We start from the raw sequence: 55,208 nt of genomic DNA, 5'->3' as shown, positions 1-55,208 counted from the left end.
ATGCGACGTGGTTTTCGGATTCCTTCAATACCAATACGTTCCAGTTCCACCTGCAAGATACCTACGACATCCTGCCCAACCTCCAGATCAGTGCGGGTTTCCGGTCGTTGATCGCCACGACGCATGGTGGCGCCGTTTATAACAACCAGTCCCTGACGGGGCAGTCCGAACTCCCCCGTGGCAGCCTGACGGCGGCCAGCGCCTTTCTGCCGCATGTTGCGCTGGATTATCATTTCCTTGCGCATCATGAATTCTATATCGACATCGCGGAAAACATGCGCGCCTATACTTACAACCCGTTCCTGATGGCGGACGGCGCATGGTCCGTCGAAAACCAGTCCGAATTCCAGTCCGTCAAGACCCGGATACGCCCGGAACGCACATGGACCTACCTGGGGGGATATCGTTATAATGGCGAAAGGATTTCCGCGCAGGCCGACGCCTACCACGTCGATTATTACAACCGGCTGGAAAATATCACGACCGGAACCCCGACCGACCCCATCAGTTCCTTCGTCAACACGGGCAAGGAGACGATGACCGGCGTGGACGCGACCCTGACGCTACGTCCGGTCCGGGGGCTCGAGTTCTTCAACAGCATGAGCTACGCCAAGGAACAATATGGCGGTGGCGTCGAATATGAAGGCACCTATTATAACCTCAAGGGGAAAAAGCAGGTCGGATACCCAAGCTGGATGTACAAGACCAGCCTGTCCTACACCTACCATCAGGCCCGGGTGGGCTTCAACGCGACTTATACCGGTTCGCGCCCGCTTTCCTATGTCAATGACACCCATGTCGCGCCATACTGGCTGGCCGGGGTGTCGGCATCCTATAATTTCGGATCGATCGGGTTCATGAAAAATTTCGGTGTTAATTTCAACATCTACAATCTTTTCAACACCACCTATGTCGGCGGCATGGGCCTGTTCGGCTACCCGATGTCCGGCGACTCGCCCACGCTGTTCATAGGCGCGCCCCGGCAGTTCTTCGGATCCGTGCACGCGTCATTCTGACATGACCGCGAACACACACGACAGGGGCGCGCCCGCCGCACCCGCGCGGCGGTCCGGGCTGGGGGTGGCGCTGTTCCTGGAGGCGACCGAGCGGTTCAGTTTCTACGGCATGCTCAGCATCCTTCTGGTCTACCTGCTGGATGTGCGGGGGCTTGCCGCGCCGCGGGCCAACCTGTTCGTCGGCAGTTTCAATGCGCTGGCGCTGGTCAGCACGCTTCTGGGCAGCCGCCTGGGGGGTGTGGTGCTGGGCCCGGCGCGGACCGTCCTTTATGGCTGCGCGATCCAGTTCATGGCGCTGGTCCTGCTGGGCCTTTCGGTCATGTGGCCCGTGCTGTTCCTGCCGGCGGCGGCGGCCGTCGCGGTGACGAACGGCCTGACACGGACGAACATGGCCGTACTGATCCTGCGCCACGCGGGCGGGGGGCGATCCGCCGACGGGCTTGCGACCCTGTACACCTTTGCCGTGAACCTTGGGGCGATGTTTTCATTCCTCCTCGTGCCATGGATCGGCAGGCGCCATGGCTATGCGCTGGCGTTCGGGGCCTGTGCCGCGGGGCTGTTCATGGGGGCTGCGGCCGCGCTGCTGAACCGGCGGGCACTGGCGGGCGTGGCGTCCGGCGGCACGGCGCGGGCCGTCCCCCGGGCGGTGGCGGAAACCGGCCTGGCCATCGTGTCCTACTGGGTTGTGCTGAACTTCCCGGCGGGGGGGCACTGGATCTTCTGGCTTGTCACGTCGGCCATTCCCGTGTTCTGGGCATGGGCATGGCGCAACGCCACCCCGGCGGAGCGCCCGGGCATCGCGATCTGCCTGATCCTGGTTGCGGAGGCGATGTTCTATGGCATGTTCGACGAACAGACGACATCGACCTTCGTCCTTTATGCGCTGCATGACCTGAACCGGCAGTTCAGCGTGGCGGGGGTGACACTGTTCGAACTTGACGCGCCGCAGATCGTCGCCATCAATGCCGGGCTGACCATGCTGCTCGGGCCGGTGTTCGTCGTGCTCTACCGCCTTGTGGATGCGAGGTTCGGCACGGTTGCGCTTTCGGTCAAATATGCCTGCGGTTCGGTCTTCATCGTCATCGGCTTCCTGGTCCTGTGCCTTGATACGGCGGGCGGGGCGCCGGGACTGCGCGCACCGTGGGGGATGTTCGGGGCCTATGCCGCGCTGTCGGTCGCGGGGCTTATCATGAACGGCCTTGGCCTGTCGGTCGTCACGACCTACCTGCCGGCGCGCATGCGCACCATGTCCGTGGCCGTCTATTACATCTCAACGGGCCTTGCGATGTATGGCGGCAGCGTGCTGGCGAACGCGATGGGCATTGGCCGCCTGCATGCCGCAACCCCGATCCCCGAAAGCCTGTCCACGTTCCATGCCCTGTTCCGGGGTTTCACGCTGCTGGCCGCCTGTGGCGCGGGCGGGATCGTCCTGCTGCTGCCGGTGTTGCGGAGGCTGGAAAGACGCGCAGGGTAGACCGGCACGGTGTTGTGGGGTAACATTTCGACGAACAAGAGCGGCAATTACTTTCTGGTTGCGCACGATACAGGCAGGAACAGCCGGCATTTTCTTGCGCGCCAGTCTGGTAAAACGCCCCCCTGTTCCGGACCCATGCCGCATCGGAATGACGAGCCTACACCATGTTATTGATACTCAGCGTGCTGGTCGGCATTTATTCAATCCACCTGATCGACACGGGAAGCCATGTGACAGGTGGCCTGCTGCTCATCACGGATATCCTCTGTGTCATGTGGGGAATTCCCGTGGCAAGAAGCGATCCCCGAACGCAGGCACAGGCCGATGACGCGCAGGATCAGGTGCCTGCGCCGCATCAGGATGCAGAACGGCCCGGCCCGCATGAAATCCCTCAGGTCACGCCGCACATGACGGCCGATGCCTGCGAAAGGCAGGAAATCGAAAGCAGCCTGGCGACAGACACCCCCCCGGCGGGATCGACGGCTTCAGCCATGAAGATGCTTCGGACGCTGGTGGATGATGTCGCGACCGGAAAGGGCACCAGACCCCCGCCCAGTGTCTATGACAGGGCAGCGGAAGCCGGGACCATGACCGTCCACAACGTCCTGGCGCGCATTGCGCAGGATGGCGGGAATGTCGAGGAAGCACGCAGCCACGCGGAAAACATATTCTGTTCCGGATTCAACCAGTATCTGGACGAAGAAAACGTGGACAGCCAGTCGCAAGAAAGCCGCGCGGAAATGGAACTGGCCGTCATGGCATGGAAAAGCCGCAACCCCTGATCCGTTGGTGGGGTTCGGGGGCAAAGCCCCTGAGGCAGTCGGCACACGCACCATCCGGGCTCTGCCCGGACCCGGCAGGGATCACGATCCCTGCACCCTGATTCATTTAAAAGTCATGGTTTCCAAAGGGCAATGCCCTTTGGTGGGGGTCTCGGGGGCAAAGCCCCTGAGGATACAGGCGCACGCAATACCCGGGCGGCTTGCTCCGGACCCGGCAGGGATCGCGCTCCCTGCACCCTGATCCGTTTAAAAGTCATGGTTTCCAAAGGGCAATGCCCTTTGGTGGGGGTCTTGGGGCAACGCCCCTGAGGGGCGGCATCACAAATAACGGAAGACACAGGCTTTTCCCCCGCACGCTGCGTTAGTGCCTGCGCCGTGGTGCATCCTGCACCGCCGGGACAGAAAAGAAAGAACATCGTTCATGTCTCTTGTTGGGAAAGTGGCAGTCGTGACGGGTGCGGCACAGGGCATCGGGCGTGGCATTGCGCTGCGTCTGGCGCGGGAGGGCGCGGATGTGGCGCTGGTGGATATGAACGCCGACCGCCTGGCGCAGGTGCGGGGCGAGATCACGGCGCTGGGCCGCCGGGCCATTGCGCTGACGGCGGACATCAGCGTGCGCGAACAGGTCTTTGCCATCGTCACGCAGGCGATGGAGCAGTTGGGCGATGTTGACGTCATGGTCAACAATGCGGGCGTGGCGCAGGTCAAGGCGCTTTTGGATGTGACGCCCGACGACATGGGCCGCATCTTCCGCATCAACGTCGATGGCACGCTGTGGGGGATTCAGGCCGCGGCGGAGGCGTTCAGGAAACAGGGGCACAAGGGCAAGATCATCAATGCCTGTTCGATTGCCGGGCATGATGGCTATGCCCTGCTGGGGGTCTATAGCGCGACGAAGTTCGCGGTGCGCGGCCTGACGCAGGCGGCGGCGAAGGAACTTGCGCCCTATGGCATCACGGTCAACGCCTACTGCCCCGGCGTGGTGGGCACGGACATGTGGGTGGAAATCGACCGCCGCATGGCCGAGGAAACCGGCGCGCCCATCGGTGCGACCTACAAGAAATATGTGGAGGGCATCACGCTGGGCCGGGCGGAAACGCCGGACGACGTCGCGGGCTTTGTCGCGTGGCTGGCGGGGCCGGATTCCGATTACATGACGGGGCAGTCGGTGCTGATCGACGGTGGGCTGGTGTTCCGCTGACGCCTGCGCGGCCACATGTCGTTCACGCCCGCGTGTGCCAGGTGGCGCGGGACGGGGCGGGTGGTGTACGCTGTGGCCGTACGGATGCAACATCATGACAGGGACCTGAACCATGAAGATCGACCTTGCGGGCCGCACGGCCATTGTGACCGGATCGACCGGCGGCATCGGGCTTGCCATCGCCACGGGCCTGGCGGGATGCGGTGCGCGCGTGGTGGTCAACGGCCGCAGGGCACCGGCCGTTGACCGGGCGGTCGCCACCATTGCGCAGGCAGGCGGGACGGCGGTCGGCTTTGTGGGGGACCTTGGCACGGCGGACGGGTGCGCGGCCCTGGTGGCGGCGCACCCGTCATGCGATATCCTGATCAACAACCTTGGCATTTTCGAACCGCGCGATTTCTTTGACACCCCGGACGAGGACTGGACCCGCTTTTTCGAGGTCAACGTCATGTCGGGCGTGCGCCTGTCGCGCGCGTACCTGCCGGGCATGCGCGAACGTGACTGGGGGCGGGTTGTGTTCATCTCCTCTGAATCCGCGCTGAACATCCCGGTGGAGATGATCCATTACGGCTTCAGCAAGACGGCGCAGGTGGCCGTGGCGCGGGGACTGGCCGAACGCATGGCCGGGACGAACGTGACGGTCAATTCGGTCCTGCCGGGGCCGACGCTTTCGGAAGGGCTTGCGGAAATGCTGCGGCCGGAGCAGGAAAAAACCGGAAAGACGCTGGAGGAAGTCGCCGCCGAATTCGTGATGGAGCATCGCCCCTCCTCCATCATCCGCCGCGCCGCAACCGTGGAGGAGGTGGCGAACATGGTCGTCTACCTCGCCTCCCCGCTGGCGTCGGCCACCACGGGGGCGTCGGTGCGCGTCGATGGCGGGGTGTTGAGCGTGATCTGAAGGCTTCGGGTGCCGCGTTTTTTAAAACGGCCGCGCCCGAAAACGCCCGTATGGCCTGACGGCCCCTTGACGGCGGGGTGACGGGGCGGTGCAATCGGGATTGATTGCGTAACTGATACGGAAAGCACGATCCCGATGAAACATTACTGCGCGACGCAGACGCAGGCGCTGCTGCCGTTCCCGGCGCTGGTGGACATGCTGGCGCGCACGGTGCGCGATTACGCGGGCGGCGCCATCGCGTGCCCCGAACGCACCACCATCCCCACCCATGACAGGGGCGGCGTGCTGATGTGCATGCCCACCGTGGGCGTGGACCTGGTCGCGGCAAAGGTGCTGACGATCTTTGGCGCGAACGCGGCGCTGCACCTGCCCACGGTGCAGGGGATCGTCACCTGCGCCGACGCGCATGACGGGCGGTTCCTGTTCGGGCTGGACGGGCCGACGGTCACGATGCGCCGCACATCGGCCATCAGCATGCTGGCGATCCGCACCTTCATCCACGGCCATGTGCGCCGCGTGCTGGTGATCGGCACCGGCACGCAGGCCCTGGCGCATGTGGAGGCACTGGCCGCGCTGCATCCCGCCATCGAGGTCGCGATCCGCGGCCGCACGCCCGAACGTGTCGCGCGGTTCTGCACCCAGTACGCCACCGACCGCCTGACCCTGCGCCCCGAACTGGCCGAAGACGGGCCGTTCGATGTCGTCATCACCACGACCTCCAGCACCACGCCCGTTTATGACGGACCGGCGGACCCGCGCCGCCTGGTGATCGGGGTGGGGGCCTATCGCCCCGACATGGCCGAAATCACCCCGCCCGTCGTGCGCGCCAGCCAGGTCTATGTCGATGACCCCGTCGGCGCCCCGTCGGAGGCCGGGGACATCCTGCAGGCCGGGGTGCCATGGACGGATGTGCGCGCACTGGCGCAGGCGCTCGACACGCCGCCGGACCCGACGCGGCCCGTGTTCTTCAAGTCCGTGGGGTGCGCGGCATGGGACCTCGCCGCCTGCCGCGTCGCACGCGACATGCAGGCCCGCGTAGGGGATGACGCCGGGGTGTGAAGGGGGCGTCTGTGTCTCAGGGGCTTTGCCCCCGAACCCCCACCAAAGGGCATTGCCCTTTGGAAACCATGACTTTTAAATGAATCAGGGTGCAGGGATCGTGATCCCTGCCGGGTCCGGGCAGAGCCCGGCTGTGACATGTGCCGACTGCCTCAGGGGCTTCGCCCCCGAACCCCCACCAAAGGGCATTGCCCTTTGGAAACCGTGACTTTTAATGAATCAGGGTGCAGGGAGCGCGCTCCCTGCCGGGTCCGGGCAGAGCCCGGGTGCGGCAAACGCAACGCCCTCAGGGACATCTCACACGCTGATGAGGCCAAGGGCCAGGGCGCGGATGACGGTGCTGATGCGGTTGGGGCATTGCAGCTTGCGCTGTGCGTTCTTCAGGTGAAAATTGACGGTATTTTCATTCAGCATCAGGATATCGCCAATATCGCCTGACGTTTTCCCATGCGCCACCCATGTCAGGCATTCACACTCACGCGGGGTCAGCAGGTCGGGCGTGCCTTCTTCGGCCTGTGCGGCCTTTGCGGCGTTCAGTTGCTGGAAACGTTCGTAATATTGCGACACCAGCATCGACAGCGCCATGCGCGTGCGCAGCGGGAATGTGGGGGCGGACTGTTTCTGCCCGAAACTGGCATAGAACACGGACGCATCCGGCCCGTGGATCGGCACGGCAAAGCCGTTGCGCAGCCCAAGGTCGAAGATATCATGCGTCAGCGCGATCGCCGGGCCGCTGATCGGGTCGCACGACCGCCATTCAAACCCGGACATGCTGCGCAATGCACGCCGCAGAAGCGGGTCCACCCGGCCGTAATTATTGCCAAGGTAATGGCGGATCCATGTGCGCGGATAGGTCGTCAGCACGGGCCGCAGGCCACCGGGGCGGTATTTGGGCATCGTGCCCATCACGCAGTAAAAATCGCCCAGTTCACTGACCGCCTTCTGAAACCTCGTGGCAAGTTCATCCATGTTCCGCGCCTGGAGCAGCGTCTCCAGCGTATCCATGATATTGTTGCCAGAAAGTTCAGCCGTCACGAAACCCTATCCCGTCTTTCCCTGACCGATCGGTCATTTATCGGGTCGAACCTATCATAGCTATCTTCGCAATGCTACAATTACGCCGTGCCGCGTTACATATTGCAAGAATATATCAATAGTTTCATGTAATACTCCTCTTTTGCACCGCACTGCGGGGATCTGGCCGCGGGTCTTGCCTGCGGCGGGGCGGGGGGCCTAGAACACGGGGATGACCCGCATCTTCATCGACGCCGATGCCTGCCCCGTGCGCGACGAAACCTATCGCGTGGCCCTGCGCCACGGGGTGCACACGTTCGTCGTCGCAAACCGCATGATCGCCGTCCCGCCCTCCCCCCTGATCGAACGGGTGGTCGTGACACAGGGGATGGATGTCGCGGATGACTGGATCGCCGAACATGCCCGCGCGCATGACATCGTGATCTCCGCCGATATCCCGCTGGCCGCGCGCTGCGTCGCCCATGGGGCCTGCGTGCTCGACCCACGGGGGCGGGTGCTGGACGAAAACGCCATCGGCATGGCGCTCGCCGTGCGGAACCTGATGGACGACCTGCGCTCCACCGGGGCCATCATGCAGGGCGGACGCAGCTTTTCCCGCACCGACCGCTCCAGCTTCCTCTCCGCCCTCGACACCGCCGTCGTGCGCGCACGCAAAAACGCCACACGCCCCAAACCACCGCCGTTCGTGCCCCCGCCGGAATGAGGGACCGCCGTCGCACGCCCTCAGGGGCTTTGCCCCCGAACCCCCACCAAAGGGCATTGCCCTTTGGAAACCAGTACTTTTAAACGAATCAGGGTGCAGGGAGCGCGCTCCCTGCCGGGTCCGGGCAGAGCCCGGATGTTCCATGCGCCGACATCCTCTGGGGCGTTGCCCCCGAACCCTCACCAAAGGGTATTACCCTTTGGAAACCAGTACTTTTAAACGAATCAGGGTGCAGGGAGCGCGATCCCTGCCGGGTCCGGAGCAAGCCGCCCGGGTGTTCCACGCGCCGCCCCCCTCACGCGGGGGCATCGGCCAGTGCGCGCAGGGCGACGCGGGTGGCAAGTGTCAGGGGTGTCGGCAGGTCGTCGGGTTCGAACCAGCGCACGGCGGACAGGGCCTCGGGCTCACACAGCAGCGCGCGGGCCGAGGTGATGGGTGTTGCGAGATAGACGGGCGCGACCCAGTGGGACGCATCCTCCCGCGCGGTGGCGGGGGTGATGTGGTCCACCACGCACAACAGGCGCGTCAGGCGGATCACCAGCCCGGTTTCCTCCGCCACCTCCCGCCGGACGGCGTGTTCGACCGTTTCCATCCAGTCCACCTTGCCCCCCGGCAGGCCCCAGTGCCCGGCCTCTGGCGGGCGGCGGCGGCGGACCAGCAGGATGCGCCCGTCGCCACGACGCACCAGCGCGCCACATCCCACGCGCGCGTCCGTCATGCGGGCGTGGCGTGGGGCTGCCTCCTCCTGCGCCATGGCGGCCCGGCCTCAGTGCGCGGGGGTATAGTACTGCACGTCCTCGATCGTATGGCTCAGCACAAGGCGGTTGTTGTCGGTGGACGCGACCCAGTCGGCCGGGATTTCGAACATGCTTTCGGCGGGGCCATCGACCGTCACCTGGATCGTGCCGTCGCCCGGCACCGCGCTCAGCGTGCCGACGCGGCCACCCGCGGATGCGATGACGTCACGGCCTATCATCTGTTGGGTTACTTCAGCCATGTCGTGTCCTTTCGTGTCGATGCCATGGCGCACGCGCGCATCTTGCACCGTGGCGCGGTTCCCCGGCAGTCTCCCTGCGGTCCGGCGCAATGCCCGTCATGGTCGCGACAGGCAGGCCCGGCATCGTGTTTGCGGTAGAGCCAACTGTACCGACTGCCAGCGCCAACCACAACCCTGCCCGCCACAACCCGCCCGTGCCCTATCTGCGCGACCGGCGCCACAGCGCGGCGATGACGCCATACAGGCTAACGCCGCTCCAGAACAGTTCGATGCACAGTGACGGCATGTTGAAATGCACGCACAGCGAGGCCATCACCATCAGGCTGCCGCACAGGTTCCCCAGCGGATAGCCCACGCCCGCCGTGTCGATCCGCCCGCGCAGGCTGCGGTAATACTGCACCACGATCACCACGGACCCGGCAAAGCCCACCATGTCCGCCGCGATGTCCGCCCCCGTCATGGTCGCGTCATGGCCCGCGCCGGTGGGGGGCGTCAGTTGACGCCATACTGCTTGCGCCGGTTCATCATCGCGTTCAGCTTCTCGCTATATGCATGGTAGCTGCCCTTTGGCGCGCAACCCATTTCCTCCAGGTCCTCCAGGTTGACGCTGTCATTGATCCAGCCGTTCACCTCGCCAAAGGGAATGACGGCGGGCAGGGGACGGTTGGCGAACACGATCGGGTCATCATGCCCGGTGACATACCCGAACTGCGCGAAATGGGCGTTGTGCGCCGCGCTTTCGGCGACCTCGCCGCACACCACGCCCGCGCCATCGACGCTGTGCGCCGCAAGGTGGCGGAAACGGGCGTCCTGCGGGTGCGGCAGGGTGGCGGCGACCTTCTTCATCGCCTCGTCCGCGCCGGGGACGTGCGCCGCGCTGCCATCGAGCACCGTCTGCGCCGCGCAGGTCCCCATGGAACCGCCGAACACCATCGCCCCGGACAGCGCCGCGCCGAAAACCGTCGCCACAATCATGGCCTTGTACATCTGTTGTTCCTTCCTGCCGTTGCGCATCCACCCCGCACAGGGTCAGCGCGAGACCTCTCTTAACGCGCAGGGGGCGTGGGCGATCACCTTGGTGCCCGTCTTCGCCGCCCGGGGTCAAGCACCCGGGACGGGTGTTTTTCCAATTCCATCATGTTTGATAATATTGTGGAAAAACATGCGCCAAAACGGCCCGCCCGCACCGGACGGGCGGCGCGGGGCGCGCGTTTGTGCTAAGCCTGCCGCCCCACCAAGGACCAAGGAACCCCAGATGAGCACCGACCCCAGATGCCCGCAATGTGGCTGCGCCCATGCCTATCCCGATGGCAGCCTGTGGATCTGCCCCGAATGTGGCCATGAATGGAACCCGCAGGCCGAACCCGCCGACACCGCCGCCGCCGCGGATGACGCGGTGCACGACGCCAACGGCACCCCCCTGGCGAACGGCGACAGCGTGACCGTACTGAAGGACCTGAAGGTCAAGGGCGCGTCCTCCGTCATCAAAGGCGGCACAAAGGTCCGCAACATCCGCCTGACCGATGGCGCGGACGGCCACAACATCGCCTGCAAGATCCCCGGCATCGGCGCCATGAACCTGAAGTCCGAGTTCGTGAAAAAAGCCTGACACCCCCATACGCAAGGCCATCGGCACATGAGACACCCGGGCGCCGCCCGGACCCGGCAGGGAGCGTGCTCCCTGCACCCTGATTCATTAAAAGTCATGGTTTCCAAAGGTCCGCGACCTTTGGCGGGGTGCAGGGGCGGCGCCCCTGCGTTGGCCCCATACGCAAAACCGTCGGCACATGGCACACCCGGGCGCCGCCCGGACCCGGCAGGGAGTGTGCTCCCTGCACCCTGATCCGTTAAAAGTCATGGTTTCCAAAGGTCCACGACCTTTGGCGGGGTGCAGGGGCGGCGCCCCTGCGTTGGCCCCACACGCAAAACCGTCGGCGCATGAGACACCCGGGCGCCGCCCGGACCCGGCAGGGAGCGCGCTCCCTGCACCCTGATCCGTTAAAAGTCATGGTTTCCAAAGGTCCGCGACCTTTGGCGGGGTGTAGGGGCAGCGCCCCTGCGTTGGCCCCATACGCAAGGCCGTCGGCACATGAGACACCCGGGCGGCCTGCGCCGAACCCGGCGGGTCGGGATATTATGAATACTTACAGAATATTTCTTATCTATGAACCATAATGGTCCGGGGCGGGATATTTGATGTATTTGAATTGCAAGATATGGAGGCCATTACAGTGGAGATCAGAAATATCCTGGCTTCGTTTTTCGGGGATTATGCAGATGCCTTCTATATAGAAGCGATCGCCATTGACGAAATTACCATACTCAGGGATGGCAAGGCTGTGCCTGACACGTTGGGTATCCTGCGCGCCTTCATGGGCGCCGATGATAAAAAGACCATATTGAATACGGTCAGGGGCTTTGTATTTTATATTTCTGGCAATTCATATGTCATGGATTTCAGCAATTACATTACAACAAATACAAATCTATGCCCCAAGGTCACAATTTCAAAAAAGGGCACGGGGTTTGATATCCGACTGTTCATGAAACATGATTAGGGATACCACCCGGTCCACTTAAAATAACTGGTTTCCAAAGGGTAATACCCTTTGGTGGGGGTCCGGGGGCAAAGCCCCCGGGAACTGCCGCACAAAACACCCGCACGCCCACCCTCGACAGGAATCCCGATCGCATCCCCCCATTCCGAATGACCGGTTCCCAAAGGGCCACATCCCCGGGGACTGACCTGACAGGGGAATGGTATCCGGCGCGCTTAACCTCAATCTATCGCGCGCGGCTATTTTTGACATGGACAGAATCGTTACGGGGCCGGAGGGTTTGTGAAACACCCTCCGGGGCCGCCCGGACGGCGGGGGCGCCATGAGCGAAGGAGACACGGTCATGACAGGCGTTCCCCCTGCCGGTGGCATCCCGCCGTGCCTGTGGCCGTGACGCAGGCCGCCCCCACCGCGACATCGCCCACCGCAACATCGCCCGGCGCGGCGCGCGGCGCATCGACGCGGGTCATTTCCATTGACGCCCTGCGCGGTGCGACGGTGGCGGTGATGATCCTGGTCAACAATCCCGGCGACTGGGACCAGGTCTATCCCATGCTGCGCCATGCGGCGTGGAATGGCTGCACGCTGGCGGACCTTGTGTTCCCGTCCTTCCTGTTCCTGATGGGGTGCGCGATCCCGCTGTCGCTGGACCGGCGCATCGCACAGGGCGCCGACCGTGGCATGCTGTCGCGGCAGATCTTCCGCCGCGCGGCGCTGCTGTTCGCGCTGAAACTCCTGCTCAGCGCGTATCCGTATTTCCACATCACCCACCTGCGCCTGTATGGCGTGCTGACGCGCATTGCGGTGTGTTACCTCGCGGTGGGGATGTTCTGTGTCTGGGTGCCGGCGCGCCGCCTGCTGCCGGTCGCAATCGGGGCGATCCTTGTGGGATACTGGCTTGCCCTGCGCTATGTCCCGATCCCGCATGCGGGGCTGCCGGGGCGGGACTTTCCGCTGTTCGATGCGCGGATGAACCTTGGCGCGTGGCTGGACCGCGGCATCAGCACATGGTCGCTGCACTGGCTGCACATGGGGCGGCTGTATGAGGACGGGTGGGATCCCGAAGGCGCGCTGAGCACCCTGCCCGCCATCGCGACCACCATGCTTGGCGTCATTGCGGGGCGGATGCTGCGCGGCGGGGCGGCGGCGTCGCACCCGCGCAGGCTTCCCGCGCTGGGGGTGGCGCTGCTGGTGCTGGGGGCCGTGTGGGGCAGCGTCTTTCCGATCAACAAGTCGTTGTGGAGCAGCTCCTTCGTGCTGTGGACCGGCGGGGTCAGCATGTGCGTGCTGGCGCTGTTCCATTTCGTGTTCGACATGGCGCGCGTGCAGGACCGCTCCGCCGTGATGGGACGCATCCTGCTGGTGCTGCGGATCTTTGGCATGAATGCACTGGTGGCGTTCCTCTTTTCCGGCTTCCTGGCCAAGACGCTGATGATGCTGCCCGCGCCGGGGGCGGGGGCGGCCTCGCTGTCCGACTGGCTGTACCGCGTGGTCTGCCATGGGGCCGGGTCGGGCATGTTCACGTCGCTGGTCTTTGCGCTGGGGTTCTGCGCGGCGTGTTTCGTCCCGGTCTGGGGGCTATGGCGGCGGCACATGATCGTCCGGCTGTAACCGGCCCCTACAGCCCGCCCCGCAGGCGCCACGCCCGCGCGATCGTGCACGGGCCGAACCTGTGCCCCAGCACCACCGTAGAGGCGCACAGCAGCATGGCGATCACCGCGCGCCGCGTGCCTGCTACAGCACCGCCCACATCAGCGCCGTGCCCGCAAAGGCGGTCAGCGCCGCGATCCCGGTCATGACGGTCCAGCTTGACAGCCCCTCCCCCACGCCCAGTCCCGCCATGCGGGTGACGATCCAGAACCCCGCGTCATTGACATGCGACAGCGCCATGCCCCCCGCCCCCATCGCCAGCGCCAGCAGCGCAAGGTGCGTCTGGTCCAGGTGCAGGCGGGCCACCAGCGGCCCGACAATGCCCGCCGTCGCCATCAGCGCCACCGTCGTCGGCCCCTGCGCCACACGCAGGATCATGGTCATGACGAAACACAGCGCCAGCACCGGCAGGCCCGCCGATGACAGCATCCCGCCCAGCGCGTCTCCGACGCCGCTCTGCACCAGAACCTGCGCGAACGCGCCGCCTGCGCCGGTAATCAGGATGATCCCGGCGGTGGACGGCAATGCCGCCGCCAGCACGTCCGACACGGTGGACAGCGCCATGCCACGCCGCAGCCCCAGCAGCCACGCGCACAGCACCACGTCGATGCCCAGCGCCACATACGTGATCCCCGCGAACGCGATGACGGAGCGCGCAATCCCCGCCGCCATCATGTCCGACGCCAGCGTACCCGCGATCATCAGCACGACCGGCAGGCCGATCACCAGCGCGATTTCCCCCGGATGGACCGGGCGTGCATGCACCGCGGCGATCAGGCGCGCATCGGCGGGACTGCCCTGTTCGGGGCCTGCGGTCTCGCCCGCTTCGTCCACGATGGCGCGGATCTCGGGCGCGCAGCCAAGGGGACGGGCCATGACCGGGCGCGACAGGACATAGGTCAGCGCCACCGAAAACGCCGCCAGCGGCAGGCCCAGCATCAGCACCCGCCCCGCCCCCACGCCCAGCGCGCCGCCCACGGCCACCGCACCCGGATGCGGCGGCAGCAGCGCATGCACCGTCAGCATCGTCACCGCCATCGGCACGGCGAACACGGCGGGCACGCGCCCGGTCTGGCGCGCCATGCCATAGACAAGGGGCATGAGCATGATGACCCCGACCTCGAAAAACACGGGGATGCCGACGCCAAAGGCCGCGATCACGATCGCCAGCGGCACATGCGTCGCCCCCGCGCGCCGCACCAGCGCGCGCGCCACCGCCTGCGCCCCGCCCGACAGGTCCACCATCCGCCCGATCATCGCGCCCAGTGCGACGATGATGGCGATATGCCCGATGGTCCGGCCCAGCCCGCCCTGTACTGCTTCGGCCAGATGCGCGACCGGCGTGCCCGTCAGCAGGGCGACGGCGGTCGCCACCAGCAGCAGCGCGAGGAACGGGTGCACCCGCCCCACCACGATCAGCACCAGCAGAACGGCAATCGCCCCCGTTCCGATCAGGGCCAGCACAATGGGGGTCATACAGGTTCCTGTACTGCGGTGGCCGCCCCCGCATGCCGCACCGGGACGGATCGCGGCAAGGGGACAGATTCAGTCCCCTTTATCAGGGATCGGCGACCAGGCCGCAAGGGGGCGCGTGGCCCCGTGGCCGCCATCGCAGCGACGCACACCCGGCCTGCGCCAGAAGGTTGCCAAATAGTTTGTAACATAACGTCTCGTAATGTATCTGTTATAACAGATGACGGGACTCGCACGGGTCCCATGACCGCCGGTCGTTCCACGTCTCTGGTTTCATGCCCGTTTCGCCATGAAGGGGCCGGAAAGGCCGCCTCCTGACACATGGCTTCATGGGTAATGACACAGGAATATACCGACTACAGTAACAAGAGTTACACGCTGACGACCAACAGCAATGGTTATGTCAGCAGTTCGCAGATCTTTGCGGCGCAGAACACCACCACCGATGGCGATGGCAACCCGGTCTTTTCCGTGGACAACATCAATTCGGTCAACAGCGATGGCCCGAACACGCCCGATCCCGGTTTCACCAACGGGACGAACACCATGACGCTCAACAGCCTGTATGAAAACGGCGTCAATACCGGCTTTGTCACGGCGACGACCACCGGCGCCAATGGCGGGCAGGAAACCGCCCTGCTGCAGCAGACCCCCTATTCCACCAGCGACGGCGTGTTCCTGTACGCCCCGTCGCAGAGCATCGATGACACGGTCAACGGACAGGTGGCGCAGACCGAAAGCAGCGGGACGGGCGGGGCGTACCTCTATTTCACGAACACGGCCGCAACCCCGATGGAGGACGTCCCCTCCACCGTGACCGCCAGCAGCAACGGCAACGACTTCACCCCCGCCGCCACCGCGGCGGATGTCCCGTGCTTCACCACGGGCACGCCCATCCTGACGCCGCGCGGCGATGTCGCGGTGGAGGACCTGCGCGCGGGGGACGAGGTCGTGACCGCGTCCGGCGCGCACCGCCGCATCCGCTGGATCGGCCATCGCCGCATCGCCTGCCGCAGCGTCCCCGCCCACCTGCGCCATACCGTCCTGCCGGTGCGCATCGGCGCACACGCCATCGCGCCGGGCGTGTCCGCGCGTGACATCGTGGTGTCGCCGGGCCACGCCATTGCGCTGGATGTGGCGGGGGCGGACGTGTTCGTGCCCGCAAGCGTGCTGGTCAACGGCGCGACCATCACGCAGGACGACCGGGTGCAGGCCCATTACTGGCATGTCGAACTCGACAGCCATGACGTGCTGCTGTCCGCCGGACTGCGCAGCGAAAGCTTCATGGATATCGGCAACCGCCATGACCTTGCCATCGGCGCGGCGGGACTGGACCCCGAACGCACGGCCGCCACGCTGGCGGACTATGCCCTGCCGTTTCACGACGCCGGTGCGGTGGTCGCCACCGTCCGCGCGCGCCTGCTGGCACGTGCGCGCGCCCTTGGCTGGGGCCTGACGGATGCGGCCGACCTGCATCTGGTGGTGGACGGCCGCCGCATTGCGCCGGTCACGGCCGGGGGGCTGGTGCATTTCACCTTCCCCGCCACCGCACGGCACGTCACCCTGCACAGCGCCACCTTCCGCCCCGCCGACCTGGCGGTGGGGAGGCCGGCCGATGCGCGGGCGCTGGGCGTGAACGTGCGCGGCGCATGGATGGGCGGGACAACGCTGGGTCTGGACCATCCCCTGCTGGCCGCCGCCTTCCACCCCGACGAGGGGCGCGACGGATGCGACTGGCGCTGGACCACCGGCATGGCGACGCTGCCGCCCGGACTGTGGGCCGGTCACGCCGGACGGGTGACATTCAGCCTGCATCTGGACCACGCCGCCCCTGCTGCCTACTGGCACCTGCCGCAGGCGGGCCGCCGCGTGGCGTGATGCGTCCTCCCCCCTGGCGGGGCGCTGCCCCTGCACCCCGCCAGGGGGGCGCCGGCCGCGTGGCAACCGCCCCGGACAGTCGGGACAGCCGTCGGCAGATATAGTTTGCAACAATGGATTTCATAATGTAACCAGCGAAGTCAAAGAGACCATTCGGGACATTATTCAGCAAAAAAATAGAAAAGATGCATCAAAAACGCTGGATATAGTTCCTTCAGGCCGTCGCGGAATTATTTTTCAATCCGCCCGATATCGGAGACTTCGCAGAAATGGCGAACAAGTATACTGATTACCAGAATGCAAAATATACGGTTACGCTGGACAGTGACGGCAACGAAACCAGCAGCCAGGTCTTCCTGATCGACACGGCCGACAATTCGGATGATCCCACCGCATCCCCCGCATCCCTGCCGCTCAACAGCGATGGCAGCACGACCCTTCAAGTCCAGACGCTTTCTGAATATAACAGCGAAAATGCGCAGGAGTCCGCCGGTTCGGGCGGGACGGTCTATGACCAGGGGTTCGGAAGCGGCACCCAGACGCTGGAACTGAACAGCGTGTATGACAACGGCGTCAATACCGGCTTTGTCGATGCCACGCTCCAGAGTCCCGATGGCGGCACCGTGACGACGGTCATGCAGCAGACGCCGTATTCCACCCATGACGGGCAGATCCTGTACTCGCCGCCCCAGACGACGAACAACATGGATAATGGCAAGGTCGTGGACACGAACCAGTCCGGCCCGTCCTACGCCTACCTGACGGATACGACCTATACGACGTCCAACGACGTGCCCTCCACCATCACCGCGACCAGCAACGGCAACGATTTCACGCCCGCCACATCGGTGCCGAGCACGCCGTGCTTTACCGAAGGCACGCTGCTGCTGACCCCGCGTGGCGAGGTCGCGGTGGAGGACCTGCGCGTTGGGGACGAGGTCGTCACCGCGTCCGGCGCGCACCGCCGCGTCCGCTGGCTTGGCCATCGCCGCATCCTGTGCCTTGGCATGCCCGCATGGCGCCGCTACATCGCGCAGCCCGTATGCATCACCGCGCACGCCATCGCCCCCAACGTCCCCACGCGCGACGTCATGGTGTCGCCCGGACATGCCATCGCCATGACCCTGCGTGACGGCACCGACGTGTTCGTTCCCGCCAGCACGCTGCTCAACGGCATCAGCATCACGCAGGACGACCGGGTGGAGGTGCGCTACTGGCATGTCGAACTCGACAGCCATGACGTGCTCATGGCCTCGGGCCTTGGCAGCGAAAGCTTCATGGATGTCGGCAACCGCCACGAATTCGCCATCGGGGCAGAGGGCCTCGACCCGCAGCGCACGCCCGGACTGATCCACAAGCACGCCCTGCCCTTCCATCAGGAAGGCCCCGTCATCCGCGAACTGCGCGAACGCCTGCTGGCGCGCGCGCATGACATGGGATGGCGTCCGGCGCAGGATGCGGGCCTGCACCTGATGGTGGACGGGCGACGCGTGGACCCCGTCATGGCCGGCGGCCTGACGCACTTCGCCTTCCCCGCCACCGCGCGCACCGTCACCGTGCACAGCGCGACCTTCCTGCCAGCATATCTCGGCCTCGACGCACGGGGCGACGTACGCGCGCTTGGCGTTCAGGTGCACGAGGCATGGATCGGCGACAGCCACACCGGCGGCGGCGCGGCGCTGGGCCTGGACCATCCGCTGCTCGCCCCCGCGTTCCACCCCGACGAGGGACGCGACGGATGCACATGGCGCTGGACCACCGGCATGGCCCGCCTGTCGCCCGGACTGTGGGCCGGCCGCCGCGGCACCGTCACCCTCAGCCTGCAGGTCAACCACGCCGCCCACACCCGCTGGACCCTGTCCGACGCAACGCCGGACATCGCCCGCGCGGCCTGACGGAACAGGACACAGGGGCGCTGCCCCTGCACCCCGCCAAAGGGCATTGCCCTTTGGAAACCAGAACTTTTTAAACAGATCAGGGTGCAGGGATCGCGATCCCTGCCGGGTCCGGAGCAAGCCGCCCGGGTGTGGCATGTGCCGACTGCCTCAGGGGCGTTGCCCCCGAACACCCACCAAAGGGCATTGCCCTTTGGAAACCAGAACTTTTAAACAGATCAGGGTGCAGGGATCGTGATCCCTGCCGGGTCCGGAGCAAGCCGCCCGGATGGTCCATGCGACGACTGCCTCAGGGGCGTTGCCCCCGAACCCCCACCAAAGGGTATTACCCTTTGGAAACCAGAACTTTTAAACAGATCAGGGTGCAGGGAGCGCGCTCCCTGCCGGGTCCGGGCAGAGCCCGGATGTTCCATGCGCCAAGGAAGCGGGGCTTATTGCTTGGCCGAGAATGTTGAGACGCTGGAGGAGGCCGAGGTTGCCGACTGTGTTGGCGCGGCCGGGATGGCCGGGGTGGCGGGTGTAGCGGGAGTGGCCGGGACGGTGGGGGCGGCCGGGGCGGCGGGTGTCGCAGGCGTCGCGGCCACCGTGGGCGTGGTGGGTGTGGCGGGCGTGGTGGAGACGGTGGCGGATGGGGTCACGTCGGGCGTCTTGGGGTCGCTGAATGCCGATACCGGGCCAAAGATACCGGCCTTGACGTGGCGCATCGACGTGACGGGCTTGCGGATGCAGCCGCGCGTCACGATGGAACAGACGCCGTCCGTGCCGACTATTTCGTCGTCATCGCCGCTGTAATGCAGGTCCGTGACCTCGCCATTTTCGATGCGGATATCGGCAATGCAGGTCTTGCCCGCACCGCCCAGCGCCGTCTGCGTCAGGTTGACGATCGTCTGTAGCGGGATGAACGTGGAATCGTTCGTCGAGGGAATGTTCAGGGTCCGGCTATATTCAAAAATCTGGATGCCGGGGCTCAGTTCCTTGACCTTGTCCGGGATTCCCACGCACGACTCCACCTCGTCGGCGCGCATGCCGATCATGGTCAACTGCGCACGATGCGCGGTGCGGGAATCGGTATAGCCACATCCCGCCAGTCCAGCCAGCGGCAACAGGAACATCCACGAACGCAAACAGCGGGAAACAGGCGCGGAGGGGAAAGGATAAACTGTCATTTTCTCTCTTGATGACGGGGACAAAGGGAGAATTATGAAAAATGTCTGAAGATTTATTGATGATCGCCTTCATCTAAAGGAATCTTATACTCAAAAGTCCATCGCTTTTTTGTAAGATAATGACACCTGTGGCTTTCATGCACGCCATGGCCGAAACGGATCAGGCGGCGCGCGCCGGCCGGGGGATTGCGATTCGGGGGAAAGGGTCCGTGTGGTTCCGCGGCCCGGCGTGCGGGCGGCGGATGGCTGCGCGCGGTGCATGCCCGCCATCGGGACAGGGCGGGAACCCGCGGGACATGGCGCTTTTCCGCCAATATGGAATGGGGCGGGAAAATGATCGGGATCGCCTGTCATTTTCCGCATTGACTTGCGCCCCGGCCGGGGGCATCAGGCGCGACCGCCTACGCATCGAAGTCGTTTTTGGGGGCGTCTGATCCGCCCCGGGAAGCCACGCCATGTCCATTTCCTGCCTGCACTCCACCACCGCACGCCCGCCCCGCACGCAACGCGCCCTGTACCGGGTGCGCGAGGCCATGCGTGATATCTGGATCGGCCCCGTCATCGCATTGGGCAGCGTCCTGTGCGGCGGGTTCTTTACACTGCTGACGCACCTGCTTGGCCACGGCGCGCCCTGAACCACGCCGCCCCGCGTTTCACCTGAAAATACCGCTTGCCGAAGGATAACGCCCTTCAGTGCAGGCCATCGCCGCGGGGCGTGGTGTCAAGCCAGCCGCGCAGGATGCGGCGCACGCGCACCCATGCGATTGCGCGGCGGAAGTCCCCGGTACTGAGGAAATAGCCCGCGCGCGTCGTGGCCACCTGCAATGCCTGCGGCCCGAGCGCCTTGAGCATGTCGCACGCAAACTGCGTGGGATCATCAAACAGGGCCGCGTCCGGCGGCTTTGGCTGTTTGCGATCTTTGGCGCGTTCGATCATCAGCATCAATCCGATTCCGCGTCTGTCCATTCACGACAGGAACCCGACGAAGGCACCCCCGCAAGAAAACCGTCCCCTGCTCCCCCCGCAAGACACGGCATTGCACCTACCATGCCTGGCAAGTCTAGGTTATGGGCAATTTCTTACGTTGATCTGCATCAATCCTGAATTCAAAAAACAACAACCCAGGGTTTCATACGGAAATACAGGGGAATGGGCGCATATTTTACAATATATTCATGATATATTGTAAGAATACTTATTCTTTCCTGACCAGCGACATGACAAAGAGGCCCACACCAATCGCCAGCAGCCCGAACAGCACAGCCAGAGGTTGCAGGTACAGGACCAGCAGCACGACAAAGAGTACAAACAGCGACGCATATTTCAGGCGCCGGTCCTCGCCAGAGAACAGGTCGTTGATCCCCATGCGGATCAGCGCCAGCGCCTGGCGCGCCTGTGTGGCCGCCGGATCGGCCGCGATCACCTGGAACCCGGATTTCTCCAGCCGTTCCAGCACGTCGCGCGCCTGTGCCCGGCGGGCGGCGTCATTGGTGGGGACGACAGTGGGCGCCGCACCCGGCGCGGGCGCAAGGGCATCGGACAGGGCGGCGACGATTCTGCTATCCATGGTGTTTTCCCCACTTTCACGCCGCGCGATCGCCGCGTTTTCACATCGTTTTCCACATTACTGACGGATTTATCCACACGGTTACCCGCGCGCCTATCCCCGAATCTGTGGGTAACCCGGATCAGCGCCCGCACGCAATGCGCCGACCGTCCTCCAGCGAGGGATCGACCGTCATTTCCCCGCGCGGCACCGGCCCGTCCGCCAGCTTGCGCCCCCTGCCCATATGGCCCGACCACGTGGCATAGGACAGGGTGCGGTACGTGTTGGCGGCGCAGTTGTACAGGACCGAAAACCGGACGGAGGCGAACGGCAGGCCGTGGCTGATCATCTCGTCATCGAAATCCTGCACGAACGTGGCGGAGGCATGGCTGCCGTGCACCCGGATGGAGGAACGGTCGATATATTCCGTCACCTTGTTCTGGTACGGCGGCAGTTTCTGCAGCACCGGGGCCTGCTCCGCGCCCGATGCCGGGGCCGTCGCCGTGGCCGTGGCCGTGGTCCCCATGGGAACCGCCAGTGCCGCGGGCGCGCCGGTGGCCATCATCAGTATCGACGCCATGGCCAGTGCCACACGATCCTTCATATGCTCCTGTCTCCATTGCATGCGGCGCCAGTGGCGGCATGCCCGTATTTATGCAGTTCCGGTGTATATCCCATACCGCAACAGGTTCGCATAGGGCGGATGCCGCAATGCAGCATGCCCCCGGCGCGACGGGGCGGGCCGGGCGTCATTCCCCCGCGATCTGGCGAAAGCGCGTCCACGACATCTTGTCGCGAAAGATGAACAGGACGTAGTAATCCTTGTGCCGCGTGCGGGTCATCGTGGCATTGGCATAGAACGGGAACACGTCGAACGGCCCGTCATAGCCCGCCGGTATCGGGTCGGAGCGCAACTGGCTGCGCACGCGGAACAGGGGCGAATATTCGTGGCTTGGCCCGGCGTTGCGGCGGACATGGTACAGGTTCTTGCGAAAGCGGCGCAGGCGGTCGGGCAGGATGAAGATCATGTTGCGTTCGATAAAGCTGTCAACCGCATCATGGTTGCGCAGGTACTGCATGTCCGGCGTCATGTCGCAAAAGAAGTTGTAGCCCCGGATAATCATGCCACCCCCCAGATATTCCCCGCGCACCCGCGTCACGATGCGCGGTCATATCATACCCGCCCCGACATACGACAGCACGTGGCGGGGTTGAAACGCATCGGGGCGTGGTTTAATTCCATCCGGCTGGATTGAAACCACGCATATGAGACCGGATACGAGGCCCCATGGCGCGACCCAAGACAATCGACCGTGAAAAGGTGCTGGAATGTGCCGAACAGGTGGTGCAGCGCGCGGGGGCAAGTGCGCTGACGCTGGACGCCGTGGCGCGACAGGCGGGCATTACCAAGGGCGGGCTGCAATACTGCTTCGGCAACAAGGATGACCTGATCGCGGCCCTTGTCGAACGCTGGATCGCCGCGTTCGACATGCAGGCGGCGCTTCATGGCGGGCCGGATGCCTCGCCCCTGGCGCGGGCGCGGGCCTATGTCCGGGTATGCAGCCAGATCGACGACGCAACGCGCGCGCGCATGGCCGGGATGCTGGTGACGCTGCTGCAATCGCCGCGCCACCTGCAACGCATCCGCCAGTGGTATGCCGGGTGGTTCGGCCTTGATCCCGCGACATCCCCCGACACCGACCCGGCGCAGGCCGGGCGCATCCGCACCCTGCTGTTCGCGGCGGAGGGTGCTTTTTTCCTGCGCAGCCTTGGCTTCATCGACATGGCGCAGGCACAATGGGACAGTGTGTTCGCCGACATCCAGAACATGCTGTCCACCCCCGCCCCGGCCATGTAGAGCCTTTGCCGACGTCCAACCTTTTCTATTTCTTGCTATCTTGCACGGATATTTACAGACGATGGATACGACAGGTCACTCCCCCTCCCCCGCCGCCGATACCCTTGATGCGGCCCCCATGGCCACCGACCGGGGCCGCACCGGCGCCACGCCGCTCATGGCGATGGGCAACAGCCTGACGCACGCCATTTCCGGCGCCTGCGACTGGCTGATGGGGCAGCAGAAGGCGGATGGCCACTGGGTCGGTTCTGTCGGGTCCAATGCCTCGATGGAGGCGGAATGGTGCCTGGCGCTGTGGTTCCTGGGGCTGGAGGACCATCCCCTGCGCCCGCGCCTGGGCAATGCGCTGCTGGAGATGCAGCGCCCGGACGGGTCGTGGGGCGTGTACCATGGCGCGGGCAATGGCGACATCAACGCCACGGTGGAGGCATATGCCGCGCTGCGCTCGCTGGGCTATGCTGCGGACACGCCCGCGCTGGAACGCGCCGCGACGTGGATCGCGCGCAAGGGGGGATTGCGCAACATCCGCGTCTTCACCCGCTACTGGCTGGCGCTGATCGGGGAATGGCCGTGGGAGAAGACGCCCAACCTGCCGCCTGAAATCATCTGGTTCCCCAACAAATTCGTCTTCTCCATCTACAACTTTGCCCAGTGGGCGCGTGCGACGCTGGTGCCGCTGGCGATCCTGTCGGCCCGCAGGCCCAGCCGCCCGCTGCGCCCGGACGACCGGCTTGACGCGCTGTTCCCGGAGGGACGGACCCACTTCGACTACACCCTGCCGAAGAAGGAAGGCGTGGATCTGTGGTCCACCTTCTTCCGCAGCACGGACAAGGGCCTGCACTGGTTGCAGACGAAGGTCCTGCGCCGCAGCACGGTGCGCGAGGCCGCGATCCGCCACATGCTGGAATGGATCATCCGCCACCAGGACGCGGATGGCGCGTGGGGCGGCATCCAGCCGCCATGGGTGTACGGCCTGATGGCCCTGCATGGGGAGGATTACCAGTTGCACCACCCCGTCATGGCCAAGGGTCTGGCGGCGCTGGACGATCCGGGCTGGCGTCATGACCGGGGCGATGCGTCGTGGGTTCAGGCGACCAACAGCCCGGTATGGGACACGATGCTCGCACTCATGGCGCTGCATGATGCGGGGGCACAGGATCGTTACACCCCGGAAATGGACCGCGCGCTGGACTGGCTGCTGGCGCGGCAGGTGCGCGTGCGCGGCGACTGGTCCATCAAGCTGCCGGATGTCGAACCCGGCGGGTGGGCGTTCGAATATGCCAACGACCGCTATCCCGACACCGACGACACCGCCGTCGCGCTGATCGCGCTGGCCCCGTGCCGCAACCGCCCGGAATGGAAGAAGAAGGGCGTGGACGCCGCCATTGACCGTGCGGTCAACTGGCTGGTGGCGATGCAGAGCGAATGCGGCGGATGGGGCGCGTTCGACAAGGACAACAACCGCAGCCTGCTGTCGAAGATCCCGTTCTGCGACTTTGGCGAGGCACTGGACCCGCCCTCGGTCGATGTGACGGCGCATATCCTCGAGGCGTTCGGCCTGCTGGGCCTGCCGCGCGACATGCCCGCGATCCAGCGCGGCCTGGCCTATGTCCGGGCGGAGCAGGACCCCGCCGGCCCGTGGTTCGGGCGCTGGGGCGTGAACTATGTCTATGGCACGGGCGCGGTCCTGCCGGCGCTGGCCGCGATCGGGGAGGACATGACCCAGCCCTACATCACCCGCGCGTGCGACTGGCTGGTGGCGCACCAGCAGGAGGACGGCGGCTGGGGCGAAACCTGCGCGTCCTACATGGACCCCTCCGCCATCGGGCGGGGGCAGACCACCGCGTCACAGACGGCGTGGGCGCTGATGGGCCTGATCGCGGCCAACCGCAAACAGGACCATCCCGCGATCGCGCGTGGCTGCCGCTACCTGATCGACAGCCAGCAGCCCGACGGAAGCTGGCATGAGGAGGAGTTCACCGGCACCGGCTTCCCCGGATACGGTGTGGGCCAGACCATCAAACTCGACGACCCGATGCTGACCAAGCGCCTGTCGCAGGGCGCGGAACTGTCGCGTGCGTTCATGCTGCGCTACGACCTGTACCGCCAACTGTTCCCCATCATGGCCCTGAGCCGCGCCGCACGCCTGATGAAGGCGTCGGGGTGAGCCGGGGGTTTCCGGACGCCGCCTTTTTCTGAAAAGGCGGCGTTCCTTCTGCCTTTTGCAGGATGTTGGCGGGGGCGGGCTTTCGGGACGGCCCTTCGCCATGTTTACTGGACCCTGACAGTAAGTTTCCTGTTGACCCGTTTCATAGCCGACAGGCGGGATACGCCTTCATGCCGGTCATCAGGCAAAGCTTTTCCAGCTCCGAAAAGCGGACATTGCCTTAGCCCGATCAGTCGCTGCGGCACATGCCATCCAGCAAGACGTCCAGCGCGGCCGGTACTGGCGTTGGCCCGACCTTCTCCTCAAGCAACTGATTGCTGAGTGCCAGCATGGCCAGGCCATGCACCTGCGCCCAGCTTGCCGCTGCCAGGGCATTGACGGCAACCGGCCGAAAGCTTCCGTCGTGCTGTCCCCTTTCGAGAAGTCCCAGCAGAATGCCGAAGGTCGCCATGGCCGCGTCATGCAACTGCGGGTCCATCGCCTTGTCGGCATCGACACTGAACATCAGGCGATAAAGGCCGGGGTTGTGGCAGGCAAACCCGATACAGGCCTGCGCCGCCGCCATGAATTGCGCGCGCGTGGACGGCTGATCGGGGGACATGGCCGCTGTCAGGCTCTCCCCAAGCCGGACGAAGCCGATCCGGGCCAGTTCCCGCAGCAGCATCCCGCGATCCCGGAAATGCTTGTACGGGGCTGCATGACTCACCCCCGTGCGCCGCGCCACTTCCCGCAGGGTAAAAGCCCAGTCCTGGTCCGCAGCCAGCATGTCCAGCGCCGTGTCAACCAGGGCGCGACGCAGGTCGCCGTGATGATAGGGGCGGTCATTGGTTTCACGCATTCGCGAGGTCCATGTTTACACAAGAAACTTTCATTGACACCGGATCGTCATGCTCCATACCCTGCCTGCATAAGTTTCTCCTGTAAACATGGGGGACGTGATGTCCGATGTTACTCCTGCTGACCTGCATCGTCTTCTCGACCGCCAGCGCGCGGCGTTCCAGCAGGCAGGACCACCCGACCTGAAACAGCGCCGGACCGACCTGCGCCGCCTGAAGGCCGAAATCCTGACGCGCCGCACCGAAATCGTGCGCGCCCTGAACACGGATTTCGGCCAGCGCCCGGAACGCGAAAGCGCCATCGTGGAACTGATCCCGCTGGTGCAGTCGATCAATTACATGATCGCGCATCTGGGACACTGGATGAAACCGCAGCGCCGCCACGTCTCGGCCTATTTCCAGTGCGGTCGCGCCTGGGTGGTCCGGCAGCCGGTGGGTGTCGTGGGCATTATCGCGCCATGGAACTATCCGGTCTCGCTTGCCCTCGTGCCGCTGGCGACGGCGATTGCGGCTGGCAACCGGGCCATGCTCAAGCCGTCGGAATTCACACCGGCCACATCGGCGGTGATCGGCCAGATCGTTCAGGCCGCCTTTCCGGCGGAGCAGGTTTCCGTCGTGACGGGCAATGGCGACGTGGGGGCCGCGTTCTCGGCCCTGCCCTTCGATCATATCCTGTTCACCGGCAGCACGGCGGTCGGAAAGAAAGTGGCCGAGGCCGCCGCGCGCAACCTGACGCCTGTCACGCTTGAACTGGGCGGAAAGTCGCCCGTGGTGATCGAACCCGGTTTTTCAATGCAGCGGGTGGCGGACCGCGTGGCGTTCGGGAAGCTGACCAATGCCGGGCAAACCTGCATCGCGCCGGATTACGTGCTGGTTCATGAAGACGACAGGGACGCCTTTGCCGCAACCTATCAGGACGCCGTGAAAAAGCAGCATCCGGGTGGGTATGTGGGGTCGCCTGATTATACGGCCATTCTCAACACGCATCATTACGAACGGCTGGGCAATCTGATCGACAATGCCGCGGCACAGGGCGCGCGGGTGATCCGGCTGGGACGTGATTCAGCTACGGGTCATGTCATGGCCCCCGTGCTGCTGCTGGATGTGACACCGCAGATGGCGGTCATGCAGGAGGAGATTTTCGGTCCCGTCCTGCCCGTGCTGACCTATCGCACGCTGGATGACGCGATCGCCTTCATCAACGCCCGTCCCCGGCCGCTGGCCCTGTATTATTTTGGCGACAGCCGCGTTGAACGCGACAGGGTGCTGAAGCACACGGTTTCAGGAAACGTGACGATCAACGGCACACTGATGCATTATGTGCAGGACGATCTGCCATTTGGCGGCGTGGGGGACAGTGGCATCGGGGCGTATCATGGCAAGGAAGGCTTCATGGCACTCACACATGCCCGTGGTGTGTACCGACAGGGACGTTTCAATGCGGCAACACTGCTTCAGCCGCCATTCGGCAGGCTGACCGACGTCATCACCAATCTGATCCTGCGATGACGACGCACTCTGCTTGTCGGGCATCGCGTTGATGCGGCGTGTGCCGCGCGACCCGATACCCTCGCCACTCCACTTCCCAACCCGCCACCTACTCACGCGACAGCGCCCCCGGCAGGGCAAGGCAGGCGAGAAGTCCCGCCAGCAGCACAAGCAGCAGCCCCGACCACCAGCCATACAGGAAGGCCCCGCCAACACCGCCCAGCGTGAAGGACACGACGATCGCGGCATGCAGGCCCAGCCGTTCACGCGTACCGGCCCGCCGGTCCGGGCCGGCCGGGTGAAAGAACGCATCCAGCCAGTCCGCCAGTTCCAGCCCCACATCGGTCAGCATGCCCGTCATATGGGTGGTGCGCACGCGCGCCCCGGAAATGCGCGTGACCGTGGCGTTCTGGAGCCCCATGAGGAAGCTCAGCCCGTAGGCCAGCATCGGGCCGCGTGGCTGGAGTGGGGACAGCAGGTCCACCGCCCCCAGCAGCCCGAGCAGGCAGGCCTCCAGAAGGATGCTGCGGGCATAGATCGACGGCACGCGGCGACGCCGCCCCGCATTGACCAGCAGCGCCGACAGCACGGCGCCGACGACAAAGGCCACAACCAGGCCACAGCAGGACAGGACCGTCGCCATGCGGCCTTCATGCAGGCCGTTCGCCAGGGCGGAGACATTTCCGGTCATGTTGGCCGAATAATAACCGACGGCAAGGAACCCGGCGGCGTTCACCGCACCGGCAATCGCCGCCAGCGAACACCCCAGGCGTCGGTCGATGATGGCGTTGCGCTCCTCCCCTTCATGAACAAGCACCCGCCCCTCCCGCTTTCGCCAGTTCCGACCGGGGGCAGCGTAACAGCCACCGCTTCGTGCAACAAAATTCCCGCTTCGTGACCGCGTCGGGGGATGCCGCCAGACCCGACACCCTGCGCCACGGTGCCATGCGTGCGGCGCGGGGCGTGGCGGTTGCCCCGGCGGGCGGGCGGCGGCATGATCGCGGACATGCGCCATGCCGCGCCATTCCCCTGATATCGCAGGACATCCCCCGACCATGGTTTCCCCGTTGCGTCCCGTCTGCCTGATGCTTGCGGCCCTTGTGCCGATGGTGGGGGGCCTGTCCGCGGCACGGGCCGCGCCCGCCCGCACGGGCGCCGTCAGTTTCACGAGCGCCCCCTTCGGCACCACCGACGATGGCCGCGCGGTGGAGCAGTTCACCCTGCGCAACGCCCATGGCGTCAGCGTGCGCTTCATGACCTATGGCGGCACCATCACCGCGATCGAGACCCCGGACCGGCATGGCGACATCCGTGACGTGGTGCTCGGCTTTCCAACGCTGTCGGGCTACACCCATGACAGCGCGCGCGGCGGCCTGTTCTTTGGCGCGATCGTCGGGCGGTATGCCAACCGGCTGGCGCGCGGGACGTTTTCGTTGCAGGGCCATACCTATCACGTTCCCATCACCGCGCCGCCCAACGCGCTTCATGGCGGCACCAAGGGGTTCGACAAGCAGGTCTGGACCTTCGAGGGCGAAAGTACCGACGCCCACGGCGCCAGCGTCACGCTTGGACTGGTCAGCCCCGATGGCGACCAGGGCTTTCCCGGCACGCTGCATGTGCATGTGACCTACCGGCTGGATGACACCGATACCTTCAGCCTGCATTACACCGCGACGACCGACCGGCCCACGGTGCTGAACCTGACCAACCACAGCTATTTCAACCTTGCGGGCGAAGGCAGCGGCAGCATCGAAAACCATGTCCTGCGCATCAATGCCGATACCTTCACGCCCACGGACGCGACCTCCATCCCGCTGGGGCCGATCGCGACCGTCGCGGGCACGGCGCTGGATTTCCGCACGGCCCACCGCATCGGCGACCACCTGCGCGATAACGACCCGCAGATCATGTATGCCCGTGGCTATGACCAGAACTGGATCATCAACGGCCCCGCCGGGACCACGCCGCGCCTTGCGGCACAGGTCAGCGACCCGGCATCGGGCCGCATGATGGAGGTCTGGACCACACAGCCGGGATTGCAGGTCTATACCGCAAACTCGCTCGACGCGACATATGCCGGGGTGTCGGGCCGGGCCTATCGCCAGACCGACGCCGTCGCGTTCGAGGCCGAGCATTTTCCCGACTCCCCCAACCATCCCGACTTCCCCACCACGGAACTTCGCCCCGGCCAGACGTTTGACCAGACGACCCTCTACCGCTTTGGCGTCAGCGGGGCGAAAGGCCGCTGACCCCTGCCACAGGGCGTCGCGGCCGGGGGATCAGCCCTGATTCGCCAGAGGACGCCTTTTTCTTTTGCCCGCGCGTGTCTAAATAGATCACCAGAACGTGAGCATAAGGAAGATTCATGATGTGGACAGGCATGGCACGCATGTTGTGCGTCGCGGGACTTCTGGCCGGTCTGGGGGCCTGCGCATCACGCCAGCCACCCAGCGACCCCAGCCAGAGCGGCGGCGTGGGCGTCATGACCGGATCACCGGGGCAGGATGACAGTTCCGACGGGCCGGGTGGCTCCGGCGGCCCCGGCATGGGCTGAGGCCGCCTCCCAGGGGGATGTTACCCGTGGGAGACCATGATTTTTTAAATGAATCAGGGTGCAGGGATCGAGATCCCTGCCGGGTCCGGGCAGAGCCCGGGTGTTTCATACGAAGACATCCTCAGGGGCTTTGCCCCCGAGACCCCCACCAAAGGGCATTGCCCTTTGGAAACCATGACTTTGAGGGGGTTTAGCGTCGTTTTGCGCCTGTGGTCTTTTCGGGCAGGGCGAGCCAGTGGATCCGGGCGTCGCGCAGTTCGAAATTACGCTTGCCCTGCACGCCCATGTCCCCGAACGGGTCATAGACGATGCCGGTCACCTCGGCCTTGCACTGCGGGCGCATGCCGGTGTCGCCGCACATCTGCTGCGCTTTCTCGGACGACGCCGCCTCCAGCGACGCACCATCAAGCGGCACGCTGCCGTTCCAGTTCACGCTGCCGGGCAGGTCGTCGATGCGAAACGCCGCACAGGCCGCCCCCCCGGTATTGGCCGACGCGATATAACAGGTCAGCGTCACGCGCTTGCCCACCAGCGACGGCCCCTGCGCCAGCAGGGTCGGCACGTCCATGACGGGCGTCGGGGCGGCAGGCGGGGCATGGCGGGCGGCGGCATGGGCCATGCCCGACGTCATGGCGCACATGGCCGACGCGGCCACCGCCGCACGCCATGCGCGCCCATGAAACACTCGATTCACCTTTTCTGTCCTCCGTGGGGTCAATGCACTTGATGGGCGGGATTTTTTCCCATCCCATCCGCATTGTCACCACGGGGCAGAGCGCAGGCAGTCATGCACTGGTCGCGGTGCGGCCCTGCCGCCCCCTGCCGGGTCAGAACGGATTGGCGCGACTGTCGGGTGCGTGGCCAAGGTCGGCGAAGTGGTTGGTTTCCGCACAGCCACGGAAACGGTCCAGCACCGGCGCGCTGCCGGTCAGCGTCATGTTGACGACCGTGCGTTCGCCATACTGCACCGTCGCCTGCTGCCCGCGTTCCATCCCGTTGAGCAGTTCGGCCATCTCCTTGGGCTTCAGGTCCACCGACAGCGTCGTCGCGTCGTTGGCCTGCATGTGAAAGACATGCTGGTACGCGCCGATGCGCACCGTCATGTCCCCCGTGGAGCCGGGCGTCAGCGTCCAGTGGTCATCCGCGCTGCGCATCTGTAGCGAATCGGCATCGGCACGGACCATCAGCACCTCGTTCTCCGCCCCTGCGATGCACAGGTCGGTGTGCAGGCCATGGTCGGGGGAATGGTGGATGGCCACCCACCAGTCATGGCGTTCGTCGATGGTCATGGCCGGGGGCGGCGCGGGTTGCGGGTCGGGCGTGGCCAGCGCCTGGCGCGCGCCGGCGGGCGAATGCGCCCACTGCGTACTGTCCTGCAACTGCCCCGCCTCCTGCGCACCCGCCATGGCCGGCAACGCGGACAGGGCAACCGCCCCTGCGATAAGGAACTGGTATATCTTCACTTTGCAACAATCCCGTAGTTGCGACCCATTGGTTGACCCGATCCCGCCGCCCCGATGCGGCCGGCCGGGCATGTCCGGCGATGGCAACGCATGTCCCCGTGGCGGCGACCTGACATATATTGTCACTTTATCTTGACAAAAAAAGGGCATAGGCATGGTGGTGCCTGTTCCCGTGGTATTTTATATGAAAAAGGCCACGTTGTACGCGTGGCGTGTAAAACCTGACATAGCATGATGTCCTGATCCCGGGGCAATGCAGGGTTGCCATATTATGAACGTATTCTGGTCGTGATTTTATGGCATGGACAGGGCAATGAAAAATACTAAACAAGATTTTCAGATCCATGACCCCGTGGCCCATGCCATGAACATGATTCGTCTGTTCGGCGCGCGGGCGTCGGGCATCGCGAACCTGCGTTCGGGCATGTGCTTCAGCGCGGGCGACCTGGAAATGGCCGTCACATGGGCGCGCGTGCGCAATTCCATCCAGAACCTGATGGACGAGGGCGACATCATCCCCCCGTCACGCCTGGCGCACTGACCCCTCCCCTTCCCCTTACGTCCTTCCCACCGTGACCGTGGGCTGCGCCGCACGCCATTGAGGCGCACAGCGCGGCGGGTTATCATGCGCGCCAAGTGCAGTGGCGTTGTCACCAGACGGAGGGAAACAGGTCGGGATGCGCATTTTTTCTGTCGCGGCCCCGGCTGTCGCATCCATCCGCATGGCGGGCGTCGCGGTGCTTGGCCTTGGCCTGGCCCTTGCGCCGTGCGTGCCCGCGCCCGCCGCCATGGCGCAGGAACAGGCTGGCGCGCAGGATGCCGGGTGGTCGTTCTCCCCCGACGGGGCGCAGGGACAGCCGATGGTCATCTCGCGCCAGAACCAGCTTGACGTGATGTTCTACCGCACGCCCACGGGGTCGCTCGGCATGGCGGTGCATGACCTGCACAAACGCTATCGCAACCCGTCGGGCGTGACCACGGTGGGGGTCGTGATCGGCAAGTTCGAACTGGTGCTCCAGATCTTCTCCAAGGGGCGGAAATGGGACACGGCGGGCGGCGACATGAAACCCGACGCCGTGGCCGACCTGATGCAGCAGTTGCATGCCACCACCACCGGCGCGCTGGTGCCCCCCGAACGCAACCCGGTGCCGTTTTCCGTCGTGGGCGCGGCCAATGCCCTGTCGCAGATGGGGGAATATGCCTCCGCCCATGCGTTGTGGATGCCGCCGCCGCTGGGCCCCGAGCCCGCCGCCCGCAACACCGCCCCCCCGCAGGATATAGAGAAGCTGGCCCACCACCCCTATGACACGCAGCACGGGCGCGCGGTGGCCCTGCCGCATTATCCCATCGCCCAGAACTGCGCCCGCGCGCATGTGGAAATGCAGGACAGCGACGCGGACTGCATCAGCGCGGAACAGAAAAGCCAGGCCGCCCTGTCCGGGTCATGGGCACGTTATGACAGCGACCTGAAAAGCGCGTGCCTGAACATGGCGGGCGATGTCGGACGGCTGGAGAAATACCAGGCGCTGGAGATGTGCCTCTCGCGCTATCAGGACGACCGCAGGCAGTGGCAGCTTGTCTCCGGCTCCTCCGGCAGTGACGACATCATGCCGCACGACCATCCCGCCACACCGCCCACAGACCCCACGGGAAACGCCAGCAGATGAAGAAATCCTGCCTTGCGGTCCTGATGTCCGCTCTGTTCTGCGGGCATGCCATGGCGCAGGCCCCCACCCCGCGGGAGGCGGCGAAACAGACGGGCCTGATGATCGCACGGCAGAATTTCACCGTCCCTGAATATATGCGCAAAACCGAACAGGAAGGCAGCGGGGCCGTCATCGCGCAGCGCTGCCTGAAGGCCTATCCCGACGACGCCTCCGCGCGCCAGACCTGCGCCATGGTTGCCGTGGCGGAGGATTACCGCCTGTTCAGCGACACGGTGAAGGACACCGACGGCGACGCCACCGCCCCCACACACGCGCCCGACGCCACCGCCGCGTCCCGCCCGACCTGACGCGCCGCCCCCGCCGCGCGACCGGCGGCAGGGCGCACGCACCGCTCCCCCTTTTCACGACAGCACCCCCGACGCCACCGCGCCGGGACGCTCCGCCGTGCCCTGTTGGCGGCACGGAACGGGGGCCTTCCCACACGGGCAGGGTCCGCGTGTAATCGTACAATATCAGTTCTGTATTCCCGTAAAATAGATGCAGATTACATGCCTGTTTTTAATAAATTGTATTGCATGACCGGCCCACATATCATGAATACATAATGATTCCTTCGGTAAAAGTAGAATATATTGCGGATGTTTAGGAATTTCACTTTCGCATGTCTTGTGCTGCTGCTTGGTGGCGGGAGTGTCCATGCCGCCACCGTGCAATACCTGCCGGGACCGCCGCCCGACCCGCACCATGCCCATACCCGCTTTGGCGATGCCGATACCTCCAGCGGGATGCTCAGCATCGCGGGACAGCAGACCCTGCCGCGCGCGGCGGGGAACGGGTCCCTGTTCGTGGAGAAGATCGGACAGGTGGGCGATACGGATTTCCTGCTGCTGACCTCCACCGGCAATGCGCTGTGTCCCGCCAGCTATTCCATCGTGCGGGTGGATTCCTCGGGCATTGCCATACCGACCGCGTTCTTTGGCAACTGCAACGACCATCACGAGGTCCAGATCGTCCACGGGCAGGACATCGCCGTCATCCAGCCTGAATTCACCAGCAGCGAAGCCGACACCCCCCGCACCATCACCGTCTATAGCAACAGCACGCGACGCCTCGCCGAAAACGGCACCCCCCTGCGCGCGGGATGCCCCAATAACCTGTGTGACGGGTTGTAGGGGGCCATACACCCTCAGGGGCTTTGCCCCCGAACCCCCACCAAAGGGCATTGCCCTTTGGAAACCATGACTTTTAAACGAATCAGGGTGCAGGGAGCGCGCTCCCTGCCGGGTCCGGGAAGCCGCCCGGGTGTGGCATGCGTCGATGTCCTCAGGGGCTTCGCCCCCGAACCCCCACCAAAGGGCATTGCCCTTTGGAAACCATGACTTTTGAACGAATCAGGGTGCAGGGAGCGTGATCCCTGCCGGGTCCGGGCAGAGCCCGGGTGTGGCATGCGTCGATGTCCTCAGGGGCTTTGCCCCCGAACCCCCACCAAAGGGCATTACCCTTTGGAAACCATGACTTTTGAACGGATCAGGGTGCAGGGAGCGCGCTCCCTGCCGGGTCCGGGCAGAGCCCGGGTGTGGCATGCGCCAACGCCCCCGCACAGTGGCCTCGCCAAGTGATGAATTGTGGGTTAACTGTCTGGAATGACGTGTGTACGAAAAGGGAACATTCTCCGCCCCTGCGCGCTGGCGGCCATGGTGGGCCTGATGACGGACCCGGCGGCGGCGCAGGGCGCGGTCTATCGGGTGCCGGCGCAGGCCATCGGATGTGCGACACCCATCGCCACGCGGCACCTGTCGGACGGGATCGTCGGGGCGGGATGCCGCCATGCGGGAACGGCCGCGCGCTGGACCCTGGTGCAGCGCGACGGGGACATCACCGCCCTGCGCCGCGATGACGGGCGGCGTGAACGCACGCTGTATTTCCGCACCCATGACGTCACGCAGGTCCCCGCGTCGGGCATGGTCGCACGGTGCTGGCACTGGCTGCGCGATGGGGTGGCCAGTGTCCGGGCGGCACTGGTGGCCCATTCCGGCGACATGGGACTCGGGCGGTATGCGCATCTGGTGCTGGCGGGTGGGGCGGTGCTGCTGGGGTGGCCGGTGCTGTGCCTTGTCGCGCGGTGGTGGGCGCGACGGCGGGCGCGCGCGATCTGTGCGGCGCTGATTGCACGACATACCGAGACACTGCGCCTGCGGCGGCGGCAGTTACTGGGCCGCAACAGCTATGGCGTCATCAAGCCGGAGAAATGGCACCGCGAACGTGACGAGTTCATCGCCACCATCCTGCGCCCGGCCCTGCGCACGGCGGGGCGCGCGGCGCAGTGGCCGCGAATCGCCCCATGGGTCACCGCCCGGATCGAGCAGGCCGCACGCGGCACGCCGCAACGCCCCGACATTGTCGGCCCCGGCATGGACCCGCTGGAATATGAACAGTACTGCGCCGCCGAACTGCGCCATGACGGGTGGCAGGCCGAAACCACCGTCGGCAGCGGCGACCAGGGCGCGGATATCATCGCCACGCGGCGGGGCCTGCGCATGGTGGTGCAGTGCAAGCTTTACAGCCGTACCGTCGGCAATGACGCCGTGCAGCAGATCACCGCCGCGCGCGCCCATTACAACGCGACGGTGGCGGCGGTGGTGTCCAACGCGGCCTATACCCGCGCGGCACGGCAACTGGCCCGCACCAACGGCGTCTGGCTGCTGCATCACGACGAACTGCGCGGTCTGGCGCAGCGCCTGAAACATGGCGGCAGCCCGGCGGCGACGGCGTGATGCCCCGGTGCGGCGATGCGCGGCCGGATTATGTCAAACTGTGTTTTTCATGGCCGGGCATCACGTTATAACATGACGCCCGTTTCCATGTGCCACCCGCATGCCAGTTTCCCGGCACATCCGGCGGCACCGGATGCGTAACCATGGACCGATTTCCCGGTTTTCCGGGCATCAGTCCTGTTTACGCGTCGTGTCCTTCGGCAGCGGTTTTTCACGCGGCACGCGACGGATGTTGATAAGAAGGTGGGCAATCATGCGTGCTGAGTTGCTCATGGCTCATGTCTCCTATCTCCTCTATACATATAAAACGTGGTGAAAGCGAAGGTTTCATGCGTCATCACGGAAAAATTCCGACATGGACCGTGACCGTCCGTGACGTGGCCGGGACCGCGCCGATCCTGTAAAGGCGACGCGACAGGCCGGGGCATCGTGCCCGCCGGCCATCGGGAGGGACGCGGCCATGGCCTATCTGTATCTGGCGCTCGCCATCGGGGCGGAGGTCACGGCGACTTTCTTCCTGACCCTGTCGGACGGATTCACCCGTCGCCTGCCATCCTGCGTGACGGTGGTGGGATACCTGACCGCATTCTATGCCCTGTCACAGGCCCTGCGCACGATTCCCACCGGCGTCGCCTATGCCATCTGGTCCGGGGTCGGCACCGTCGCCATCACGGTCGTATCGTGGGCGTGGCTGGGACAGAAACTCAGCCTTGCCGCCATTGGTGGCATGGCGCTCATCATCGCCGGGGTCATGGTGATGAACCTGTGCGCCGGCACGTCCGGCCACGGATGATCCCGCACGATCCGGGGACGTGATCCCTGCCGGGGCCGGGGCATGCCGCCCGGCTGTTCCATGCGACAGTAACGCCGCACGTTCAGGGGCGTTGCCCCCGCCCCCACCAAAGGTCGCGGACCTCTGGCAACCGGGGCCTTGATCAACAGGTCTGGGTGCAGGGGGCGTGTCCCTGCACCGCTCGGGGTGTGGCCTATCGGCGGCCGCCGCCACCGTGACCGCCACCGCCACCATGGCCGCCGCCACCGCCGCCGCCGTGACCACCGCCGCCACCCGGACCACCAGGACCGCGCCCGCCGCCAAAGCCACCACCATGGCCGCCATCATGACCACCCGGGCCGCCGGGGCCATGTCCGCCGCCGAAACCGCCATGGCCGTCGGGCCCACGTCCCGGACCACCACGTCCCGGGCCACCGCGCCCATGGTCGCCATAAACCGGGTAGCCCCCATAATAATCGCGCCCGTAATAGCCGCCGTAACCACCGCCGCCATACCCGCTGTAATAATCGTATCCGCCGTAATAGTTACCGCCGTACCCGCCCGGTCCACCCGGACCGACACAGGCGCACAGCGCACCGGCAAGGGCCAGTACCGGCATAAATCTGATGGGGTTCATGTTCCTGTCTTTCCACTGTCCATCCTGTATCGTCACGATCATCCGCCAGAACCGCGATCAGAACAAGGCACGCGAATGACCATCATGTGGCAGTGTACCACCCGTTTGCCGGACGGCCGTGCGGGACGCATCACGCGGCCATGGCAATAACGGTGGATATGTGGCGATCCGCGCCGGGGATGACACAAAATGCCCATACCGGCGCTACACTCCCGCCATGTGGCCGGGTGAGTGAGGGGAAACCGGCGTCAGATATGACGCGCGGCGTCTGGCCGGGTTTTCCGGTCCTGCTCCGAAGGTTGTACAATGAACCGACTTTTCACGTCCGCCCTTCTCCTGTGTGCCACGATGTCGCTCTGCGCATGTTCCGTTGCGCAACTGGAGGCGCGCAAGGCGCATTACCTCGACCATATGGGGGAGGCGCGGATGCAGCGTAAGATTACGGTACGCAGCGAACCGTGGCAGCCCTTCATCATCGTCAGCCAGGAACATGCCTATTCCGACAGCAATTTCTTCAATAGCTGGCTTCAGGCGCTGGTCATCAAGAAAGACGGCGCGGTCTCGCGCACGGGCGGGGGAACCTACAGGGCGGGGGATGTGATCTACATGCTCAGCTCCGACCTTGCCGCGGCGTCCGGGATCTACAGCCACATCGAATATAACGGCCCCAATGGCCCGCAATATGCAAAAATCATTGATGGCGACCAGAGCGTATCCTGCTGGGACCGCACCAACACCACGCCCGATGGCAAAATCCATGACACGGGGGAGCAGAGCTGCAGCTATGAAAGCCAGATGATGGTCCCGCTACGCGCATCCACCATCACCTATATCACGCAGCAGGCGACCCCGTGGGAGGTCCGCTTCGTCACCGACCATCCCGACCGCGATGGCGACCGCCGCGACATCGTCACCGCATCCGAAGCCCGCGCCCTGGTGGACCGTGTGAACGAGGTGCGCGCGAACCTTGGCGCCCTGCACGAAGCCACCGCGCAGAATTACCAGCCATAACGAAACCCCGCCCCCATACGGCATGCGGCGGCCCCCCCGGATGGGAGGGCCGCCGCAGCAGCATATTTTCCAAAACCCCACCGCAAGAGGGCGGCGGGAATGGAATAAAGTTCCTATTTCTTGGCCGCCGCGCGTTTTCCAAGCAACTGGATTTCCGCCGCGCTCATGTTTTCCGGCTCAACCGTGCCCTTGCGCGCGATCGCCTGTTCCTCTTCGGTGGCATGTTCGCCACACTTGAGGACATGTTCGGAAAGGCGCGCGGTTTCCGCCTGCGTCATCAGGTCCGGCGAATGGGTGGCCTTGCGCACCAGGTCATGGATGGAACCGGCGGCATGGGGAACACGATGTTCTTTCATTATACATAACTCCTTATTGTAAAAGCATATGTGGAGCATGCGGCCTTGTATTCAATCGACAAAAGGACATATTTTTTATATGCGGGACGAGGTAATTGATATTTACATATCAACCATGCCCACAGGTCCGCGCATTACTTCTGCCTGACCGGCACTGTTGCGGTACGATGGCGGCGGGCGGATACTTTGCACGGCGCGCGGCATGTGCAACCCTTCCTGCCCGGACGGGACGGCCCCGCAACACACCGTCCCGATAACCGAGACAGACAGGAGGCGCACGCCATGAAACTCTACTACACGCCGGGCGCATGTTCGCTGGCCGCGCATATCATCCTTAATGAAACCGGCCTGCCGCACGAGGTCGAGCAGGTGGACCTGAAGGCCAAGAAAACCGCCAGCGGCGGCGACTACCTCGCCATCAACCCGCGCGGCGCGGTGCCCGCGCTGGAGATCGCGCCGGGCGTGGTCCTGACGCAGAACGTGGCGGTCCTGACCTATATCGGCGCGCAGTCGGACATCCCCGCCCTGCACCCCGCCCCCGGTTCGCTGGAGCAGTATCGCCTGCTCGAGGCCATCGGCTTCTGCGAGGACGTGCACAGCGCATTCGGCCCCATGTTCGCGCCCGACCTGCCCGATGTGGTGCGCGACCGCCAGTTGGCCAACATCAGGCGCCGCATGACGCAGGTGGAGGCGATGCTGTCCGCCAGCGGCGACGACCACATGCTGCCGGTGGGCTTCACGCAGGCGGATGCGCTGCTTGCGGTGATCCTGAGCTGGGCGCCGCATGTGAATGTGGACCTCTCCCCCTACCCCGAGGCCAGCGCCCTGCGTGACCGGGTGTTCGCCCGGCCTGCGGCGCAGAAGGCGATGAAGGAAGAAGGCCTGGCCTGACCGCCCCCGCCCGTGCGCCCGGCCTTTGGCGCGCGGGCCATCATGACCGCCCCATTCCCCCAGGGACCGCGATGACCATCGACCTTTCGACCAATTTTTTCTACGACCGGGAGGATTGGGAACATTTCATCAGTTCAATGCTGTCGGGGGTCAGTTTCCACCCCACCAGCGTACTGGTGCGCGCGCTGTATCCACGCACGCCGGACGGGTATGAGGCCATCCATTACAACAACCACTGGGTCGCGCTGTCGTACGGCTTTGTCCTCGCCTTTACCAAGGACGAACACATCATCTTTCCCGCCTTCGGGATCGAGGTCCCGCTCCGGGGCGGGTGGCCCGAATACTTCACCATGCATCACATCACCTACATGACCGCCGTCAAGGAGTGTTTCCTGACGTTCAGGCAGGACGTCAACGCCCTGCATGACCGGCTGGAACGGACGCTTGTCCGGTTCGATCCCGAACTGCGCCTTGTCACGGATGACGATTGCGGCGTGTATGTCGAAAGGAACGGCAGGGTCATCGCGCACGGCACCATCACCGTCGAACAGGAGGTTCCCGACCTGCTGCGGCAACTGGCACGCAACCTGAAATCCGGCATCGTCCTGCCGATCGATGCGCAGGAACGCCGCCGCGAACGCCGCAAGCCCCAGTTGCGGCGCGTCTATATCAATGGCGGGGGGAAGGAAATGATTGACAATTATGTCCTCAAGACCCGGCGCAGGTCCTGAGGCAACGCGAAGAACGCCACTTTTCCCTGCGCCGGGCCTGTCGCAAAAAGCCGTGCCCACATAACAGTACGCAGACGTTCAGAAGTTTTTGGTGAAGCTTTTTTTAAAAAGCTTCGAGAGACGCCGCCCAGGAACCTTCTGTCGCGCCATTAAGGCAGATTTTAATATCCCGTGCCCGATCATTCGTGACATGTTTTGTCATGATTTACCCGCCATGAAATGGAATCGCGGCATGACACACAATTCGGCAAAAGCAGATCCGGCCCCGCTGGGGCTGATGGGATTTGGCATGACGACTGTCCTGCTGAACCTGCATAATGCGGACCTTGTCCCGATGGGGGGCGCGATCCTTGCCATGGGACTGGTGTTCGGGGGGGCGACGCAGTTTGTCGCCGGGCTTTTGGAATATGCCAATGGCAATACGTTCGGCATGACGGCGTTCATGTCGTATGGCGCGTTCTGGCTGTCGCTTGTCGTGCTGCTGTTCCTGCCGCACTGGGAACTGGCGCCTGCGTCCTCACCCGGCCTGATGGGCAGCTACCTGCTGATGTGGGGCCTGTTCACCGCCATCATGACGATCGGTACAATACGGGCGTCGCGCATGCACCAGGTTGTGTTCTCCAGCCTGACCGTGCTGTTTGCCCTGCTTGGCCTGGCGGAGATCCTGCAACAGCCGGTACTGACGCTTGTTGCGGGGTACGAGGGACTGTTCTGCGGTTTCAGCGCCATCTACCTTGCCGCGGTGGAACTGCTTGCGGGGCAGGTGGGCCACGCAACCGCGCCAGTGGACGTCACCCCCCTGCCTGTCGAGGTGCCCGCCTGAAGGAACGCCGCCTTTTTCGATCAGAAGGCGGCACCCAGAAACTTCTGTTACTTTCCCCGACTTTCCCGAAACGACGGACCTGCCAGCCTCCCACCCTACTGCGCAGGCGTCGTGCCCCCTTCGGGATGCAGGGCGCGGTCAAGGAACCGCACCAGTTGCGTGTAGGCAAAGCGGGTCTGTGGCAGGTTTTCCATATCCCACGGATGGTTCGCACCGGGCAGGGTGACGAGGTCGAACATCTTGCCCTGTGCGATCATGCGCTGCGCCATCGCCATGGTGTCGGCATACAGCACGACCTCGTCGCGCGTGCCATGGATGATCATCAGCGGATCGCGCAGGCCCGCCGTCTGGTACAATGCCGACTGCCGCTGGTACCGCGCGGGGAAATCATGCCCCGAGGGCGGTCCCATGATCCATTCCTGTTCGGGATAGGCATGGGCGACGTTGCTGGCGGGTGCGCCGGCCACGCCCACGGCATAGAATCCCGGCTTGCGGAACAGCGACATCAGCGTCATCAGCCCACCATAACTCGACCCCCAGATGCCGATGCGCGCCGGATCGGCATAACCACGCGCAACCATGGAGCGCGCGCCGTCCTGCAGGTCGTCGATGTCGAGCGCCCCGTACTGCCCCAGCATCGGCCGGTTCCACGCCTTGCCCCGGCCAAAGCTGCCGCGGATGCCCGGATTGATGACGATATACCCGCGCGACACCAGATACTGGTCCAGCCCCCATGTCGGGTGCGCATTGCGCCCGCCCCACTGGTCACGCACCGCATCGGAATAGACCGAACCGACAATCATGGGATAGCGGCGGCTGGCGTCATAATCGGGCGGCAGCATGACACGCATCGTCAGTTGCGCGCCGTCCACGTGGCTTTTGTAATCCAGGTACCGCACATCCGCCCACCGCCGCGCCGCGAACTGCGGCAGGGGGGAATGTGTCACGCGGGCAAAGGACGGCGTGCCCGACCCCAGGGCCGCGACATACAGTTCCGGCGGCGTGGAATCGTTGCTGAACCGGTCGGCCACATGGGCGAAATCGGGGGAGAACACGACCTCATGCGTGCCATGGGTCCGGGTGACGAGTTCGGGCGTCCCGCCCTCCATCCCGACGCGATAGACCTGCCGCTGCGCATAGCCCGCCTGGTTGGAGGTGAAATAAAGCTGCCCATGGACCGGGTCGGGCACGAAGGATTCGATTTCCCACGCCCCCTGCCCCGGCGCCACGCGCGTGATGGGACGTGGCTGCGCCCCGGCGGCGGGGATGTGGTAAAGCTGGTTATAGCCATACCGGTTGGTCAGCAGCACAAGCCCCGGCCCGCGCGGCGCCCATGCCACCTGCCAGTCGGGGCGGACCTGCGCGGGGTCGGCAAAGCGGTAGAAGACCTGCCGATGGCCGCTTGTGACATCATAGACGTCGATGCCGTGATGCTTGATCACAAGGTCGCTTTCATTGACGAACAGGGAGCGGCCGTCCGGCGACAGGCCGAAATTCCACACCGGGTCCTGTTCATTCTCCCGCGGCATCCAGCGCGGCGGCCCACCCGCGACATCGACCACGCCCACCGCAAAGCCGGTATTCGGATCCCCCGGAAAGGCGCGGATGACATGGTCATGATGCGCCTGCCCGTCATGGTCGTAATCGATCTCCACCTTATGGACCGCGCGGTTGTCGGCCATGACGACGGCGATGCGATCGGACCTTGGGCTCCATTCCACCCGGTCCACCCCATCCTGTGCCGTGCCGGGCACGACGATGCGCGCGGGCGTGGACGCCCGGTGCCCCATGTCACGCAGCCACAGCGCCCCGTCCGACACGAACGCCAGCCACCGCCCGTCGGGCGAGGGCGAGATCAGCCCCACCCCATGGCGCACAAGGTCCAGCACGCCCACATGGCCGCGCATGTCCGTCACCCGCAGCGCGCCATCCATCACGAACGCCACGCGCCCGTCCGGCAGCCATGCAAGCTGCGTCACGCCCGCGCCCCGTGCCGTGTTGCGACCGGCCTCGCCCATATGGGTCACCTGCTGCACCACGCCTGTTTCGGCCTCGTACACCCAGACGTCACGAAACGCCGTGCCACGGTCATTCCACGCAAAGGCCAGGCGCGTGCCATCCGCCGACCATGAATAATGTTCGGGCGAGGTGCCGATGATGCTCTGATCCGCATACAGGCCCGCAATCGTCAGCGGTGCGGGACCGTGCGGCGCGGGGGCGGCGGACAGCGCGGGCGTCGCCGCCAGCAGGGACGCCAGCAGCAGGCCGGCGGGCAGTCGGCGTGATCCGTGGCGGGTGTCATGACGTGTCGTTTTCATCATGGCCCATGTAACGGCGCACGGGGGCGCATGGCAATATCGTTTCTTTCGCGTTAAGTGGTATTGATAAAAGTAATAAAAGTTTTTGGTGTCGCCTTTTTTCAAAAAGGCGACGTCTTTCGAAGCTTTTTGGAAAAAGCTTCACCAAAAACTTTTAAATGTTTTGATGGATCAGGGTGGGAATTGACACCTCGCGCCCGGTGCGGGCAACGTTGGAACCGATGATATCGTAACGATCGGGAACAGGAATGCTGCAAGAAATTCTGAAGCGCCGCACGACGGCCCTGCTGTGTGCGGGGGCCATGGTTTTGTTGCCACAGTGTAACATTATGGCCACGTCCGCCCATGCCGCAAGCGCGCAGTTGCAGACGCTGTTTACCGACTGGCGCACGCTCGCCACGCCAGAGCAGCGCGACGGCGCGGTGGATTACGGCGCCAAAGCCCTGTCGCACAAGAAGGACGGCCTGAAGAAGATGCAAAAGCGTCTGGCCACGCTGGACCGTACCGGCTGGACGACGGAGGACGATATCGACGCGCGCCTGATCGCGGCCGAGATGAACGGGCTTGATTTCGACCTGCGCGTGCGTCGCCCGTGGGCGCGTGACCCCGGCTATTTCGCCACCATCTTTGCCGAGGAAAGCGACGTCCCCGCGCATGAAGGCCCCTCGGCCGACACGATCGACCTGTTCCGCTATGACTATCCGCTCTCGCCGCAGGCGGCATCGGACCTTGCCGCACGCCTGTCGGGGGTGCCTGTCCTGCTGGAACGTGCGCGCGGGTGGCTGGCGAAAAGCAATACCGCCGACCTGTGGAAATATGGGGAACGCGATTTCCACCGGCAGGCAAAGGTGCTGACGGCGCTGCTTGACGGGTCGCTGAAGATGCGCACGCTGGAGGGGCAGAAGGCCGCGACCCTGGACGGCGCGGGCGCGCCAGTGCGCGAGGCCGCGCAGAAAGCGCTGGCGGCGACACAGGATTTCGGGAAATGGATCGCGGCCGAAGCCCCGCACAAGACCGGCCCGTCCGGCGTGGGCAAGGCGAATTACGACTGGTACATGAAGAATGTGCAGCTTGTCCCCTACACCTGGGAGGAGCAGGTCAGCCTGCTGCGCCGCGAACTGGAACGCGCACAGGCGTCGCTGCGGCTGGAGGAATTGCATAACCGCAACCTGCCGCCGCTGAAACCCATTGAAAATCCCGTGGCCTATCGCAAATACGCCACGACGAAGATGCAGCAGTTCACCGATTTCATCATCAAGACCGGACTGGTGCCGGACCAGCCATATTACCGCGCGGCGATGGCGGCGCAGACGCTGGATTACACCACGCCGGAGGATCGCAATTTCTTCCTCAAGGTCACGGCGCTGGATCCGTGGCCGCTCTATTCCCATGACATCCACTGGACCGAGCTTGCACGGATCAAGGACGACCCCAACCCCGACCCGATCCGTCGTGGCGCGCCGCTGTTCAACATCTATGCCGCGCGCTCCGAAGGGTTCGCCACCGCGTACGAGGAAATCGTGATGCAGGCGGGCCTGTATGACCACGAACCGCGCGGGCGCGAACTGGTGTGGATCATGCTGGCCAACCGTGCGGCGCGTGGCCTTGCGTCGCTGTATGTGCAGGCGAACCAGATGGACCTCGCCACGGCGGGACGGTTCCATGCGTCGTGGACGCCGCGCGGATATTCCGATCCGAACAATTCCCTTGTCGGGTTTGAACAGTTGCTCTACCTGCGCCAGCCCGGATATGGCACCAGCTATGTCACGGGCAAGCTGATGTTCGACCAGTTGATCTCCCGCCAGGCGCATGAGGCGGAGGCCGCGGGACGCCCGTTCGATGTCCGCACCACCTTCGCCGGCATCGCCGCGACCGGCATCGTGCCATGGCCGCTGGTGGAAGAAGCGCTGATCCCGGCCAAGGCACTGGCGGACGCGCCTTAGGTAGAGAAGTTTTTGGTGAAGCTTTTTTCAAAAAGCTTTGAAATACGCCGCCTTTTTCGATCAAAAGGCGGCACCCAAAAACTTTTATTACAAGGACCCCGCGGGCCGCGGTCATGGGGGATCCGGCCCGCAGGGTGTGCTTTCGTCGTCGCTGTCTTGGTCATGGTTTCTTTTGGCGCAAGGGCAGGCGGCAAAGACCCCGCCGACGTCACGGCCTTTGTGCATGACGCCGATACCTGCGTGTACCTGTCCGGGGAATGGGACAGCACCCTGCCACAACGCAGGAAGGATGAACTGTCACGCGAAATGGATGCCGCCTGCGCACATATCCGCGCAAGGCAGGAAGCCCTGCAGAAAAAATACAGGGTTGATAGGGATATCATGTCGGAACTTGGGGCGTATCAGTTCTGAGGGCGGAAGGGGTCGGGTGCAATCCCCATTCCTGCAACCGTAATGGTTTTTATGTATGTCCCCAAAACGCAGAATCTTCGTTCAATGGGCATAAGAAAGACAAGGCAGTTGTCTGATTATCAGGTATGGCTTTATCTCGCTTTTGTCGTCATGAGAATTACTATGCTGACAAAGTTACGGCCCAATATACACCAAGACATACAAAGTCGTTTCCCCAAGAGGTCCGTAAAGCATAATCGATTTTGAGGTAACCGCGTGTTCCTCCGCTTAGGCCATCAAATCACTGTTCTGCGCAGCCTCTCGCACCATTACAGAAGTTTAATTGCCCGAAAAATATAATAAAGTTATGAAGATCATAAATATAAAATATATATTCCATGATTCGTCTCAAATACTATTGGTTTTCTCATTTTTTATTATGGAGCCCAATAGGGCAACGCCCCCCCCCCCTCGCTAATACCATTCGAGGGCCATCAGAAACGGTGCCTGCATCATACCAGTCTCGGTCTCGTGGCAATTTTCCACCTCGACGGAGACTGTCTGGTTCTGTCATTGCTGCTTTCTTCCCTTATTATCTTAAGATTCTTGACATATCCCCAGATCTTTAATGAAAGATGGACCGATTAGACAGACCTTATTACGATACTATGCCACGTCAACTTTTCAGGCAGCATTGTCTACAAAATGCGATCAATTAACAATTGATTGCTAAAATTCACCATCCTGTTACCTGCCAGATGCTAGCCACAAACATTTGTTCAGTTCATGTCTACTTTTCTGATCATTCTACGACGTTCGTAATGTCTTTGATGAAGGCACCTGTAGTCCGTCTGTTTCAGGGCCGTCAAACAAACGAGAAGTCTGGGGATTGCAAAGAGAAAGGTCACTCTATTGGCTTTAAAAGGCTGTTTCAAAAGTTGCCCGGGTCGGTCTGATGTGCCTGTTTGCGCCTGAATGTGGTGTCTTTTGCTCCGATACAGAATGGGATCGGGCTGCACAGTCGCTTGTTCAGTCACAAAATGCCTGACCAGCTCTTAGCTCGGACCTTTTGAAACAGCCTCTCAAAAATAATATTTTGATCGCGAATAGAGAAAGAACAATATGCCAGAAGAAATCAAGTTCAATGATCCTTGGGAAGTTGCGGCAAAATTTCCAAATGCATCAGAGATTTCTGATATTTATCTATCGGAATGTGAGACTTGGGCCAACGATAAATGTAACGACATGCTCAAAGTTTCCGGTGCAGCCCAACCAGGGCTGTCTGTACTGATAGTCGGTTATCTTATCGGAGCCCAGCTTCCTTACTGGTGGACTAATGGCGCATTAAAACTAGATTGGAAAGTCTTGATATTCCTAGGATTGCCGGGGATAGCAGGCGTTTTCGTCACAGTATATGCAGAATATTTTAGAGCACACCCGACTAAGGCGTCGGCGGTGGGATGGGAGAGCGCCAACCGCTTAAGAAATTTCTGGGAAAATATTATTGATAATGAAGAAAATATAGACGACGACCTTGTATCTAAAAAACTTCTTATCTTTATTCGCAATGACCGGATGAGGCGAATAGAAAGTTTTCAAGAAGTAGAGGCAGGACGACATAAGTACTTACAACGTTTTCTTTTATTACAGGCTGCTGGGATAATGTTTCTTGGTGCGTTTACGATACACGTATTAAAAGCAGCACATCAACAGCATGTTACGCCAACAAACATTACTAAAAATACGAAAAATTAAAGTCTGCTTTCGGCGTCCTGTGTTAAGCCAGCAACACCCGAGAGGAGGCGAAAGGTGCTACGTACCCTCCCCCCAAAAAAACAGGGCCGGACCCTTTCGGACCCGGCCCTGCCTGCCTTGCGCGGTATGGCGATCAGGCGACGGTGCGGCCGTCTTCCTTTGCCAGTTCCTTGATGCGGCGCAGGAAGGACACGGCGTAGTCTTCGGCTTCCATCTTGGAGGAGAAGCCGCCGAACGTCGTCGTCAGGCCACCCACGCTCACGGTGAGGGAGAACTTGCCCTGCGCGTCGGGGCCCTGTGTTTCTGCTGTCTTGCTCATGTCTTCATTATCCCATGGTTCATGACGGGCCATTTTCGGCCTGTTCCACATAATATGTGGACGAACATCGCGCATATCCATGCCGCCGCCTGCATGACTGCGCGGTGCAGGCAGCATATGGATGCTTGATCGAAATCATGGAAACGCAGCATTGTGACCCTCAGGGGCCTTGCCCCAGAACCCCACCAAAGGTCTGAGACCTTTGGAAACCATGACTTTATAAACAGATCAGGGTGCAGGGATCGGGATCCCTGCCGGGTCCGGGCAGCGCCCGGGCACCCCACACGCCGCCGCCCGCAGGGGGCCGCCTATTTCCACACCCACTTGCCCACGACGCGGCCATTGATGACCAGTTCCGTGGCATCGACCTCATCCATGGGATAGGTCGGGTTGACGCTGATGATTCGGATGCGCGGCGGGTCGGAATTGGGCACCAGCATCAACTGCTTCAGCACGACACCCAGGCCGTTCCACAGCACATACACCCCGTCGGGCGACGGCACGCGGTGCGCGGTATCGACCATCACACGGTCCCCGGCCATGAAATCCGGCTCCATCGAATTGCCCGCCACCCGGATGATGACCAGCGCCGACGGGTCGGAGACATAGTTTTCCACGAACGCGCGCGGCATGTGCCACGCCGCCAGGCTGGCATGGCCCTCCCCCGCGCCGCTGTCGGTATCGCCCACGATCGCGCCGCTGCCGGCATGGGGGGAGATGTCGTATTCATTGATCGTCACCGTCCCGTCCGCATTGCGGCGCGGGGCCTGCGCGCGGGCTGCGCGTTCGATCCCGTCATTCAGGTCCGACCCGCCGGGAATGACCCCCGACAGGGCCCAGACCTCGCCCGCGGAAATCGGCGGGTCCCCACGTTCGCTCAGCAGCGTGACAAGGCGGCGGACCAGGTCAACCGGCAGGTATTCCTTCTTCTGCTTGCTCTCGTAAAAGGAATAGGTCGAGAATTTGTTGCCCATCCCCAGATCCTGCGCCAGCGCGCGGATGCTGTAGCCCGCACGTTCACGCAGCGCCTTCAGCCTCTGGGAGACAGGCAGGTGTTCCGGGCAGGGAGGGGAGGAGGAAGGTGGCATGGTTGATGTCCTGTCCGATCAGGGGCGGGCGATGTCCGGCCTCCCGCAGGAGGAGGTGCATATTTTCACCCGATCCCGCCCGCGCGCAAGGCCACCCGCCCCGATGGCGCGACAGGGCGCGGGTGACGTGATAGGATACGCCCCCGACACTGGCGCGGGCCGCGCCGTCCCCTTCCCCCATATCGCAGGAGCATATGCGCCCGATGATCACCCGCCTGCCCGGCCTGTTCCGGATTTCCCACCTGTTCGACCTGTTCGAAGAAGGCGTCATGCTGGTGCTGACGCTGCTGATTGTCGTGATCGCGGGGGTGTCGCTGGTGCATGTCGTGATCGCGGTGGGGCAGATGCTGCTGGGTGCTGGCATGACACCCACCAGTCCCGAAGTGATCCAGAGCATCTTCGGCATGTTCTTTACCGTGCTGATCGCGCTGGAGTTCAAGCATTCGATCCTCGTCCTGCCCGATGCGCAGCCCCACAGCATGATCCGCATGCGCTCCGTCCTGCTGATCGGGATGCTGGCGACCGTGCGCAAGTTCATCGTCCTTGACCTCAAGGAGGTGAACGTCATGGAAATGCTTGCACTTTCGGCCTCCATCCTGTCGCTGGGCATTGTCTACTGGCTGGTCCGCCCGCAGCAGACCGCGCCGGAGGAGACATCGCACGACATGCCGGCGCATGACTGATACAGGTCATGGACCTGCGGAAACCATGACTTCATAGACTTGAAGCCACCCGGGTGTTCCATGCGCCGGCGGCCCCGCACACTCAGGGGCCTTGCCCCCGAACCCCCACCAAGGGGCATCGCCTTTTGGAAACCACGACTTAAAGACAGGTCAGGATGCAGGGGGCCATGCGATCACGGCTTCTTGACGTGGGGCCGGGGGGCAGGTTTGCTTGGGGCAGGGACCAATCGCCACAGATCAGGAGGGACAGGATGGCTTTCAGGGACGGTGACGTCGTCATGGTGCGCAAGGATGCGGTCTCGGACCCCAAATGGAGCGGGGCGCGGGGCACGGTGGTGGAGATCATCGACAACGGGCAGATGCGCGTGCGTTCCGACCAGACAGGCGATGACAAATGGTTCACCCCGGATCAGGTCGTCTCCGGCTGAAACACCTGCCCCTGCCGGGCGGAAACGGGGGCGTGGCGTCGGGGCCACGCCCTTTTTTCATGCCCGCCCGCATGGTGTCGGGGCCTCGTGCCGGGGTTGCATGCATGACGCGGATGCGGGGCATGTGCTGGATGCGGGGCGGTTTGGACGCGGCCTGCGGCATGATGATAGGATGATGGCCGGTTGCCCGCTTTCGGGACGGCCCGACGGAGGCGTAAGGCAGGAACACGATGGATCGCGGCAAGATTGTAAAATGTGGCACCATCATTTCGCTGCTGCTCATGGTCGGCAGCGTCGGCGTGCTGGTGCGCGGCATGACGGCCGAGGGGATCGGGCCCATGGCATGGATGGTGGCCGAAGGCCTCGCCGGGCTCGGCCTGCTGGGCCTGGGCATCATCAACGTCACGGGCGGACGCGACAAGTAGGGCCGTGACACACGCCGGGCCTGTCACAAAACCCCGCCCGCACAACAGGGCGCAGAGGCCCAGAAGTTTTTGGTGAAGCTTTTTTCAAAAAGCTTCGACCCCCCCCACCCTTTTGGAAAAACTACGCCGCGCGCCCTGCCGGGTCGTCCGACAGGATGGCCCAGCGTTCATGGTCGCGCCATGCGCCGTTGATGAACAGGTAACGTGGGGAGAATCCCTCGCACCGGAATCCCACGCGCCGCACCAGGGCGAGTGACGGCAGGTTGGTGGGCTGGATGTTGGCCTCCAGCCGGTGCAGGCCCATCATGTCGAACGCGTGGCGCACCGTCATGCGCAGCGCCTGCGTCATCAGCCCGCGCCGCGCCTGCGCCTTCATCGCGTAATAGCCCAGATAGGCGCTGCAGAACGTGCCATGGACCACCTGGCTCAATGTCAGGACGCCGACCACGCCCCCCGGCCCCGCCATGTCGTCGCGGCGCGCGACCAGTGCGACATTGGCCCCGGTGACGACCTGGTGGAACCACTCCGCAAAGCCGTCATGGTCGGTAAAGGGCGCGACCCATGGCGCGTGGAAATCGCGACTGGCGAGGTTGCAGGCCACAAGGTCATCGGCATCCATGCGCGTCACGGGCGCAAGGCTTACCCCCGTATCATGCGCGCCCCCTTCGCACGGGCCGGGACGGGCGGGGTCATCCATGATCGCCCCAGTTCCCATCCCCACCGCGCGCGGGCATGGCGCCAAGGTGGCTTTCCCCGCGCGCCCGCGCCAGGTGCGCCTGACGTTCACGTTCGGCGTAACGCGCGCGCTGTGCCGCGTCGCGTTCGTCATGGCAGGCGGGGCAGCTTACCCCCGGCACATAATGGGGGGAGGCCTGGTCCGCCACGCTGACGGGCATGCGGCAGGCATGGCACAGCGCATGGGTGCCGGGGCGCAGGTCGTGCGTGACGCTGACGCGCTGGTCAAAGACGAAGCATTCGCCTTCCCACAGGCTGCGCGCCTGCGGCACGGTTTCGAGGTATTTCAGGATGCCACCGCGCAGGTGGAACACATCGTCGATCCCTTCGGCGCGGACAAAGGCCGTCGCCTTTTCACACCGGATGCCCCCGGTGCAGAACATCGCGATTTTCGGCGCACGCCCCTGCGACAGCAGTTCCGCGCGCCGCGCCCGGAACCAGTCGGGGAATTCGCGAAACGACCGGGTGGCCGGGTTGATCGCGCCCGCGAACGTGCCGATCGCGACCTCATAATCATTGCGCGTGTCGATCACGATGGTGTCGGGGTCGGAAATCAGGTCGTTCCACTGCGCGGCCTCCACATACTGCCCGACCTTGCGGCGCGGGTCGATGCCGGGGACGCCCATCGTCACGATCTCCCGCTTGGGGCGTACCTTCATGCGGTGGAACGGCACACTGGCGGCGCGGGTTTCCTTGACATCCATCTCCGCACAGCCCGGCAGCGCACGCAGGTGCGCCAGAACATGGCCGATGCCCGCGTCACTGCCCGCGATGGTGCCGTTGATCCCCTCCGCCGCGATTAGCAGCGTCCCGCGCACCCCATGTTCCGCGCACAGGCGCTCCAGCGGTGCGCGCAGGGCGAGGTGATCGTCAAACGGCGTGAAGCAGTACAGCGCCGAGATCCGCACCGGCAGGGCGGTCTCATCAATGGTGGCGGACGGGGCGGGCGCGATGCTGGTCATGGGGCGGGAACCCTGAAAACGGGAATGGGACAACCCCACCGCCATATCAGGGTGCCGCGCGATCTCCAAGCGGCAGGCGAGCGTGCCGCCTGCCGGCCCGTCCGGTGAACGTCCGGAATCATCAGGGGACAGGCCCCTGCCGGTTCAGCCTGCCTTGCGCGGCGGCAGGAAAAAGCGGGTTTCCATGTACTCGCGCGCGATGTCCTGATCCGCGCTCAGCCGTGCGATGCCACGCAGCAGGAAATTGAACGGGTCGTCCTCCCCCTTGCCCATCAGCGTGCACAGCTCCTCCCGGTGGGCGGCGAAATATGCGCGGTCACGCAGCGGGGCAAGGGCGGGGTCATCGAGGCTGAATTCCTCGTATTCGTCCATCTCGGCCTCATCGAGGGAGAGGACATACAGCAGCGATGCCATCGACGCATTGGCCCGGCAGCCATATCCAAGTTCGTAGAAAAGGGCGAGGTTGGCGGTATTCTCCCCCCGCCCCCCCAATGCGAACAGGCGCTGGCGCAGCCTGATGGCAACGGCGAGGTCCTGTTCCACCAGGCCGTCGTCCTCCTCGTTCTCATACGCCTCGGCCAGCATGTTCAGCGCAGGCAGGTCATCATGCAGCGCCGCACGCCCCAGCCATTGCAGCGCCTGCGCGCGGGCGGCCTGCCGCGTTGCGCCGTCCGTGGCGTGGCGGGCCTTCGCATCCCAGCATTCCCAGGCCGCGCGCATCGACTTCACATCGCCTGCCTCCGCCGCGCGGGTGTACCACGCAATGGCGGCGTCGGGGTCGGACTGCCCAAGGCGGCCACGCTCATAAATCTCCCCGATGCCCAAGTATCCTTCGGCATATCCGGCATCGCCCGCGCGTTCGTACCATGCCTTCGCCGTGGGGACGTCCTTTGCATACCCGCCTTCGGCCAGCAGGAACGCGCGGCCGACGCAGAACATGCCCTCCGCATTGCCGGCATCGGCCGCCCTGCGGAACCACGCCACGGCACCGGGTTAGTCCCCCCCGCGTCCCGTGACGGCCCCAAGCTGGAGCATCGCCTCCGTATCGCCTGCCGCCGCCGCCATGCGCAGCGCCTCCACGGCCAGCGGCGGCGGCGCGACGGGCGGCGGCGGCTCCGGCTGCACATCCTTTGCGACTCCCTCCGCGATTACACGCAGCATCTGCGCATCCGGCACGAAGGCGATGGCCGCCAGCGGGTCCGTGTCGGGGGAGTTCGTCTCGGGGAAGTTCGTCGCCGGGGTCTGCCGTTCGCTCATTGCGCGTTCCATTCCATCATTCATGCCATGCACCTGCCGTCCCCGCGCGGGGTGGCGCTGGCGCGACTATGCCACATCCGCGTCCGGCGCACGCGCCAGCATCACGCATGATGCGTTGCGATAGGTACACTCCCCCGTCGGGCGGTATCCCATCCGCGCCGCCAGCCGCAGGGAGGGGTGGTTGTCCGGGTCGATGATGGCCACCGTGCGCTGCGGGCCATGGGTGCGCGCGAACCAGTCATGGATGGCGCGTGCGGCCTCCGTCGCGTATCCCCTGCCGTGGGCGGCGGATGTCATGATCCACGCCACCTCCGGGCAGCGATCGAATTCCGCGCCCAGCCCACGGTGGAAATCCGCCAGCCCCACATCGCCCAGGAACCGCCCGTCCGCGCGGTCGAACACGCCAAACAGCCCGTAACCCAGCGCCGACCAGTGCCCGATATAGCGCAGCAGGCGGTTCCACGACTCCTCCTCGCTCGGGCGGGGGGAACTGAGGAAACGGCGTGTCCCCTCATCAAGGAACATCGCGCGCCAGTCATGGAAATCCGACAGGCGGTGCGGCCGCAGCACAAGGCGCGGCGTCCTGATCACGGGGAGGGTCGGGGAAAGCGGGTCTGCCATTGTCACTCCATGCCCTGTGTCACGCCACGCGGACGGCCACGACCCATATCACGCTTTGGACACCCCGACGATGCCCGACCCGCAACACCGCTCCACCCACGTCATGGTTTCCAAAGGGCAATGCCCTTTGGTGGGGGTTCGGGGGCAAAGCCCCTGAGGCCTGCCCTGCCATCACGCAGGGGTTCGCATGGGTGACGGGGCTCTATTACAGATCGTTTCATCTTTCCCCCGCCCATTGCCTGCGGGTCGGGGGGCATGCTGTTCTGCGCGAAACAGTCTTTCCGGGTCCATGACAATCGCCTTTTTCCGCCGTTTCCTGTCGCACTCGCCCCGCCCTGACATCTGGTTCTGGCTGCTTATCGCCATGGCGCTGTCGCCGTCGGTCCTGTCGCTGCATGGCGTCGTGCGCAGTATCGCGACGGCCATGGTGCTGATGGCGGCGCTGGGGCGGCGGCGCGCGGTGATCGTGGCGCTGCTGCCTGCGCTGCTGCTGCTGCCGATGGTGCTGTATTATGTCCACCTGACGGGACGCCTGCCCGGTGTGCAGTTGTGGCTGGTGCTGTTTTACTGCTCCTTCCCGGTCATCGTGGGATACCTGCATGCATTCTGGCCGTGGCTGCTGTTGTGGGGGGGGATGTGCCTTGGCGCGGTGGGCCTGTATGTCGCGCGGCCACGCGGGGCGGTGCTGGCGTCGGGATGGGGACGGTGGGGATGGGTGCGGTGGTTCACGCTGCTGCTGCTGGTGCCGATGGGCGCGCGGGTGATGCAACTGAACCAGGAGAATTTCCACCGCGCCGTGAATTACAACCCGTTTTACGGGCTGGAGGGAGACTGTGTAGAATTTTGTGCGGTGGCACTTTTTCAGGCCATTGGGAAACGATCATCGAACATGATGGCGAGCTGGCATCTGACAGCATACCATTCG

General features: G+C 64.2%; 61 protein-coding genes and 1 pseudogene (1 of these 62 running past the window's edge). 36 read left to right on the top strand and 26 right to left on the bottom strand.

The window, feature by feature from the left end:
* The 6 genes from CFR72_RS08545 to CFR72_RS08520 all read left to right on the top strand — a co-directional run.
* Positions 1–1,016, top strand: partial view of a TonB-dependent receptor gene (locus CFR72_RS08545; protein WP_244182223.1) — the 3' portion only. 1,330 nt of this gene lie to the left of the window's left edge; the window shows 1,016 of its 2,346 coding nt (coding positions 1,331–2,346); its start codon lies off the left edge, out of view; its stop codon occupies positions 1,014–1,016.
* Position 1,017: 1 nt separating this feature from the next.
* Positions 1,018–2,490 carry a POT-type proton-dependent oligopeptide transporter gene (locus tag CFR72_RS08540; protein ID WP_244182222.1) on the top strand — a complete coding sequence of 491 codons (1,473 nt, stop codon included), beginning with the start codon at positions 1,018–1,020 and terminating at the stop codon, positions 2,488–2,490.
* Between the two features lie 164 nt (positions 2,491–2,654).
* Positions 2,655–3,272: a hypothetical protein gene (locus CFR72_RS08535; RefSeq protein ID WP_146220686.1), complete on the top strand. Its 618-nt coding sequence runs from the start codon at positions 2,655–2,657 to the stop codon at positions 3,270–3,272.
* A gap of 421 nt (positions 3,273–3,693) precedes the next feature.
* Positions 3,694–4,473, top strand: a complete 780-nt coding sequence (locus CFR72_RS08530; RefSeq protein WP_110913552.1) for an acetoin reductase — start codon at positions 3,694–3,696, stop codon at positions 4,471–4,473.
* Positions 4,474–4,585: 112 nt separating this feature from the next.
* Complete coding sequence (locus CFR72_RS08525) at positions 4,586–5,371, top strand: SDR family NAD(P)-dependent oxidoreductase (protein ID WP_110913551.1); 786 nt, start codon at positions 4,586–4,588, stop codon at positions 5,369–5,371.
* Between the two features lie 135 nt (positions 5,372–5,506).
* A complete protein-coding gene (locus CFR72_RS08520) occupies positions 5,507–6,430 on the top strand; it encodes a delta(1)-pyrroline-2-carboxylate reductase family protein (RefSeq protein ID WP_110913550.1) in 924 nt (307 codons plus the stop codon).
* A 297-nt stretch (positions 6,431–6,727) separates the two neighbouring features.
* Here CFR72_RS08520 and CFR72_RS08515 read toward each other — a convergent pair whose 3' ends face one another.
* On the bottom strand, positions 6,728–7,465 hold the full coding sequence (locus CFR72_RS08515; protein ID WP_110913549.1) for an autoinducer binding domain-containing protein: 738 nt from the start codon (positions 7,463–7,465) through the stop codon (positions 6,728–6,730).
* A 211-nt stretch (positions 7,466–7,676) separates the two neighbouring features.
* On the opposite strand from CFR72_RS08515, the gene CFR72_RS08510 reads away from it, so the two are divergent.
* Positions 7,677–8,168: a YaiI/YqxD family protein gene (locus CFR72_RS08510; protein ID WP_110913548.1), complete on the top strand. Its 492-nt coding sequence runs from the start codon at positions 7,677–7,679 to the stop codon at positions 8,166–8,168.
* A 295-nt stretch (positions 8,169–8,463) separates the two neighbouring features.
* On the opposite strand, the gene CFR72_RS08505 is transcribed toward CFR72_RS08510, so the two are convergent.
* The 4 genes from CFR72_RS08505 to CFR72_RS08490 form a co-directional block, all read right to left on the bottom strand.
* Positions 8,464–8,922 carry an NUDIX domain-containing protein gene (locus CFR72_RS08505; protein ID WP_167400338.1) on the bottom strand — a complete coding sequence of 153 codons (459 nt, stop codon included), beginning with the start codon at positions 8,920–8,922 and terminating at the stop codon, positions 8,464–8,466.
* Between the two features lie 12 nt (positions 8,923–8,934).
* Complete coding sequence (locus tag CFR72_RS08500) at positions 8,935–9,165, bottom strand: DUF2171 domain-containing protein (protein ID WP_110913581.1); 231 nt, start codon at positions 9,163–9,165, stop codon at positions 8,935–8,937.
* A gap of 199 nt (positions 9,166–9,364) precedes the next feature.
* On the bottom strand, positions 9,365–9,625 hold the full coding sequence (locus CFR72_RS08495) for a CBU_0592 family membrane protein (RefSeq protein WP_110913546.1): 261 nt from the start codon (positions 9,623–9,625) through the stop codon (positions 9,365–9,367).
* Positions 9,626–9,657: 32 nt separating this feature from the next.
* Positions 9,658–10,152, bottom strand: coding sequence for a hypothetical protein (locus CFR72_RS08490; RefSeq protein WP_110913545.1), 495 nt, complete (start codon positions 10,150–10,152; stop codon positions 9,658–9,660).
* Positions 10,153–10,420: 268 nt separating this feature from the next.
* Between CFR72_RS08490 and CFR72_RS08485 the strand changes: the two genes are divergently transcribed.
* The 3 genes from CFR72_RS08485 to CFR72_RS08475 all read left to right on the top strand — a co-directional run bounded on the left by CFR72_RS08485 (position 10,421) and on the right by CFR72_RS08475 (position 13,334).
* Positions 10,421–10,774, top strand: coding sequence for a zinc ribbon domain-containing protein YjdM (locus CFR72_RS08485; protein WP_110913544.1), 354 nt, complete (start codon positions 10,421–10,423; stop codon positions 10,772–10,774).
* 622 nt (positions 10,775–11,396) lie between these two features.
* Positions 11,397–11,723, top strand: a complete 327-nt coding sequence (locus CFR72_RS08480) for a hypothetical protein (protein WP_110913580.1) — start codon at positions 11,397–11,399, stop codon at positions 11,721–11,723.
* A 378-nt stretch (positions 11,724–12,101) separates the two neighbouring features.
* On the top strand, positions 12,102–13,334 hold the full coding sequence (locus tag CFR72_RS08475; protein ID WP_110913543.1) for an acyltransferase family protein: 1,233 nt from the start codon (positions 12,102–12,104) through the stop codon (positions 13,332–13,334).
* A gap of 7 nt (positions 13,335–13,341) precedes the next feature.
* On the opposite strand, the gene CFR72_RS18285 is transcribed toward CFR72_RS08475, so the two are convergent.
* Together CFR72_RS18285 and CFR72_RS08470 are read right to left on the bottom strand one after the other, a co-directional pair.
* The gene (locus tag CFR72_RS18285) at positions 13,342–13,473 is read right to left on the bottom strand and encodes a hypothetical protein (protein ID WP_279629161.1); all 132 of its coding nucleotides are present in this window, start codon (positions 13,471–13,473) and stop codon (positions 13,342–13,344) included.
* Positions 13,458–14,849 (bottom strand): GntT/GntP/DsdX family permease, encoded by a 1,392-nt coding sequence (locus CFR72_RS08470; RefSeq protein WP_110913542.1) that lies wholly within the window; start codon positions 14,847–14,849, stop codon positions 13,458–13,460. The genes CFR72_RS18285 and CFR72_RS08470 overlap by 16 nt, the downstream gene beginning before the upstream one ends.
* 318 nt (positions 14,850–15,167) lie before the next feature.
* Between CFR72_RS08470 and CFR72_RS08465 the strand changes: the two genes are divergently transcribed.
* Together CFR72_RS08465 and CFR72_RS08460 are read left to right on the top strand one after the other, a co-directional pair.
* Positions 15,168–16,724 carry a Hint domain-containing protein gene (locus tag CFR72_RS08465; protein WP_110913541.1) on the top strand — a complete coding sequence of 519 codons (1,557 nt, stop codon included), beginning with the start codon at positions 15,168–15,170 and terminating at the stop codon, positions 16,722–16,724.
* Between the two features lie 269 nt (positions 16,725–16,993).
* On the top strand, positions 16,994–18,619 hold the full coding sequence (locus CFR72_RS08460; RefSeq protein WP_110913540.1) for a Hint domain-containing protein: 1,626 nt from the start codon (positions 16,994–16,996) through the stop codon (positions 18,617–18,619).
* 431 nt (positions 18,620–19,050) lie between these two features.
* On the opposite strand, the gene CFR72_RS08450 is transcribed toward CFR72_RS08460, so the two are convergent.
* Positions 19,051–19,731 (bottom strand): hypothetical protein, encoded by a 681-nt coding sequence (locus CFR72_RS08450; protein WP_408869962.1) that lies wholly within the window; start codon positions 19,729–19,731, stop codon positions 19,051–19,053.
* A gap of 509 nt (positions 19,732–20,240) precedes the next feature.
* Here CFR72_RS08450 and CFR72_RS08440 point away from each other — a divergent pair.
* Positions 20,241–20,420 (top strand): hypothetical protein, encoded by a 180-nt coding sequence (locus CFR72_RS08440; RefSeq protein WP_110913538.1) that lies wholly within the window; start codon positions 20,241–20,243, stop codon positions 20,418–20,420.
* A gap of 55 nt (positions 20,421–20,475) precedes the next feature.
* Here CFR72_RS08440 and CFR72_RS08435 read toward each other — a convergent pair whose 3' ends face one another.
* The 4 genes from CFR72_RS08435 to CFR72_RS08420 form a co-directional block, all read right to left on the bottom strand.
* Entirely contained in the window at positions 20,476–20,751 is a 276-nt protein-coding gene (locus CFR72_RS08435) for a hypothetical protein (protein WP_146220685.1), read from the bottom strand.
* A 229-nt stretch (positions 20,752–20,980) separates the two neighbouring features.
* The gene (locus tag CFR72_RS08430) at positions 20,981–21,352 is read right to left on the bottom strand and encodes a hypothetical protein (protein WP_110913536.1); all 372 of its coding nucleotides are present in this window, start codon (positions 21,350–21,352) and stop codon (positions 20,981–20,983) included.
* A 121-nt stretch (positions 21,353–21,473) separates the two neighbouring features.
* The gene (locus CFR72_RS08425) at positions 21,474–21,935 is read right to left on the bottom strand and encodes a surface-adhesin E family protein (protein WP_233044328.1); all 462 of its coding nucleotides are present in this window, start codon (positions 21,933–21,935) and stop codon (positions 21,474–21,476) included.
* A 145-nt stretch (positions 21,936–22,080) separates the two neighbouring features.
* Positions 22,081–22,455: a hypothetical protein gene (locus CFR72_RS08420; protein WP_110913579.1), complete on the bottom strand. Its 375-nt coding sequence runs from the start codon at positions 22,453–22,455 to the stop codon at positions 22,081–22,083.
* Positions 22,456–22,619: 164 nt separating this feature from the next.
* On the opposite strand from CFR72_RS08420, the gene CFR72_RS08415 reads away from it, so the two are divergent.
* On the top strand, positions 22,620–23,189 hold the full coding sequence (locus tag CFR72_RS08415) for a TetR/AcrR family transcriptional regulator (protein ID WP_110913535.1): 570 nt from the start codon (positions 22,620–22,622) through the stop codon (positions 23,187–23,189).
* Between the two features lie 118 nt (positions 23,190–23,307).
* Entirely contained in the window at positions 23,308–25,356 is a 2,049-nt protein-coding gene (shc, locus tag CFR72_RS08410; RefSeq protein ID WP_233045263.1) for a squalene--hopene cyclase, read from the top strand.
* A gap of 229 nt (positions 25,357–25,585) precedes the next feature.
* Here the strand turns inward: shc and CFR72_RS08405 are convergent, their stop codons facing one another.
* Positions 25,586–26,194, bottom strand: a complete 609-nt coding sequence (locus CFR72_RS08405; protein WP_110913533.1) for a TetR/AcrR family transcriptional regulator — start codon at positions 26,192–26,194, stop codon at positions 25,586–25,588.
* A 100-nt stretch (positions 26,195–26,294) separates the two neighbouring features.
* On the opposite strand from CFR72_RS08405, the gene CFR72_RS08400 reads away from it, so the two are divergent.
* Positions 26,295–27,701 (top strand): coniferyl aldehyde dehydrogenase, encoded by a 1,407-nt coding sequence (locus CFR72_RS08400; protein ID WP_110913578.1) that lies wholly within the window; start codon positions 26,295–26,297, stop codon positions 27,699–27,701.
* A gap of 88 nt (positions 27,702–27,789) precedes the next feature.
* Here CFR72_RS08400 and CFR72_RS08395 read toward each other — a convergent pair whose 3' ends face one another.
* Positions 27,790–28,497: a YoaK family protein gene (locus tag CFR72_RS08395; RefSeq protein ID WP_110913532.1), complete on the bottom strand. Its 708-nt coding sequence runs from the start codon at positions 28,495–28,497 to the stop codon at positions 27,790–27,792.
* Positions 28,498–28,590: 93 nt separating this feature from the next.
* Between CFR72_RS08395 and CFR72_RS18280 the strand changes: the two genes are divergently transcribed.
* From CFR72_RS18280 to CFR72_RS17180, 3 genes are all read left to right on the top strand, one after another.
* Complete coding sequence (locus CFR72_RS18280; protein WP_279629160.1) at positions 28,591–28,713, top strand: hypothetical protein; 123 nt, start codon at positions 28,591–28,593, stop codon at positions 28,711–28,713.
* Between the two features lie 22 nt (positions 28,714–28,735).
* Positions 28,736–29,929: an aldose epimerase family protein gene (locus CFR72_RS08390; RefSeq protein WP_110913577.1), complete on the top strand. Its 1,194-nt coding sequence runs from the start codon at positions 28,736–28,738 to the stop codon at positions 29,927–29,929.
* A gap of 116 nt (positions 29,930–30,045) precedes the next feature.
* Complete coding sequence (locus CFR72_RS17180) at positions 30,046–30,234, top strand: hypothetical protein (RefSeq protein WP_146220684.1); 189 nt, start codon at positions 30,046–30,048, stop codon at positions 30,232–30,234.
* Between the two features lie 190 nt (positions 30,235–30,424).
* Here the strand turns inward: CFR72_RS17180 and CFR72_RS08385 are convergent, their stop codons facing one another.
* Both CFR72_RS08385 and CFR72_RS08380 read right to left on the bottom strand, forming a co-directional pair.
* Entirely contained in the window at positions 30,425–30,928 is a 504-nt protein-coding gene (locus tag CFR72_RS08385) for a hypothetical protein (protein ID WP_233044333.1), read from the bottom strand.
* Positions 30,929–31,061: 133 nt separating this feature from the next.
* Positions 31,062–31,697, bottom strand: coding sequence for a hypothetical protein (locus CFR72_RS08380; protein ID WP_110913531.1), 636 nt, complete (start codon positions 31,695–31,697; stop codon positions 31,062–31,064).
* A gap of 364 nt (positions 31,698–32,061) precedes the next feature.
* On the opposite strand from CFR72_RS08380, the gene CFR72_RS17525 reads away from it, so the two are divergent.
* The 6 genes from CFR72_RS17525 (at position 32,062) to CFR72_RS08355 (ending at position 36,931) form a co-directional block, all read left to right on the top strand.
* On the top strand, positions 32,062–32,238 hold the full coding sequence (locus CFR72_RS17525; protein WP_167400337.1) for a hypothetical protein: 177 nt from the start codon (positions 32,062–32,064) through the stop codon (positions 32,236–32,238).
* 136 nt (positions 32,239–32,374) lie between these two features.
* Positions 32,375–33,364 carry a hypothetical protein gene (locus CFR72_RS08375; RefSeq protein WP_110913530.1) on the top strand — a complete coding sequence of 330 codons (990 nt, stop codon included), beginning with the start codon at positions 32,375–32,377 and terminating at the stop codon, positions 33,362–33,364.
* Complete coding sequence (locus tag CFR72_RS08370; RefSeq protein ID WP_110913529.1) at positions 33,361–33,711, top strand: hypothetical protein; 351 nt, start codon at positions 33,361–33,363, stop codon at positions 33,709–33,711. The genes CFR72_RS08375 and CFR72_RS08370 overlap by 4 nt, the downstream gene beginning before the upstream one ends.
* Positions 33,712–34,002: 291 nt before the next feature.
* Entirely contained in the window at positions 34,003–34,536 is a 534-nt protein-coding gene (locus tag CFR72_RS08365; RefSeq protein ID WP_146220683.1) for a hypothetical protein, read from the top strand.
* Positions 34,537–35,070: 534 nt separating this feature from the next.
* Positions 35,071–36,138 carry a restriction endonuclease gene (locus CFR72_RS08360; protein WP_167400336.1) on the top strand — a complete coding sequence of 356 codons (1,068 nt, stop codon included), beginning with the start codon at positions 35,071–35,073 and terminating at the stop codon, positions 36,136–36,138.
* Between the two features lie 460 nt (positions 36,139–36,598).
* Positions 36,599–36,931 (top strand): DMT family transporter, encoded by a 333-nt coding sequence (locus CFR72_RS08355; protein ID WP_110913526.1) that lies wholly within the window; start codon positions 36,599–36,601, stop codon positions 36,929–36,931.
* A 193-nt stretch (positions 36,932–37,124) separates the two neighbouring features.
* Here CFR72_RS08355 and CFR72_RS17800 read toward each other — a convergent pair whose 3' ends face one another.
* Positions 37,125–37,547 (bottom strand): hypothetical protein, encoded by a 423-nt coding sequence (locus CFR72_RS17800; protein ID WP_208629996.1) that lies wholly within the window; start codon positions 37,545–37,547, stop codon positions 37,125–37,127.
* A 306-nt stretch (positions 37,548–37,853) separates the two neighbouring features.
* Between CFR72_RS17800 and CFR72_RS08345 the strand changes: the two genes are divergently transcribed.
* Positions 37,854–38,558, top strand: a complete 705-nt coding sequence (locus CFR72_RS08345; protein ID WP_110913525.1) for a hypothetical protein — start codon at positions 37,854–37,856, stop codon at positions 38,556–38,558.
* A 113-nt stretch (positions 38,559–38,671) separates the two neighbouring features.
* Here the strand turns inward: CFR72_RS08345 and CFR72_RS08340 are convergent, their stop codons facing one another.
* Positions 38,672–38,914, bottom strand: a complete 243-nt coding sequence (locus CFR72_RS08340) for a hypothetical protein (protein WP_110913524.1) — start codon at positions 38,912–38,914, stop codon at positions 38,672–38,674.
* A gap of 282 nt (positions 38,915–39,196) precedes the next feature.
* Between CFR72_RS08340 and CFR72_RS08335 the strand changes: the two genes are divergently transcribed.
* The 3 genes from CFR72_RS08335 (at position 39,197) to CFR72_RS08325 (ending at position 41,359) form a co-directional block, all read left to right on the top strand.
* The gene (locus CFR72_RS08335) at positions 39,197–39,805 is read left to right on the top strand and encodes a glutathione S-transferase N-terminal domain-containing protein (protein WP_110913523.1); all 609 of its coding nucleotides are present in this window, start codon (positions 39,197–39,199) and stop codon (positions 39,803–39,805) included.
* A gap of 71 nt (positions 39,806–39,876) precedes the next feature.
* On the top strand, positions 39,877–40,536 hold the full coding sequence (locus CFR72_RS08330) for a hypothetical protein (protein ID WP_110913522.1): 660 nt from the start codon (positions 39,877–39,879) through the stop codon (positions 40,534–40,536).
* Positions 40,537–40,750: 214 nt separating this feature from the next.
* Positions 40,751–41,359, top strand: a complete 609-nt coding sequence (locus tag CFR72_RS08325; protein ID WP_110913521.1) for an acetate uptake transporter — start codon at positions 40,751–40,753, stop codon at positions 41,357–41,359.
* Positions 41,360–41,454: 95 nt separating this feature from the next.
* On the opposite strand, the gene CFR72_RS08320 is transcribed toward CFR72_RS08325, so the two are convergent.
* Positions 41,455–43,677 (bottom strand): prolyl oligopeptidase family serine peptidase, encoded by a 2,223-nt coding sequence (locus tag CFR72_RS08320; protein ID WP_167400335.1) that lies wholly within the window; start codon positions 43,675–43,677, stop codon positions 41,455–41,457.
* A 248-nt stretch (positions 43,678–43,925) separates the two neighbouring features.
* Here CFR72_RS08320 and CFR72_RS08315 point away from each other — a divergent pair, with 248 nt between their 5' ends.
* From CFR72_RS08315 to CFR72_RS17170, 3 genes are all read left to right on the top strand, one after another.
* Positions 43,926–45,620, top strand: coding sequence for a DUF885 family protein (locus tag CFR72_RS08315; RefSeq protein WP_110913519.1), 1,695 nt, complete (start codon positions 43,926–43,928; stop codon positions 45,618–45,620).
* Between the two features lie 15 nt (positions 45,621–45,635).
* Complete coding sequence (locus CFR72_RS17175) at positions 45,636–46,031, top strand: hypothetical protein (protein ID WP_146220682.1); 396 nt, start codon at positions 45,636–45,638, stop codon at positions 46,029–46,031.
* Positions 46,032–47,132: 1,101 nt separating this feature from the next.
* Entirely contained in the window at positions 47,133–47,765 is a 633-nt protein-coding gene (locus CFR72_RS17170; protein ID WP_146220681.1) for a hypothetical protein, read from the top strand.
* Between the two features lie 133 nt (positions 47,766–47,898).
* Here the strand turns inward: CFR72_RS17170 and CFR72_RS08305 are convergent, their stop codons facing one another.
* The gene (locus CFR72_RS08305) at positions 47,899–48,084 is read right to left on the bottom strand and encodes a dsRNA-binding motif domain-containing protein (RefSeq protein ID WP_110913576.1); all 186 of its coding nucleotides are present in this window, start codon (positions 48,082–48,084) and stop codon (positions 47,899–47,901) included.
* Positions 48,085–48,392: 308 nt separating this feature from the next.
* Positions 48,393–49,172, bottom strand: a complete 780-nt coding sequence (locus tag CFR72_RS08300; protein ID WP_110913517.1) for a LexA family transcriptional regulator — start codon at positions 49,170–49,172, stop codon at positions 48,393–48,395.
* 203 nt (positions 49,173–49,375) lie between these two features.
* On the opposite strand from CFR72_RS08300, the gene CFR72_RS08295 reads away from it, so the two are divergent.
* From CFR72_RS08295 to CFR72_RS08290, 3 genes are all read left to right on the top strand, one after another.
* Positions 49,376–49,855, top strand: a complete 480-nt coding sequence (locus tag CFR72_RS08295; RefSeq protein WP_110913575.1) for a phosphate-starvation-inducible PsiE family protein — start codon at positions 49,376–49,378, stop codon at positions 49,853–49,855.
* 251 nt (positions 49,856–50,106) lie between these two features.
* Positions 50,107–50,283 (top strand): hypothetical protein, encoded by a 177-nt coding sequence (locus CFR72_RS17515; protein ID WP_167400334.1) that lies wholly within the window; start codon positions 50,107–50,109, stop codon positions 50,281–50,283.
* A 230-nt stretch (positions 50,284–50,513) separates the two neighbouring features.
* Positions 50,514–50,708 carry a hypothetical protein gene (locus CFR72_RS08290; protein ID WP_110913516.1) on the top strand — a complete coding sequence of 65 codons (195 nt, stop codon included), beginning with the start codon at positions 50,514–50,516 and terminating at the stop codon, positions 50,706–50,708.
* A gap of 121 nt (positions 50,709–50,829) precedes the next feature.
* Here the strand turns inward: CFR72_RS08290 and CFR72_RS08285 are convergent, their stop codons facing one another.
* The 5 genes from CFR72_RS08285 to CFR72_RS08265 all read right to left on the bottom strand — a co-directional run bounded on the left by CFR72_RS08285 (position 50,830) and on the right by CFR72_RS08265 (position 54,283).
* Entirely contained in the window at positions 50,830–51,405 is a 576-nt protein-coding gene (locus tag CFR72_RS08285) for a GNAT family N-acetyltransferase (protein WP_110913515.1), read from the bottom strand.
* Positions 51,398–52,405, bottom strand: coding sequence for an oxygen-dependent tRNA uridine(34) hydroxylase TrhO (gene trhO / locus CFR72_RS08280; protein ID WP_110913574.1), 1,008 nt, complete (start codon positions 52,403–52,405; stop codon positions 51,398–51,400). The genes CFR72_RS08285 and trhO overlap by 8 nt, the downstream gene beginning before the upstream one ends.
* Positions 52,406–52,549: 144 nt before the next feature.
* Positions 52,550–53,389: a tetratricopeptide repeat protein gene (locus CFR72_RS08275; RefSeq protein ID WP_110913514.1), complete on the bottom strand. Its 840-nt coding sequence runs from the start codon at positions 53,387–53,389 to the stop codon at positions 52,550–52,552.
* Between the two features lie 9 nt (positions 53,390–53,398).
* Positions 53,399–53,686, bottom strand: coding sequence for a hypothetical protein (locus CFR72_RS08270; protein WP_146220680.1), 288 nt, complete (start codon positions 53,684–53,686; stop codon positions 53,399–53,401).
* Positions 53,687–53,728: 42 nt separating this feature from the next.
* Positions 53,729–54,283, bottom strand: coding sequence for a GNAT family N-acetyltransferase (locus tag CFR72_RS08265; RefSeq protein ID WP_110913512.1), 555 nt, complete (start codon positions 54,281–54,283; stop codon positions 53,729–53,731).
* Positions 54,284–54,572: 289 nt separating this feature from the next.
* On the opposite strand from CFR72_RS08265, the pseudogene CFR72_RS08260 reads away from it, so the two are divergent.
* A pseudogene (locus CFR72_RS08260) lies at positions 54,573–55,208 on the top strand (hypothetical protein); the annotation flags it as partial.

The organism is Gluconacetobacter entanii (assembly GCF_003206495.1).
In the GTDB taxonomy this organism is placed as follows: domain Bacteria; phylum Pseudomonadota; class Alphaproteobacteria; order Acetobacterales; family Acetobacteraceae; genus Novacetimonas; species Novacetimonas entanii.
The sequence above is the reverse complement of the archived record's forward strand: the minus strand, read 5'-3'. Positions and strand labels throughout refer to the sequence as shown.

What these genes read in the sequence shown, in the direction of transcription:
- CFR72_RS08355 (WP_110913526.1), top strand. Translation starts at nt 36,599, where the DNA reads ATGGCCTATCTGTATCTGGCGCTCGCCATCGGGGCGGAGGTCACGGCG.
- CFR72_RS08525 (WP_110913551.1), top strand. Translation starts at nt 4,586, where the DNA reads ATGAAGATCGACCTTGCGGGCCGCACGGCCATTGTGACCGGATCGACC.
- CFR72_RS08535 (WP_146220686.1), top strand. Translation starts at nt 2,655, where the DNA reads ATGTTATTGATACTCAGCGTGCTGGTCGGCATTTATTCAATCCACCTG.
- CFR72_RS08435 (WP_146220685.1), bottom strand. Translation starts at nt 20,751, where the DNA reads ATGGACAGACGCGGAATCGGATTGATGCTGATGATCGAACGCGCCAAA.
- CFR72_RS08335 (WP_110913523.1), top strand. Translation starts at nt 39,197, where the DNA reads ATGAAACTCTACTACACGCCGGGCGCATGTTCGCTGGCCGCGCATATC.
- CFR72_RS17525 (WP_167400337.1), top strand. Translation starts at nt 32,062, where the DNA reads ATGAACATGATTCGTCTGTTCGGCGCGCGGGCGTCGGGCATCGCGAAC.
- CFR72_RS08300 (WP_110913517.1), bottom strand. Translation starts at nt 49,172, where the DNA reads ATGCCACCTTCCTCCTCCCCTCCCTGCCCGGAACACCTGCCTGTCTCC.
- CFR72_RS08430 (WP_110913536.1), bottom strand. Translation starts at nt 21,352, where the DNA reads ATGGATAGCAGAATCGTCGCCGCCCTGTCCGATGCCCTTGCGCCCGCG.
- CFR72_RS17180 (WP_146220684.1), top strand. Translation starts at nt 30,046, where the DNA reads ATGATGTGGACAGGCATGGCACGCATGTTGTGCGTCGCGGGACTTCTG.
- CFR72_RS08500 (WP_110913581.1), bottom strand. Translation starts at nt 9,165, where the DNA reads ATGGCTGAAGTAACCCAACAGATGATAGGCCGTGACGTCATCGCATCC.
- CFR72_RS08405 (WP_110913533.1), bottom strand. Translation starts at nt 26,194, where the DNA reads ATGCGTGAAACCAATGACCGCCCCTATCATCACGGCGACCTGCGTCGC.
- CFR72_RS08420 (WP_110913579.1), bottom strand. Translation starts at nt 22,455, where the DNA reads ATGATTATCCGGGGCTACAACTTCTTTTGCGACATGACGCCGGACATG.
- CFR72_RS08490 (WP_110913545.1), bottom strand. Translation starts at nt 10,152, where the DNA reads ATGTACAAGGCCATGATTGTGGCGACGGTTTTCGGCGCGGCGCTGTCC.
- CFR72_RS08270 (WP_146220680.1), bottom strand. Translation starts at nt 53,686, where the DNA reads ATGAATGATGGAATGGAACGCGCAATGAGCGAACGGCAGACCCCGGCG.
- CFR72_RS08440 (WP_110913538.1), top strand. Translation starts at nt 20,241, where the DNA reads ATGTCCATTTCCTGCCTGCACTCCACCACCGCACGCCCGCCCCGCACG.
- CFR72_RS08370 (WP_110913529.1), top strand. Translation starts at nt 33,361, where the DNA reads ATGAAGAAATCCTGCCTTGCGGTCCTGATGTCCGCTCTGTTCTGCGGG.
- CFR72_RS08375 (WP_110913530.1), top strand. Translation starts at nt 32,375, where the DNA reads ATGCGCATTTTTTCTGTCGCGGCCCCGGCTGTCGCATCCATCCGCATG.
- CFR72_RS17515 (WP_167400334.1), top strand. Translation starts at nt 50,107, where the DNA reads ATGGCTTTCAGGGACGGTGACGTCGTCATGGTGCGCAAGGATGCGGTC.
- CFR72_RS08415 (WP_110913535.1), top strand. Translation starts at nt 22,620, where the DNA reads ATGGCGCGACCCAAGACAATCGACCGTGAAAAGGTGCTGGAATGTGCC.
- CFR72_RS08485 (WP_110913544.1), top strand. Translation starts at nt 10,421, where the DNA reads ATGAGCACCGACCCCAGATGCCCGCAATGTGGCTGCGCCCATGCCTAT.
- CFR72_RS08340 (WP_110913524.1), bottom strand. Translation starts at nt 38,914, where the DNA reads ATGAAAGAACATCGTGTTCCCCATGCCGCCGGTTCCATCCATGACCTG.
- CFR72_RS08470 (WP_110913542.1), bottom strand. Translation starts at nt 14,849, where the DNA reads ATGACCCCCATTGTGCTGGCCCTGATCGGAACGGGGGCGATTGCCGTT.
- CFR72_RS08265 (WP_110913512.1), bottom strand. Translation starts at nt 54,283, where the DNA reads ATGGCAGACCCGCTTTCCCCGACCCTCCCCGTGATCAGGACGCCGCGC.
- trhO (WP_110913574.1), bottom strand. Translation starts at nt 52,405, where the DNA reads ATGACCAGCATCGCGCCCGCCCCGTCCGCCACCATTGATGAGACCGCC.
- CFR72_RS08325 (WP_110913521.1), top strand. Translation starts at nt 40,751, where the DNA reads ATGAAATGGAATCGCGGCATGACACACAATTCGGCAAAAGCAGATCCG.
- CFR72_RS08400 (WP_110913578.1), top strand. Translation starts at nt 26,295, where the DNA reads ATGTCCGATGTTACTCCTGCTGACCTGCATCGTCTTCTCGACCGCCAG.
- shc (WP_233045263.1), top strand. Translation starts at nt 23,308, where the DNA reads ATGGCCACCGACCGGGGCCGCACCGGCGCCACGCCGCTCATGGCGATG.
- CFR72_RS08450 (WP_408869962.1), bottom strand. Translation starts at nt 19,731, where the DNA reads ATGTTCCTGTTGCCGCTGGCTGGACTGGCGGGATGTGGCTATACCGAT.
- CFR72_RS08345 (WP_110913525.1), top strand. Translation starts at nt 37,854, where the DNA reads ATGAACCGACTTTTCACGTCCGCCCTTCTCCTGTGTGCCACGATGTCG.
- CFR72_RS17800 (WP_208629996.1), bottom strand. Translation starts at nt 37,547, where the DNA reads ATGAACCCCATCAGATTTATGCCGGTACTGGCCCTTGCCGGTGCGCTG.
- CFR72_RS08540 (WP_244182222.1), top strand. Translation starts at nt 1,018, where the DNA reads ATGACCGCGAACACACACGACAGGGGCGCGCCCGCCGCACCCGCGCGG.
- CFR72_RS18280 (WP_279629160.1), top strand. Translation starts at nt 28,591, where the DNA reads ATGCCGCCAGACCCGACACCCTGCGCCACGGTGCCATGCGTGCGGCGC.
- CFR72_RS08360 (WP_167400336.1), top strand. Translation starts at nt 35,071, where the DNA reads ATGACGGACCCGGCGGCGGCGCAGGGCGCGGTCTATCGGGTGCCGGCG.
- CFR72_RS08495 (WP_110913546.1), bottom strand. Translation starts at nt 9,625, where the DNA reads ATGACGGGGGCGGACATCGCGGCGGACATGGTGGGCTTTGCCGGGTCC.
- CFR72_RS08305 (WP_110913576.1), bottom strand. Translation starts at nt 48,084, where the DNA reads ATGAGCAAGACAGCAGAAACACAGGGCCCCGACGCGCAGGGCAAGTTC.
- CFR72_RS08520 (WP_110913550.1), top strand. Translation starts at nt 5,507, where the DNA reads ATGAAACATTACTGCGCGACGCAGACGCAGGCGCTGCTGCCGTTCCCG.
- CFR72_RS08285 (WP_110913515.1), bottom strand. Translation starts at nt 51,405, where the DNA reads ATGGATGACCCCGCCCGTCCCGGCCCGTGCGAAGGGGGCGCGCATGAT.
- CFR72_RS08330 (WP_110913522.1), top strand. Translation starts at nt 39,877, where the DNA reads ATGACCATCGACCTTTCGACCAATTTTTTCTACGACCGGGAGGATTGG.
- CFR72_RS08365 (WP_146220683.1), top strand. Translation starts at nt 34,003, where the DNA reads ATGTTTAGGAATTTCACTTTCGCATGTCTTGTGCTGCTGCTTGGTGGC.
- CFR72_RS08530 (WP_110913552.1), top strand. Translation starts at nt 3,694, where the DNA reads ATGTCTCTTGTTGGGAAAGTGGCAGTCGTGACGGGTGCGGCACAGGGC.
- CFR72_RS08425 (WP_233044328.1), bottom strand. Translation starts at nt 21,935, where the DNA reads ATGAAGGATCGTGTGGCACTGGCCATGGCGTCGATACTGATGATGGCC.
- CFR72_RS08460 (WP_110913540.1), top strand. Translation starts at nt 16,994, where the DNA reads ATGGCGAACAAGTATACTGATTACCAGAATGCAAAATATACGGTTACG.
- CFR72_RS08390 (WP_110913577.1), top strand. Translation starts at nt 28,736, where the DNA reads ATGGTTTCCCCGTTGCGTCCCGTCTGCCTGATGCTTGCGGCCCTTGTG.
- CFR72_RS08505 (WP_167400338.1), bottom strand. Translation starts at nt 8,922, where the DNA reads ATGGCGCAGGAGGAGGCAGCCCCACGCCACGCCCGCATGACGGACGCG.
- CFR72_RS08295 (WP_110913575.1), top strand. Translation starts at nt 49,376, where the DNA reads ATGATCACCCGCCTGCCCGGCCTGTTCCGGATTTCCCACCTGTTCGAC.
- CFR72_RS08465 (WP_110913541.1), top strand. Translation starts at nt 15,168, where the DNA reads ATGGCTTCATGGGTAATGACACAGGAATATACCGACTACAGTAACAAG.
- CFR72_RS08320 (WP_167400335.1), bottom strand. Translation starts at nt 43,677, where the DNA reads ATGAAAACGACACGTCATGACACCCGCCACGGATCACGCCGACTGCCC.
- CFR72_RS08315 (WP_110913519.1), top strand. Translation starts at nt 43,926, where the DNA reads ATGCTGCAAGAAATTCTGAAGCGCCGCACGACGGCCCTGCTGTGTGCG.
- CFR72_RS08290 (WP_110913516.1), top strand. Translation starts at nt 50,514, where the DNA reads ATGGATCGCGGCAAGATTGTAAAATGTGGCACCATCATTTCGCTGCTG.
- CFR72_RS08510 (WP_110913548.1), top strand. Translation starts at nt 7,677, where the DNA reads ATGACCCGCATCTTCATCGACGCCGATGCCTGCCCCGTGCGCGACGAA.
- CFR72_RS17170 (WP_146220681.1), top strand. Translation starts at nt 47,133, where the DNA reads ATGCCAGAAGAAATCAAGTTCAATGATCCTTGGGAAGTTGCGGCAAAA.